The organism is Streptomyces sp. CB00316 (genome assembly GCF_001905595.1).
In the GTDB taxonomy this organism is placed as follows: Bacteria; Actinomycetota; Actinomycetes; order Streptomycetales; family Streptomycetaceae; genus Streptomyces.
Genome location: NZ_LIXI01000005.1, coordinates 288,358 through 344,505, shown reverse-complemented (window position 1 = coordinate 344,505; position 56,148 = coordinate 288,358). Strand labels below are relative to the sequence as shown.

Genomic DNA, 56,148 nt, shown 5'->3' with positions numbered 1-56,148 from the left:
GGTCCGGACGGTCCTCGGCCACGCGTCCGCCGTCATCATGCTGCGGATCCACGCGGATCTGAGGCCGGGCGAAGAAGACCGCACCCGGCCCGTCATGGTCGCCGTTCTCGGCGGCCCTGCGGACCGGGTGCGGGCCGGTAGGCGACATGACCAGCGAAACCGCAGGTCAGATGGCCTAGCCGGAGATCAGGCCTTCTTGGTCTCCCAGAAGATCCTGTCGACCTCGGCGATCAGGTCCAGGGCCTTCTGACCCGTCTTCGGGTCGTTCGAGCCCTTGGCCGCGGAGAGCGCCTTCAGGGTGTCGTTGATCAGCTGGTGCAGCTCCGGGTACTTCTCGAAGTGCGGGGGCTTGAAGTAGTCGCTCCAGAGCACCGACACGTGGTGCTTCGCGAGCTCGGCGCGCTGTTCCTTGATCAGAACCGCGCGGGTGCGGAAGTCCGCGTCCTCGTTGGCCTGGTACTTCTCCTGGACGGCCTTGACCGACTCGGCCTCGATGCGGGCCTGGGCCGGGTCGTAGACGCCGCAGGGCAGGTCGCAGTGGGCGCTGACCTTCACCTTGGGGGCAAACAGGCGGGAAAGCATGGAGCTGTCCTCCTCGTGATCGTCTTCTCAGGTGGGACATTACTCCGTGGAGCGCCGCTTTCCGTGGCTGCCCCAGGGGCTTAGGTCAAAAGTCCGGGGTGGGATGCGGGCCGTCGGCCGAATGTACGGAGCGGAACGCGGTACGCGGGACGATGTGCCGGAGGAGGACCGGGAGGTGGCCGAGGTGCCGGAGTGGGGACGGGTGTCCGGAGGCGGACGGGCCGGGCGGCGGCCGTTGCGGGTGGTGGAGGTGACGGGGCCTTCGATGGTGCCGACGCTCTACCACGGGGACCTGCTGCTGGTGCGGTACGGGGCGCCCGTGCGCCCCGGTGACGTGGTGATCCTGCGCCACCCCTTCCAGCAGGACCTGCTGGTGGTGAAGCGGGCGGTCGAACGGCGGGCGGGCGGCTGGTGGGTGCGGGGCGACAACACGTTCGCGGGCGGGGACAGCACGGATTACGGGGTGGTGCCCGACGAGCTCGTACTGGCGCGGGTGCGGGCCCGTTACCGGCCTCCGGCGAGGGCGACGAGGGGTCAGCGGTCGGTGACCGAGCTGCTCGGCTGGGCGGTCTCGGCGGTGAGGCCGGTCCGGTCCGCCTCCGCGCGCTTGCGGGCCCGGTAGGCGGCCACGTTGGCCCGGGTCGCGCAGCGGTCCGAGCAGTAGCGCCGGGACCTGTTGGTGGAGGTGTCGAGGTAGGCGTTGCGGCACGGGGACGCCTCGCACAGGCCGAGCCGGTCCACGCCGTGCGAGGTCAGGTGGAAGGCGAGACCCATCGCCGCGATGGCCGCGTATCCGGCGGTGGCGTTCGACGGGTGGTCGGCCAGGTGCATGTGCCAGTCCGGCCCGCCGTCCTCGTCCCGGGTGTCGTGTCCGGAGATCTGCGGGCTCACCGGGAACTCCAGCAGCAGCGAGTTCAGCAGGTCGACCGCGAGCGTCTCGTCGCCGCTGTCGGCCGCCTCGAAGACCGCCCGCAGCCGCCCCCGTACGGAACGGAAGCGGGTCACGTCCGCGTCCGTCGTCCGCCGCGCCGCCTGCTGGTTGGCGCCGAACAGCTCCCGCACCGCCTCGACCGAGGTGAGGATGTCCTTGTTGCGGTCCGGCTCCTCGGTGTTGACCAGGCGCACGGCATAGTCCGAGTAATAGGCCAGTTCCACTTGTAGTCCTTACTGGATCGGTCTAGGGTCGAGGTGTCGGCCAGTGTAATGGGTGACTGACGTTCATGAGGCTTACTTGGAGGTTGGCGTGACGGAGACGGGGACGGGCACCGACTGGCAGGCCTGGCAGGAGAGCTGGGACCGGCAGCAGGAGTGGTACATGCCCGACCGCGAGGAGCGGTTCCGGGTGATGCTGGACATGGTCGAGGCGGTCGTCGGCCTCGCGCCCCGGGTCCTGGACCTCGCGTGCGGTACGGGAAGTATTACGGACCGGCTCCTCACGCGGTTCCCGGACGCCACGAGCACCGGCGTCGACCTCGACCCCGCGCTGCTGGCCATAGCCCGCGGCACCTTCGAGGGCGACGACCGGGTCACTTTCGTCACCGCCGACCTCAAGGACCCTGACTGGACCACCCGGCTGCCCCACTCCTCGTACGACGCCGTCCTCACCGCCACCGCCCTGCACTGGCTCCACAGCGACCCGCTCACCGCCCTGTACGGGCAGCTCGGCGGGCTCGTCCGGGACGGCGGGGTCTTCATGAACGCCGACCGCACCATCGACCCCGACACCCCCCGGATCAACGCCGCCGAACGCGCCCACCGGCACGCCGCGATGGACCGCGCCAGGGCCGATGGCGCTCTGGACTGGGCCGAGTGGTGGGCCGTCGCCGCCAAGGACCCGGTCCTCGCCGGACCCACCGCCGAAAGGTTCGCGATCTACGGCGAACACGCGGACGGCGACATGCCCTCCGCCGCCTGGCACGCCCGCACCCTGCTCGCCTCCGGCTTCGGCGAGGCCCGCGCGGTCTGGGCGTCGCCCTCGGACAGCCTGATCCTCGCCGTGAAGTAGGCAGGGCCGCGGAAGATCTGAGGGCCGAGGGCCCTCGGACACGGAAGGGCGGTGGTACGGACGCGGGAGAGGGCGGCACGGACGTCGTGTCCGCGCCGCCCTCTCCCCGAGGTCGAGCGAGCTACAGCACCTTCGACAGGAACGACTTCGTCCGGTCCTGCTGCGGGTTGCCCAGCACGTCACGCGGGTGGCCGGACTCGACCACCACGCCGTCGTCCATGAAGACCAGCGCGTCACCGACCTCGCGGGCGAAGCCCATCTCGTGGGTGACGACGATCATCGTCATGCCGTCCTCGGCCAGACCGCGCATGACGTCCAGGACGTCACCCACCAGCTCCGGGTCGAGTGCCGAGGTCGGCTCGTCGAAGAGCATCAGCTTCGGCTCCATCGCCAGCGCGCGGGCGATGGCGACACGCTGCTGCTGACCGCCGGAGAGCTGGGTGGGGTAGTTCTTCGCCTTGTCGGCGAGGCCCACCCGGTCCAGCAGCTTCTCGGCGCGGGCCCGGGCCACGGCCTTGGCCTCGCCCTTGACCTGGATCGGGGCCTCCATGACGTTCTCGAGTGCCGTCATGTGCGGGAACAGGTTGAAGCGCTGGAAGACCATGCCGATCTCGCGGCGCTGGAGGGCGACCTCGCTGTCCTTGAGCTCGTAGAGCCTGTCGCCCTTCTGCCGGTAGCCGACCAGCTCGCCGTCGACCGAGAGCCGGCCGGCGTTGATCTGCTCCAGGTGGTTGATGCACCGCAGGAACGTGGACTTGCCGGAGCCGGACGGGCCGATCAGGCAGAACACCTCACGCGGGGCGACCTCCAGGTCGATGCCCTTGAGGATGTGGGCGGCGCCGAAGGACTTGTGGACGCCCTCGGCCTTCACCATGGGGGTGGTCATGCGGAGACACCTCCGGAGGGCCGGTTGCTGAAGGAGGCGAGGTTCACCTTGATGCGCTGCAGCGGGGTGAGCGGCAGCGAGCGCAGCGAGCCGCGGGCGTAGCGGCGCTCCAGGTAGTACTGGCCGACGCTGAACACGCTGGTCATCACGATGTACCAGATGGACGCGACGAACAGCATCTCCATCACCGCGTACGACGTGGAGCCGATCTGCGAGGTGGAGCGGAGCAGCTCGTTGTAGGTGACCGCGTAGACCAGCGAGGAGGTCTTCAGCATGTTGATGAACTCGTTGCCGGTCGGCGGGATGATCACCCGCAGCGCCTGCGGCAGAACCACGCGGCGCATGGTCTTCGCCTGGGTCATGCCGAGCGCGTGCGACGCCTCGGTCTGGCCCTCGTCCACGGACTGGATGCCTGCGCGGCAGATCTCCGCCATGTAGGCGGCCTCGTTCAGGGCGAGCCCCAGCAGGGCGCACATGAACGGGGTCATCACGTCCGTCATCTCGTCCTTGTAGATGAACGGGATGTTCAGGACCGGGAAGATCAGCGCCAGGTTGAACCAGAGCAGCAGCTGGACGTAGACCGGGGTGCCCCGGAAGAACCAGATGTACAGCCAGGCGACCCAGCTGGTGACCGGGTTCTTCGAGAGCCGCATCACGGCCAGGATCACACCGAGGATCACGCCCAGCACCATGGCGAGGACGCTGATCAGCAGGGTGCGGCCGGCTCCGGCGACGACGTTGCTGTCGAACAGCTTGTCGCCCACCGCGTGCCACTGGATGTTGCCCTGCGAGAAGGCGTATCCGAGGGCCACGAGGAGGCCGATGACCACGATGCCGCTGATCCAGCGGCCGACGTGGCGGACCGGGATGGCCTTGATGTTCTCCGGGGCCGTGGTGGCGCCCTTGGAGACGGACACCTGGCCGGCCGGTGAGCCGGAGGGTGCCTTGTCGAACTTGTCAGTCATCGTGACTGCCCTTCGGTGAAGCGTCCGGTCACTTGCCGCCGTTGATGGCGGCCTTGTCGATCGCTCCCGTGCCGGCGCCCCACTTGTCGAGCACCTTCTTGTACGAACCGTCGGCGATGATCGCGTCGACGGCTTCCTTCAGGGCGTCGCGGAGTCCGGTGTTGTCCTTCTTGACGGCGATGCCGAACGGGCCCGCGTCGATCTGCTCGCCGACGACCTCGAAGGCGTTGCCGCCGTCCGCCTTGCGGGCCAGGTCGACCGCGACCGGGTAGTCGTTGACACCGGCGACCGCGCCGCCGGACTTGACCCGGGTCTGGGCCTCGGTGTCGTTCTCGAACGACTCGATCTTGACTGCCTTCTCGCCGCCGTCCGTACATGCCTTGGACTGCTTCTTGAGGGCTTCCTCGTACGTGGTGCCGCGCTGGACGGCGGCGGTCTTCCCGCAGAGGTCCTCGATGGACTTGATGTTCTGCGGGTTGCCCTTCTTCGTGTACACGGCGGTGCCGGCCAGGAAGTAGTCGACGAAGTCGACGCCCTCGCCCAGCTTCTTGCCGGAGTCGTCCAGGCCCTCCTGGCGCTGCTTGTTGTCCGTGATGGACGACATGGCGATGTCGTGGCGGCCGGAGTTCAGGGCGGTGATCAGCCCGTCGAAGGAGCCGGAGGTGAACTCGAACTTCACACCCAGCTGCTTGCCGAGGGCCTCGGCGAGGTCGGGGTCGACGCCCACGATCTTGCCGTTCTCGACGGACTCCATCGGCGCGTACTCGGCGTTCGTGCCGACCTTGATGACACCCGACTTCTGGTACTTCGCCGGCAGCTTGGCGAAGAGCGGGGCGCCGGCCTTGGTGGCCGTGCTGTCGCCGCCCTCCGAGGAGGCGCTCTCGGTCTGGTCGCCGCAGGCGGTGAGCAGCAGGGTGCCGGCGACCGCGATGGCGCCGACCGCCGCAATCCGGGACTTCGCGGTCTTACGACGCATGATGCTTGCGGTCATGTCGGGATCCTCCGGCAGGTGAGGGTGGGAGTGAGGGTGCTTTCGGGCGGCTTGGCACGCACCTTCGAGTGTCGCCACCTTGTGTGATGACGGCATCCTGCCATTCGGATTGACCCATTCAGGGGCCCAGTCATGTCAAAATCGGATAACGGGCGACCCCCTAACTCGCGCGGCCGGCACCTTGAGGCCGGATCATCTGTCGTGAACCCTCTCCGCCGCCGGAGAATCTCCGGTGTTTCTCTCCTGCCGGGCGGCATTTATGCCGGTTTGCCGACTTGTCCAGATATTCGACTATGAGTCACGTCACCGCATCGGAATGGACTCGTGCGGGACAGGGTTGGTCCGGTAAGAAAGACGTTTACACCCCTCATCCGGGGCTCAGGGCGCGTGTGCGGCGCGCCCGCGCGTATGTACCTCTCCCTGCCGGGGCGGGCCAACCGCTCGGCGCAGGGCACGTACGCGGTGCCCGCCCACCCCTCCTCAACCAGGAGTGGCCACCCTCAAACGATGAAGACTTAAGGGGTCAACACCATGGCAGCGGAGATCGTCAATCCTCGCAGCGACAGCACTACCGACAGTGGCATCCAGCGCACGAGCGCAGCGGACACCGGGGTCGACGATCCCTTCGATCCGGCCTTCGCCCTCCACCGGGGAGGAAAGATGGCCGTGCAGTCCACCGTCCCGATCCGGGACAAGGACGACCTTTCCCTGGCCTACACACCGGGCGTGGCGAAAGTCTGCAGCGCCATCGCGGACAACCCCGAGCTCGTCCACGACTACACCTGGAAGTCCCAGGTCGTGGCCGTCGTGACGGACGGCACCGCCGTGCTCGGCCTCGGTGACATCGGGCCCGAGGCGTCCCTCCCCGTGATGGAGGGCAAGGCCATCCTCTTCAAGCAGTTCGGCGGCGTCGACGCGGTGCCGATCGCGCTCGCGACCACCAGCGTGGAAGAGATCGTCGACACCGTCGTCCGGCTCGCCCCCTCCTTCGGCGGGGTGAACCTGGAGGACATCTCGGCCCCCCGGTGCTTCGAGATCGAGCGCAAGCTCCAGGAGCGGCTGGACATCCCGGTCTTCCACGACGACCAGCACGGCACCGCCGTCGTCACCCTGGCCGCCCTGCGCAACGCCGCCAAGCTCTCCGGGCGGACGCTCGGTGACCTGCGCGGCGTCATCTCCGGCGCGGGCGCGGCGGGCGTGGCCATCGCCAAGTTCCTGCTGGAGGCCGGCATCGGCGATGTCGCGGTGGCCGACCGCAAGGGCATCGTCAGCCGGGACCGGGACGACCTGACCGACGTCAAGCGCGAGCTGGCCGAACTCACCAACCGGGCCGGGATCTCCGGGTCGCTGGAGAAGGCGCTCGCCGGTGCGGACGTCTTCATCGGTGTCTCCGGCGGTACGGTCCCGGAGGCGGCGGTGGCGTCGATGGCGCCGGGCGCGTACGTCTTCGCCATGGCCAACCCGAATCCGGAGGTCCACCCCGAGATCGCGCACAAGTACGCGGCCGTGGTGGCGACGGGGCGCTCCGACTTCCCGAACCAGATCAACAACGTGCTGGCGTTCCCGGGGATCTTCGCGGGGGCGCTCCAGGTGCGGGCCTCCCGGATCACGGAGGGCATGAAGATCGCCGCGGCGAACGCGTTGGCCGACGTGGTCGGCGATGAGCTGGCGGCGGACTATGTGATCCCGTCGCCGTTCGACGAGCGGGTCGCGCCTGCGGTGACCGCGGCGGTCGCGGCGGCGGCGCGGGCGGAGGGTGTGGCTCGGCGCTGACGGTGCGCGTGTGGGCGTCCGTGTGATGGGGCGGGGACCGGTGGGTACGGGCCCCGCCCCTTCCCTTTCAGCCCCTCCGGCCTTCCTCAGCCTCGCCGCGGGGGCTTGGTCCTGCCCCGCCGGAGACGCTGGAAAGGGCCCACCGAGGGAGAGGGCGGCGCGCGGAGGCCGGGAGGTTGGTGTGCGTCACATGCGCTTTTGGTTACGTCCCCGGCCCGTCCCGCCTATCGTCTAGCCATGTTCGCCGCCTACGCAGCCCGCATCGACCCCGACCAGCCCCTCGACGGCCTTGAGCTGGGCGAACGCCCGGCTCCCCAGGCGCGTGCCGGATGGAGCACCATCACCGTCCGGGCCGCCTCCCTCAACCATCACGACCTCTGGTCGCTGCGGGGCGTGGGGCTCTCGCAGGACCGGCTCCCGATGATCCTCGGCTGTGACGCCGCCGGTATCGACGAGGACGGCAACGAGGTCGTCCTGCACTCCGTGATCGGCCAGTCCGGGCACGGGGTCGGGCCGAAGGAGCCGCGCTCCATCCTCACCGAGCGCTACCAGGGCACCTTCGCCGAGCAGGTCGCCGTGCCCACCTGGAACGTGCTGCCCAAGCCGAAGGAGCTCTCCTTCGAGGAGGCCGCCTGCCTGCCGACCGCCTGGCTCACCGCGTACCGGATGCTCTTCACCAACGCCGGGGTCCGGCCGGGCGATTCCGTGCTCGTCCAGGGCGCGGGCGGCGGGGTCGCCACCGCCGCGATCGTCCTGGGGAAGGCCGCCGGGCTCCGGGTCTTCGCCACCAGCCGCGACGAGAACCGGCGCAGGCGGGCTGTGGAACTCGGTGCGCTGGAGGCTTACGAGCCGGGCGCGCGGCTCCCGCGGCGGGTGGACGCCGTCATCGAGACCGTCGGCGCCGCCACCTGGTCCCACTCGGTGAAGTCGCTGCGCCCCGGCGGCACCCTCGTCATCTCGGGGGCCACCAGCGGCGACCGGCCCTCGCACGCCGAGCTGACCCGGATCTTCTTCCTGGAGCTCAAGGTCGTCGGCTCCACCATGGGGACCAAGGACGAGCTGGAGGACCTGCTGGCGTTCTGCGCGACCACGGGCGTCCGTCCGGTCATCGACGAGGTGCTGCCGCTGGACCGGGCCCGTGAGGGGTTCCAGCGGCTGGCCGACGGAGAGCAGTTCGGGAAGATCGTGCTCCGGCCGACGGAGTAATCCCACGAAGTCTTCGCCGCAACATACTTGAACAGGTGTCAGCTTTGCTGATGGGATGCCGCCCATGCGCATGGGCAGAGCACTCATAGCAGTTGTCGTCGCGTCCGTACTGGCGGCGGGGGCCCTCGCTCCCGCCGCCTCCGCGCGCCCGGCATCCACCCAGGCCCCCGCCCCGACGTCGTACGAAGGTTCCGTCCCGCCGCTGACCGACGGCCGGGGCCGCATCCTCACCCTGCGCGGCTGGAACGTCGAGGACAAGGCGAACCGGGGCGAGGCCGCACTGAGCGCCATCACCGAACGCCACTTCCGCGACCTGCGCGCGAACGGATTCAACTTCGCCCGGCTGCTGGTCTTCTGGGACGACCTGGAGCCCAGGCGCGGCCGGTACAGCGAGCGCTACCTCCGGAAGATCGAACGCATCCTGGGCTGGGCGCACCGGCACCGCGTCCACGTCCTCATCGACGCCCACCAGGACGTCTTCGGGCCCGCCTTCGGCCACCGGGGCATCCCCGCCTGGGCCACCAGGACCGACGGGCTGCCGTTCACCCCGAACCCCGACGACTGGTTCTCCGAGTACTTCGAGCCCGCCGTCCAGCGGGCTTTCACCCACCTCTACGAGGACCCCGACCTGCGACGGGCCCAGGCGGCCATGTGGCAGGTCCTCGCCGAACGGTTCCGCGGCCACCCGGCCGTCATCGGCTACGACCTGATCAACGAGCCGATGGGGGAGCTGCGCGAGGGCGAGGACCTGCCGACCGCCGCCCGCCGCATCGAGGCCCAGCACCTCACCCCGATGTACAACCGCCTGGCCCGGGCCATCCGGGCCAAGGACCGTTCCACCTGGCTCTTCGTCGAACCGACCCCGATCGTCGGCGAGGGCGTTCCCACCGGCCTCGGCCGGATCCACGACAGTCGGACCGTGTACGCCCCGCACTTCTACAACACCGCCATGGAGGCGGGCGCGGACTACGACCCGGCGGCCGGCTGGATCGAGGCGTACGAGGCCGCCGTCACCGCCTACCCGGCCCGCCACCGGATGCCCGTGGTCGTCGGTGAATGGGGGCCGCTCAACAACTCCCTCCCCCACATGGGCCGCTTCTACCGCGAGGCGGTCGCCTCCCTGAACCGCTACAGCTCCGGCTGGGCCGGGTACGTCTGGTGCTACGGCGGCGGCTACTGCGCGGTGGACGAGCGAGGCCGCTTCCGTACGAACAAGGAGCAGACGGCGACCCCGTACGCCCCCGCTGTCGCGGGTACGGTCCGCTCCGACACGTACGACGCCGCCACCCGCTCCTACCGGCTCGCCTACCGTGCGGCGGCCGCCCGTCCCGGCGCGACGGAGCTGTCCCTCCCGCCCTCCTCGCGCGGCTGGCGCGTCTCCGTCACCGGTCGGGCCGCCCGTGTCCTCGGCACGGCGCCGTACGGGGGCCGCCTGACCGTGGTGGCGTGGCCCGGGGCGGAGGTGGTGGTGACCGTGCGGGAGGCTGGCCCGCATGGACGAACTGACCGCCCCTGAAGGGTTTCTGCTGCGCCCCTGGCTCCCCGCCGACGCCTCCGCCGTGCTCCGCGCCTTCGCCCCGGCCGAGATGGACCGCCAGACGGACCGGCCCGTCTCCGACCGGGCCGATGCGCTGGCCTGGATCGCGGACCGTACGCGGGAGAGGGGGGCCCGGACCGGCTACTCCTGGGCCGTCGTGGGGGAGGAGGGCGAGGCGCTCGGCTGCGTGGCCGTCCGCGCCGTCAACCGGGCCCATGACACGGGCTGGGTCTCCTACTGGACCACCGAGACGGCGCGCGGCCGGGGCGTCGCGCCGGCCGGGGTGCGGGCGGTGGCGAGCTGGGCGTTCGGCGAGCTGGGCCTGTACCGGCTGGAGCTGGGCCACCGCACGGACAACCCCGCCTCCTGCCGGGTCGCCGTACGGGCCGGGTTCGCGCCCGAGGGGATCGAGCGGGGCAAGCTGCGTTACGGCGACCTGCGGTACGACGTCGAGCGGCATGCCCGGCTGGCGGACGATGATGTCAACTTTGATTGACGCGGCGATGCTGTCAATGTAGGTTGACGTCATGACCGAAGCAACGGATCTGGCCGCACGCGCCGGTGACCGCGACCCGCGCGTCGGGCTGCGGGCGGTGGCCGCGCTGCGGCGGCTGCTGGAGCAGCTCGAAGCCGTACAGGTGCGCAGTGCCCGCGTCCAGGGATGGTCGTGGCAGGAGATCGCCGCCGAGCTGGGCGTCAGCCGGCAGGCCGTGCACAAGAAGTACGGGAGGCGCTGATGTTCGAACGGTTCACTCAAGGAGCCCGCGCGACCGTAAAGGGAGCCGTGGTGCGGGCGGTCGCCGACGTCCTCGCCGAGCACGGGGCGACGTACGCGACCGTGCACCGCGCGCTGTACGGGCCCGAGGCCGACGGGCAGGGGCACGCCAGGCGGGGTGAGGGCGCGGGCAGCGCGAGCGGGGGCGGACGCCGCGTACGGCAAGTGGCCGCCCCTGGGCGCCTCGTACGCGATGCGCCCGCCCCCCGGCGTCGTCCTCAGCCCTTCTCGTCGTCCTCCGGCGTCAGCAGCGCCTCGATCCGCGCCGCCGCCGCGCCCAGGTGGCCGCGGGCCTCGGCCACCTGGTCCCCCGTCACGCCGTGGTCGCGGGCCGTGTCCCGGACGGTGTCGCGGAACCGGTCCAGCAGGCGGTCCAGGTCGCGCGCCGGGTCGTCCGTGACCGGGACGTCCTTGCCCCAGTCGGAGGCGGCCTCCCGGGGCTCCGCCGCCGGGCCGCCCTCCGCGGCCTCCGTCGCCTCGGCACCCTCGGCGTCGAACGGCCCGGGCCTGCCGAACGAGGACCAGCCGCCCGCCCGCGCGAAGCCGCCGAGCTGTCCGGTGATCTCGGCCAGCCCCTCCCGTACGCCGGAGGGCCAGTCGCCCCGGGCGAAGTGCTCCTGCACCTGACGGGCGGCGTTCTGCATCTGCTCGCGGGCTTTGTCCTGCGCCTCCTTGGCCTGGCGGCGGGCCTGCTGGGCCTCCTCGCGGGCGCGCCGGGACTCGTCCTCCGCCCGCCGTGCCTGCTCCTTCCACTCCTGCTTGGCCCGGCGCAGCTCCTCCTTGGCGTTGCGCCACGCCTCGCCGTCGCCGAAGTCGCCCAGGCCGCCGAAATCGCCGAAGCCCGTGAAGTCTCCGAAGGGCGAGGACGGCTTGTCCTGGGTGGTGCCGCTCCCCGTGTCCTGCCGGGACTCGGAGGCGGCCGCCCGCATGTCGCTGCGGAGCCGGCCCGCGGCCCCGCGCACGTCGTCGCGTATCTCGGCGGCCAGCTCGGCGAGGGAGTCGCGGATCTCCAGCTCCAGGTCGGCCAGTTCGCCGCCGCGGCCCGCCAGCTCGGCGCGTCCGGCGTCGGTGATCGAGTAGACCTTGCGGCCGCCCTCGGTGGCGTGGGTGACCAGGCCCTCGGCCTCCAGCTTGGCCAGACGGGGGTAGACGGTGCCCGCGGAGGGGGCGTACAGGCCCTGGAAGCGCTCCTCCAGGAGGCGGATCACCTCGTAGCCGTGGCGCGGCGCCTCGTCCAGGAGCTTGAGCAGATACAGGCGCAGTCGGCCGTGGGCGAATACGGGGGCCATGTCAGAGAACCTTTCCGGTCGGCTCGGCACCGTGCGTGTCGTCCTCGGCCGGGGGCCTGCGCAGCAGGGCGATCGAACCGGACACGGTCGTCGCCCTCAGGGTCCCCGTGCCGGCGCCGAGCGTGCCGGTGATCTTCTTCGCGCCCCACTGCCCGCCGACCCGGAGGTCCTCGAAGGCGTTGGAGACGGTCCCGCTCGCGGTGTTGGCCTCGACCCTGGCGTCCGCCGGGTGCGGCAGGCGGATCGCGATCGCGCCGGAGACCGTGGTCAGCCGGATGTCGGTGGGCTTCCCCGAAGGGTCGACGTCCAGCACCATGTCACCGCTGATCGACTCGGCCCTGACCGAGGTGCCCGCCCCGTCCACCACCGTCAGATCACCGGCCACGGAGTGGAAGCGCAGGTCCCCGGTGACGCTCTGGGCCTCCAGACTGCCCGAGACGGAGTCCCCCCGGACGGCGCCGGTCAGCCCGACGAGCGCGATGTCCCCGGTGATGCCGCGTACGTCGGTGCGGCCGCCGATCCCGGAGACGACGGCCCCGGCGCCGACCACGCCCACCTCCACCGAGGCGGCGGCGGGCACGACCAGCGAGACGACCGCGCTGCGGCGGCGCCCGTTGGGATCGAGCCAGCGCAGGAGGTCCTGCCAGGGGAGGTCCTCGTACGTCACGGTCAGGCGGCCGTCCTCGTGGGTGACGAGGAGCGGCGGCCCCTCGATGGCGGAGACCTCCAGCCGGGCGCCCGGCTCATCGGTGCCGACCACGTTGACCGTGCCGCCGACGACGCGGACGTGGAGCGAGGTCACCGGGTCGTCGAACGTGAGCTTCTGCGGCTCGGCGACGGTCCGCTTCGACACGGCCATGGACAGGACCTCCCGGAGATAACAGCAACGCAACATATCGCGTCTCGTAAAGAACACGATATATCGCGGATCGAGGAAGTCAAGCGCCACTCGTGAGCACCTCAGGCGACCAAAAGGCAACAGAATGTGGCAAATTGCCCTAGCGTGTGGCCCATGAACGCGACATCCACGGGGGCGCTCCTGCTGTGCCGCGCCGACCCCGAGACCGTACGGCCGCTCGCCCACCTGCTGCGTGAGCGGATGCTGCTGACGCGCGCGGGCGCGGAGTGGAGCGTTCTCGTTCCGGAGGGGAAGCCCTGGCGGGTCGCCGGCCCCTCCGGCGGCGGTGACCCCGAGCCGGTCGACCGGGTCCTCGGCGGCTGGGCCACCGCCCTGGCCGTCGGCTCCAGCTGGCCGGTGCTCGCCCTGTGGTGGGACGCCGACCGGGCCGGCTACACCCTCGCCGCCGGATTCCGCCGCCCCGTCGGCTACGTCTGGCTGACCGACGGCACGCCGGTGGGCGAGGACGAGGCGATGCGCACCTTCGCGGCCCGGCTCGGCCTCGACCCCGTACTGGACCTCCAGGAGCTGGAGGAGCTGACCCGGCCCGACCCGGAGTCGGACGCCGAGGCCCGGCTGCGCGGCCTGCTCGCGGTCCTGACCCGTACGGGACTCACCCTGCCGACCGGGCTCGGCCCGGGCCAGAGCGCCGACCGGCTGCGCAGCGTCGCCGGGGTGCAGCGCGGGGCGGAACGCATCGAGTGGGCGGGCTGGCGCGATGCCGTACGGGTCGAACTCGACGCCGTCGAGGCCGGCAGCCTCGGCCCCTGGGTGCGCGGCCCCCGGGCCCGTGCCATCGCCGCCGCCCAGCTCGCGGCGGGGCTCCCGCTGCTGCTGTGGGGCGCCCGCCGCCGCAGTGGGGGATGGGTGGCCGCCGGGGCGGTCCTCCTGGCGCAGGGCGCGCTGGGGCTCGCCTACCACCGGGCCAGGGCGGGCGCGGAGAGGCCCTGAGACGACCCGGGCTTAGGCGTCCTCGTCGTCCTCGTCGTCCAGCCGGGCCAGCCAGGTGGCGAGGCGCTCGACCGGTACCTCGAAGTCGGGGTTGAGATCGACGAACGTACGCAGCTGCTCGGCGAGCCACTCGAAGGTGACCTCCTCCTCGCCGCGCCGCTTCTCCAGTTCCTCGATGCCACGGTCCGTGAAGTACATGGGAAAAGGATAGCGAGGCCCGGAGGCCTCCGATACGCCGGAGACCCGGCCCCGCGACGAGCGCGGAACCGGGTCCCCGAGGTGTTCAGCTGTACGGTCCTCAGGCCTCGAAGACCTCGTTGACCAGCTGAGTCTGCTCCGCCTGGTGACGCTTGGCCGAGCCGACCGCCGGGGACGAGCCGTGCGGCCGCGAGATGCGGCGCAGTCGCTCGCCGTGCGGCACGTCCGCGCCGACGGCCAGGTCCAGGTGGTCGATCAGGTTGAGCGCGATGAACGGCCACGCACCCTGGTTGGCCGGCTCCTCCTGGGCCCAGAGGTACTTCTCGGCGTTCGGGTACTTGGCGATCTCCGCCTGGATCTCCGCACCCGGCAGCGGGTACAGGCGCTCCAGCCTGATGATCGCGGTCTCCGTGTCGCCGCGCTTCTCCCGCTCGGCGTCCAGGTCGTAGTAGAGCTTGCCCGAGACGAACACGACCTTGCGGACGTTCTCCGCCTTGACGCTGTCGTCGCCGATCACCGGGCGGAAGCCGCCGACGGTGAACTCCTCGATCTTCGACGCCGCGGCCTTCAGACGCAGCATCGACTTCGGGGTGAAGACGATCAACGGCTTGTGGTGCGGGTTGTGCACCTGCCAGCGCAGCAGGTGGAAGTAGTTCGACGGCAGGGTCGGCATCGCGACCGTCATGTTGTCCTGCGCGCACATCTGGAGGAAGCGCTCCGGGCGGGCGGAGCTGTGGTCCGGGCCCTGGCCCTCGTAGCCGTGCGGCAGCAGCAGCGTGACGCCGGAGGTCTGGCCCCACTTCTGCTCGGCCGAGGAGATGAACTCGTCCACGACGGTCTGGGCGCCGTTGACGAAGTCACCGAACTGGGCCTCCCAGATGACCAGCGACTCCGGGCGGGCCAGCGAGTAGCCGTACTCGAAGCCCATCGCCGCGTACTCGCTGAGCAGCGAGTCGTAGACGTTGTAACGGGCCTGGTCCTCGGTGAGGTACAGCAGCGGGGTGTAGTCCTCGCCGGTGACCTGGTCCACCAGCACCGCGTGGCGCTGGCCGAACGTGCCGCGGCGGGTGTCCTGGCCGGCGAGCCGGACCGGGGTGCCCTCCATCAGCAGCGAACCGATGGCCAGGGTCTCGCCCATGCCCCAGTCGATCGTGCCGTTCTCCACCGAGGCCGCGCGACGCTGCATCTGCGGCATCAGACGGGGGTGGACGGTGATCGACTCGGGGATGTTGACCTGGGACTCGGCGATCCGCTTCACGACCTCGGCGGAGACCGCGGTCTCCACGGCGACCGGGAACGCGGCCTGCGGCTCCGGGACGTGCGGGGCGGCGGGCTGCGAGGTGGCCTCGCGGACCTCGGCGAAGACCTTCTCCAGCTGACCCTGGAAGTCCTGGAGCGCCTGCTCCGCCTCTTCCAGCGTGATGTCGCCGCGACCGATGAGGGACTCGGTGTAGAGCTTGCGCACCGAGCGCTTCTTGTCGATCAGGGTGTACATCTGCGGGTTGGTGAACTCCGGGTTGTCGCCCTCGTTGTGACCGCGGCGGCGGTAGCAGATGAGGTCGATCACGACGTCCTTGTTGAACGCCTGCCGGAACTCGAAGGCGAGCCGTGCGACGCGGACCACGGCTTCCGGGTCGTCACCGTTGACGTGGATGATCGGCGCCTCGATCATGCGCGCCACGTCGGTGGCGTACATCGAGGAGCGCGAGGACTCCGGGGCGGCGGTGAAGCCGACCTGGTTGTTGATCACCACGTGCACGGTGCCGCCGGTGCGGTAGCCGCGCAGCTGCGACATGTTGAGCGTCTCGGCGACGACGCCCTGGCCCGCGAAGGCCGCGTCGCCGTGGAGCGCGATCGGCAGGACCGTGAAGTCCGTGCCGCCCTTGTTGATGATGTCCTGCTTGGCGCGGGCGATGCCCTCCAGGACCGGGTCGACCGCCTCCAGGTGCGAGGGGTTGGCGGCCAGCGAGACCTTGATCTGCTCGCCGTCCAGACCGGTGAAGGTGCCCTCGGCGCCCAGGTGGTACTTGACGTCGCCGGAGCCGTGCATGGAGCGCGGGTCGAGGTTGCCCTCGAACTCCCGGAAGATCTGCGCGTACGACTTGCCGACGATGTTCGCCAGCACGTTCAGCCGGCCGCGGTGGGCCATGCCGATGACGACCTCGTCGAGGCGGGCCTCGGCGGCGGAGTCGATGACCGCGTCGAGCAGCGGGATGACGGACTCGCCGCCCTCCAGCGAGAACCGCTTCTGACCGACGTACTTGGTCTGCAGGAACGTCTCGAACGCCTCGGCCGCGTTCAGCCGACGCAGGATGCGCAGCTGCTCCTCGCGCTCGGGCTGCTGGGTGCGGGGCCGCTCCACACGGTCCTGGAGCCACTTGCGCTGCTTCGGGTCCTGGATGTGCATGAACTCGATGCCGGTGGTGCGGCAGTACGACTCACGCAGCACGCCGAGGATGTCGCGGAGCTTCATCATCGACTTGCCGGCGAACCCGCCGACCGCGAAGTCCCGCTCCAGGTCCCACAGGGTGAGGCCGTGCTCGGTGATGTCGAGGTCGGGGTGCTTGCGCTGGCGGTACTCCAGCGGGTCGGTGTCGGCCATGACGTGGCCGCGGACCCGGTAGGAGTGGATCAGCTCGAAGACCCGCGCGGCCTTCGTCACGTCGCTGTCGTGCGACGCGTCGATGTCCGTGAGCCAGCGGACCGGCTCGTACGGGATGCGCAGGGCCTTGAAGATCTCGTCGTAGAAATCGTTCTGGCCGAGCAGCAGCTGGCTCAGGACCCGCAGGAACTCGCCGGAGGCCGCGCCCTGGATGACCCGGTGGTCGTAGGTCGACGTGAGCGTCATGACCTTCGAGATGCCGAGCTTGTTCAGGGTGTCCTGGGAGGTGCCCTGGAACTCCGCCGGGTAGTCCATCGCGCCGACGCCCATGATGAGGCCCTGTCCGGGCATCAGGCGGGGCACCGAGTGGACGGTGCCGATCCCGCCGGGGTTGGTCAGCGAGGCGGTGACGCCGGAGAAGTCGTCCATGCCGAGCTTGCCGATGCGGGCGCGCCGGACGATGTCCTCGTACGCCTGCCAGAACTCGAAGAAGTTGAGCGTCTCGGCCTTCTTGATGGCCGCGACGACCAGCTGGCGGTCGCCGTTCGGCTTCACCAGGTCGATGGCGAGACCGAGGTTGACGTGCTCCGGCTTGACCAGGGTCGGCTTGCCGTCCTTCACCGCGAAGGAGTAGTTCATCGACGGCATGGCCTTGAGGGCCTGCACCATCGCGTACCCGATGAGGTGCGTGAAGGAGATCTTCCCGCCGCGGGCGCGCTTGAGGTGGTTGTTGATGACGATGCGGTTGTCGAAGAGCAGCTTCACCGGGACCGCGCGGACGGACGTGGCCGTCGGCAGCTCCAGCGAGGCGTTCATGTTCTTCGCGACGGCGGCAGAGGGGCCGCGCAGCGCCACGTACTCGGGGCCGGCCGGGGCCTCGGTGGACTCCTCCGCCTTGGCCTTGGCGGGCGCGGCGGCGGGCTTGGCCGCCGCGGGCTTCGCCGGGGCCGGAGCCGGGGCGGCCTTGGCCTCGACCGGCTCGGCCTGCGCCGGGGCTGTCGGAGCTGCGGCCGCGGGCTGCGCCGGGGCAGGGGCCGCGGGCTGCGCCGGAGGGGCGGCGGCCGGGGTCTCGGTTGCCGCAGCCCCCGAGGCTGCGGCGCCAGGAACGGGCTTGTCCGCCGTGCCGGAGGAACCCGGCTTGTAGTCGGCGAAGAAGTCCCACCAGGCGCGATCGACCGAACTGGGATCCTGGAGGTACTGCTGGTAGATCTCGTCGACGAGCCACTCATTGGCGCCGAAGGCGGCGGCCGGGTTGGTGCCCGGGCTGGCTTGGTCGGTCGAGATGCTCGAGTTACTGGGGGACTGAGACGACACGGCGGCAACCGCCCTCTTCCGCTTCACAAGGTGATGGACAGCGGAAATCAAGGCTACGCCCCCCAAACCGTTCCTTGCAGACCGGGCCGGTGCTTCGTCGTGCACATCACATCGCAACGCGGGTTTCGGCGCAGGAAATGGCGGGAAACAAGCGAGGTTCCGCTGCACTTCGGGTACGCAGGACCGTGGATACGGTCGTCTGACCGTATCCCCTTGAGATCCTCTTCGGGCAGGACACGGAGAACGTGCCCTTCCGGTTCGACCTTATGTCAACGGTGGTCGACCGTGTCGTCAACCGTGTCGCTCGGACAACCCCGGGAGGGTGACCTGGATGCGGCAGCCGCGAGCGGATTCGGCCACTCCGATCCGGCCGCCGTGCAGATCCACCGCCCAGCGGGCGATCGCGAGCCCCAGTCCCGTACCGCCGTCGCTGCCCGGGCCGTGCGGTGAGGGGGCCTGGCCCCGGTTGAACCGCTCGAAGACCCGGTACCGCTCCGCCTCCGGGATCCCGGGGCCCTCGTCGATGACCTCCAGCTCCAGCGACTCCGGGTAGGCCCCGCGTCGCGCCAGGACCGTCACCCGGCCGTGCGGCGGGCTGTGCCTGACCGCGTTGTCGATGAGGTTGGCCACCACCTGGTGCAGCCGCTCGGCGTCCGCGTGCGCGGTGAGCTCCGGCGGCGAGACGTCCAGATGCAGGTGGACGTCGGTACGGGAGTGATTGCCCGACCCCGACGAGAGGCGTCGCTGGGACGCGGCGAGATTGGCTTCCTTCAGTACGCCCGAGAGATACGGCCACACCTCGAAGCGGCTCGCCTTGAGCGTCACCACCCCGTTGTCCAGCCGGGACAGGTCCAGCAGTGTCTCCACCAGCCGGCCGAGCCGCTCCGTCTGCTTCAGCGCCGTACGCATCGTCTCGGGATCGGCGGCCGAGACCCCGTCCACCACGTTCTCCAGCACGGCCCGCAGCGCCGCGATGGGGGTGCGCAGCTCGTGGGAGACGTTGGCGACCAGCTCTTTGCGGTGCCGGTCCTCCGCCTCCAGGTCGTCCGCCATGCGGTTGATCGTCTGGGCCAGGTCGCCCAGCTCGTCCCGCCGCCCGGCGCCGCTCACCCGGCGCGTGTAGTCGCCGTGCGAGATCGACCGGGCCACGGCCCTCATCTCGTCCAGCGGCGCGGTCAGACCGTGCGCCACGAACTGGGTGATCAGCAGCGTCGCGATCACCGAGAACACGGTGATGAACTGGAACTCGGTCCGGGTCCGCAGGGCCACGATCAGCAGCCCGGTCGTGATGAACACCGAGACCACGACGAGCGTGCCCAGCTTGGCCTTGATGGAGAAGGGCCGCATCCCCGACCCTGGCCGGGTCATGGGGCCGGGGTCTCCAGGGCATAGCCCACGCCGTGCACCGTACGGATCCGCTCGGCGCCGATCTTGCGGCGCAGCGCCTTGATGTGGCTGTCGACCGTCCGGGTGCCCGACGCGTCGGCCCAGTCCCAGACCTCGGCCAGCAACTGCTCCCGGGAGAGCACCGCGCGCGGGGTGTTCGCCAGGCAGACCAGCAGGTCGAACTCGGTCGGCGTGAGGTGGACGTCCTCGGCGCGGACCCGGACCCGGCGCTGCGCGTGGTCGATCTCCAGTTCGCCGAGGCGCAGTATCCCGCTCCGCGGGGTGACGGCGGCCAGCGCGGCGCGCTCCATCCGGCGCAGCAGGACGTGCACCCGGGCGGCCAGCTCCCGCATGGAGAACGGCTTGGTCATGTAGTCGTCGGCGCCGACCCCGAGCCCGACCAGCATGTCGGTCTCGTCGTCGCGCGCGGTGAGCATCAGCACCGGCACCGGGCGCTGCGCCTGCACCCGGCGGCAGACCTCCAGGCCGTCGAAGCCGGGAAGCATGATGTCGAGCACCATCAGATCGGGCTGCCATGCCTCGGCCGCGTCGACGGCCGCGGGCCCGTCCAGTGCGGTCTGCACCAGAAAGCCCTCCGCCCGCAGCCGGGCGGCGATGGCGTCGACGATCGTGGCGTCGTCCTCGACCACCAGCACCCGGCGTTGAGCCCCTGGGGTGGCCGCGACGCCGTTGTGGGTGGTGTGTGTCTGTTCCATCGCCCCGCCCCTGCCCGTTCTCGCGGGGGGCGAACCCCCGCAAGGCACGGTCTTCGCTCGTGGATTTCGTGGGTGATCCCTATGTGCCGGTCAGCAGCGTAAAGGCAGCGGAGGGCTCTCGGCTACGCAGGGTATTGCCCCGGGGGTGCGAGTTCGGCTCCGGTGGGGCGGCGGATCGTCGCCCTTGTGAAGGTTGCCCCGTCTCCCACCGGACCCGTACATACCGGGAGGGGGCTTCCAGGACCCTTCAGTGCCTCGTCAATGACTCCTCGATGCGAGATGGACCACGTCCGGCACACCTCGGGCAACAGCCACTTCTTCGGTCCCAACCCCGCTGAACCCGGCATTCCGCAACGCCTGTTCGAAGGCCGGGGACGGCTGCGCGGACCAGACGGCGAGCACTCCGCCCGGGGTCAGCCGGTCGTGGCAGTGGGCCAGACCGGTGGGGGAGTAGAGGCTCCCGTTGTCCTCCGTGACGGTCCAGTCGGGCCCGTTGTCGATGTCCAGGCAGAGCGCGTCGTAACGCTCCGTGGCAGTACGGAGGTGGGCGACCAGGTCCGTGTGGAGGACCTCGGTCCGGGGATCGGCCAGCGCCGCCCCGGAGATCCGGTCCAGCGGGCCCTGCCGGTGCCAGTCGACGATGGCCCGCTCCCGCTCCACGACCACGATCCGCCCCCAGCGCTCCTCCTCGGCGGCCCGCACCAGCGAGAAGCCCACCCCGAGTCCGCCGATCAGCACCGAGGGACCGGTCCGGCCGGCGGGCAGGGCGCCGAGGGCTGCGTCGATCAGCAGCCGCTCGGAGCGCCCGTCGGAGGTGTCCATCAGGAAGCAGCCGTTGGCGATGATCTCGAAGTGCTCCCCGCGCTCCCGCAGGACGACCTCGCCGAAGGGGCCTTCGCGGCGGTCGAGGGTGAGGGGAGCGGGGGGAACCATGGCGCAGGTGTGGGTCTGGGTGTCGGGCTCCATAGGGCGGATTTTAGGAGAGTGACAGCCTCCCTCCCAGCGGTTTCGATCTTCACGGCGTCCGGCTCGCGACGGTCGCGTACGCCGGTGAGGACCGGTCCCCGACTCCCGTACGCCGGTGTGCGTCAGCGGCCCGGGTGCGCGCCGCGCAGCGTCAGGAGCGCCACTCCCACCACGGGCCAGGGTCGCCGGGAGAGCGCGGGAGCGCAGGTAGAGCACGGGCAGCATCGTGCGGACGGTCATCGTCACAGCACAGCCTCACACCCCCTATCGAGGGCAGGACGCTATCCGGTCCACCAGGGAGGTTCACCAGGCAGGGAGCGCGGCCCCGGGGAATAGCGGTTCCCTGCCGGACGCTCCCATGGACAGGGGGGCGAGGCGATGGCGACCAGCTGATCGCTCAGAGCGAACACCGCGTGGGGAACATTCGGCAGCTCACAACCATTGAGTCCACATAGCTCAACTTGCCTGCCGAAGGGGAGATCATGACTACCGAGTCCAAGGCGTTCACACCGATCGACCTGCCCGTGCTGCCGCTCGACGACGAGGTCGTCCTGCCCGGCATGGTGGTGCCGCTGGACCTGTCCGACACCGAGGTGCGCGCCGCCGTCGAGGCCGCGCAGGCCGCTGCCCGTCCCGGTGGCGGGAAGCCCGAGGTGCTGCTGGTCCCGCGGATCGACGGGACGTACACGGGGACCGGTGTCCTCGGGACCGTCGAGCAGGTCGGACGCCTGAGCGACGGTGACCCGGGGGCGCTCATCCGGGCCCGTGACCGGGTCCGGATCGGGGCCGGGACCAGTGGGCCGGGGCGGGCGCTGTGGGTCGAGGGGACCGTGCTCGACGTCGTCGTGCCCGAGCCGCTGCCCGGTTCCGCCGCCGAGCTCGTCAAGGAGTACAAGGCGCTCGCCACCAGTTGGCTGAAGAAGCGCGGTGCCTGGCAGGTCGTGGACCGGGTCCAGCAGATCGACGACATCTCCGCGCTCGCCGACAACTCCGGATACTCGCCGTTCGTCACCACCGCGCAGAAGGTCCAGCTCCTGGAGACCGTGGACCCGGTCGCGCGGCTGAAGCTCGCGACCCAGTGGCTGAGCGAGCACCTCGCCGAGCAGGAGGTCGCCGAGTCCATCGCGAAGGACGTCCAGGAGGGCGTCGACAAGCAGCAGCGCGAGTTCCTGCTGCGCCGTCAGCTGGACGCCGTGCGCAAGGAGCTCTCCGAGCTCAACGGCGACCCGGAGGGCGAGTCCGACGACTACCGGGCTCGCGTCGAGGCCGCCGACCTGCCCGACCACGTCCGGACGGCGGCGCTCAAGGAGGTCGAGAAGCTGGAGCGGGCGAGTGACCAGTCGCCGGAGGGCTCCTGGATCCGCACCTGGCTGGACACCGTCCTCGAACTGCCGTGGACCGAGCGCACCGAGGACGCCTACGACATCCGCGGCGCCCAGGAGGTCCTGGACGCCGAGCACGCCGGCCTCGCCGACGTGAAGGAGCGGATCACCGAGTACCTCGCGGTGCGCAAGCGGCGGGCCGACCGGGGACTGGGGGTCGTGGGCGGCCGCCGCGGCGGTGCGGTGCTGGCCCTCGTCGGGCCGCCCGGCGTGGGCAAGACCTCGCTCGGGGAGTCCGTCGCGCACGCCATGGGCCGTAAGTTCGTCCGCGTCGCGCTCGGCGGTGTCCGGGACGAGGCGGAGATCCGGGGCCACCGGCGTACGTACGTGGGCGCCCTCCCCGGACGTATCGTGCGGGCGATCAAGGAGGCCGGTTCGATGAACCCGGTCGTCCTGCTCGACGAGATCGACAAGGTCGGCTCCGACTTCCGGGGCGATCCGGCCGCCGCCCTCCTCGAAGTCCTGGACCCCGCGCAGAACCACACCTTCCGCGACCACTACCTGGAGGTCGAGCTCGACCTCAGCGACGTCGTCTTCCTGGCCACCGCCAACGTGCTCGAAGCCATCCCCGAGGCTCTGCTCGACCGCATGGAGCTGGTCCGGCTCGACGGCTACACCGAGGACGAGAAGGTCGTCATCGCCCGGGACCACCTGCTCCCGCGCCAGCTGGAGCGGGCCGGACTGGAGAAGGACGAGGTCGCCCTGGAGGAGTCGGCGCTTCGCAGGCTGGCCGGCGAGTACACCCGCGAGGCGGGCGTACGGAATCTGGAGCGGGCCGTCGCCCGGCTGCTCCGCAAGGTCGCGGCCCAGCACGAACTGGGCGACCGCGAGCTCCCCTTCACGGTGACCGACGCCGACCTGCGTGGCCTCATCGGGCGCCCGCACCACGTGCCCGAGTCCGCCCAGGACCCGGCCGAGCGCCGCACGGCGGTGCCGGGCGTGGCCACCGGGCTCGCGGTGACCGGGGCGGGCGGTGACGTCCTCTTCGTCGAGGCGTCGCTCGCCGACCCGGAGACCGGGGCGTCCGGAGTGACCCTGACCGGTCAGCTCGGGGACGTCATGAAGGAGTCGGCGCAGATCGCGCTGAGCTTCCTGCGGTCGCACGGCGCGGAGCTGGAGCTGCCGGTCGCGGACCTCAAGGACCGGGGCGTGCACATCCACTTCCCGGCCGGCGCGGTCCCGAAGGACGGCCCGAGCGCCGGCATCACGCTCACGACCGCCCTGGCCTCGCTGCTCTCCGGGCGCCTGGTCCGCACCGATGTGGCGATGACGGGTGAGGTGTCGCTGACCGGGCGGGTGCTGCCGATCGGCGGCCTGAAGCAGAAGCTGCTGGCCGCCCACCGGGCGGGGATCACCACCGTGGTGATCCCCCAGCGCAACGAGGCCGACCTGGACGACGTCCCGGCCGAGGTGCTGGAGAAGCTGGACGTCCACCCGGTCACCGACGTCCGACAGGTGCTGGAGATCGCCCTCTCCCCGGCCTCGGCCCGGGCGGAGGAGAGGATCCCGGCCGCGGCCTGACCGCCACGCGGTGACGGGCGCGGCATCAGGTACGTGGCCGGTACGGACGGCCCGCTTCCCGAGTCGACCGGGGGCGGGCCGTTCCGCATGTACGGCATCGCGGTGCTCAGGGGCGGTAGATCGTGCCCGGCTCCGGCACCGCCGGGGCCATCAGCTCAGGGACGGTCACGAAGGTGTAGCCGTCCTTCTGGAGCGCGTCGATGATCCCCGGCACGGCGGGCACGGTGCCCTTGTATATGTCGTGCAGCAGGATGATGCCGTCCTTGCTCGCCTGGTCCACGATCCGCTTCGTGATCAGTGCCGAGTCGTTCGTCGAGTAGTCCTTGGCGGTGGCGCTCCACAGCACCTGGGAGAGCCCCAACTCCTTGCTGATCTCGGAGACCTTGTCGTCGGTGCGGCCCTGCGGCGGGCGCATCAGCCGGGGCTTCTCGCCGGTGACCTTCTCGATCGCCACCTGGGTCTTCTCCAGCTCGGCCCGTATGGCGTCCGGTTCCTCGTCGGTGAGGATCTTGTGCGTCCAGGTGTGGTTGGCCACCTCGTGGCCCTCGTCCTGGATGCGCCGCACGGTGTCCGGGTGCTTGAGGACGTGGTGCTTGCCCAGCAGGAAGAAGGTCGCGTGGACCTTCTTCTCCTTCAGGATGTCCAGCAGCTCCGGGGTGTCCTTGCCCGGCCCGGCGTCGAAGGTGAGGGCGATGCACTTCGCCTTGCGGCAGTCCGCCCGCCCGAAGGAGCCCTTGGCGTCGGACGCCGCGTCCTGCCGTGCCGAGCCCGGGGCCGTCGTCTCCATCGAGCACCCGCTGAGCGCCAGTGTGAGCGTCGTCACCAGTGCGGCGGCCAACCCGCCTCCGAGCACGGTCGTCTTCTTCGACACGGCACACCACTCCTCTGTGCGGAAATCTCCGCACAGGTGTGCGGTACGCCGAGGACTATACATAGCACGTATACATCACGTTTATAGTGGGGTGTGTGGCAGCGCGAAACCCCGGTGACCTGGGAAGGGGTCACCGGGGCGGGCTCAGGTGGGGTCAGCCGTTCGCCAGTGCCTGGACGCGATCGAGCGCGCCGTTGAAGCGGTTGTGGTCGCCGACCGTGGGGCCGGTCGAGGTGTACTGCCACATCGTGTGGACGGGCCAGCCGGCCGGCAGCTCGCCGACCGTCGTGTTGTACCGGGCCACCCAGAGCGGGTTGGCGGCACCGAAGCTCGCGTTGTTGCCGGTGCAGTCCTTCCACCAACTGGTCGCGGTGTAGATGACCGCGTCCCGGCCGGTGCGGGCCCGGTAGGTGTTCGTGAAGTCCCGGATCCAGTTCACCATCCCGGCCTGGCTGAGGCCGTAGCACTGGGCGCCGTACGGGTTCCACTCGATGTCGAGCACGCCCGGCAGGGTCCGGCCGTCCCGGGACCAGCCGCCGCCGTTGTCCACGAAGTAGTTCGCCTGCGCGGCGCCGCTCGTCGTGTTCGGGGTGGCGAAGTGGTACGCGCCGCGGATCATGCCGACGTTGTACGAACCGTTGTACTGCTGTGCGAAGTAGGGGTTCTTGTAGTACGTCCCCTCGGTGGCCTTCGCGTAGGCCCACTTCACGCCGCTGTTCCACAGGGTCTGCCAGGCGACGTTGCCCTGGTGGCTGCTGACGTCCACGCCCTCGGTCTGGACGACCCGGGAGTCGCGGGGCAGCCCTCCCTGGCCGTCGTGCTCGATGACGCCCTGGCCCATCCTGGCGGTGCCGCGGGCGGGAGGGGCGTCGGCGGTGTCCTGGTCTGCCGCGGTGGCGGCGCCCGGCAGGGTGAGGAGGGCGAGGGAGGCCAGGAGGGCCCCGAGCGCGGCGAAGCGCGACCGGCGTAAGGGTCGGGAGGGGCGGGAGGGGGCGGATCTGTGGCGGTGCGGCAGGGGCGTGGGCATGGGTGCGCCTCCGAGGTGCGGCAGCGAATTAGCGTGCTCATGACAAGCGACGTCGGGCGATCCGGGAATGACGCTACGCACGTAGACCCGGGGTGCGGAAGGGGGCCTCGCTGCCGCCGTTGGTCTATGCCTGCGAAATACTGGCCGAGCTGCGGCGTTGACCGGCCGTGGCGGAAACTTTCATCGGCAGGAAACCGTACGAGGGGTGCTGACGTGCACGGGAGCGAGAGCGCGCGGGAGCCGGGCGTGACTGCCGGGACTGGTGTGGACCACGAATTCCTGGCGCTGGAGCGCGAGTTGGCGGTCTTCCTGCGCCGTGCCCGGGCCAGTTCCGGTGAGATGGCCCGCGAGGTCCACCCCGAACTGGAGCCCGCCGCCTACGGCCTGCTCGTCCGCCTGGAGTCGGCCGGCCGGCAGCGGGCCACCGAGCTGGCCGCCTACTTCGGCGTCGGCAAGGCCACCATGAGCCGTCAGCTACGGGCCTTGGAGGACCTCGGGCTGGTCGCCCGCGAGCCCGATCCGGCCGACGGCCGCGCCTGGCTCGTCCGGCTGACCGACGAGGGCCTCGCCCGCTTCCGCGGCGTCCGCGACGCCCGGCGCGGGCGGTACGTCCGCAAGCTGGCGGACTGGGACCGGGCCGAGGTGGCGGAGCTGGCCCGGCTGCTGCACCAGCTGAACACCCGCGCGGAGGACTGAAACACCGGCACGGAGGACTGACCGCCCGCGCGGAGGACGGAAACACCCGGGCGGAGGGCTGACCGCCTGCGCGAAGGGCCGGCCGTCCGCGCGGAGCCGCTGACCGCCCGCGAGGGGCGGCCCGGGCCTTACAGCTCCACGAAGGCCGCCGTCGCGTCGTCGTGCGTCTTGCTCCGCCGCAGCCGTACGCGCCCGGCGGTCGCGTCGGTCCTCTCCAGCTCCCGTACCCGGTCGATCAGCCCCTGGGGGCCCGCCTTGCGCACCAGCTCCAGGAGGGCCGGCCAGTCGCCCTCGCGGAACACCTCCGTCCACCGGCTCGCCCCGTCCGTCAGCGCGGCCAGCGACCGGACCTGGCCGGCCGGGACGCTGCCGGTCACCGCGCGTGCGGCCACCGCGGGGTCGGCGGCGGCGGTGAAGAAGCCGCCCTCCCTGTTGCGCAGCAGGCCGTCGACCGTGGCCGCCGAGGCCAACGAGCCCGGTGGCAACCGGTCGAGCCGGTCGTCGAGGACCGCCCGGACCGCGCCGTCCGCTCCTTCCAGCAGGAGCACCGCGTCCGAGAGCACCAGGTACTCGATAGCGTGTTCGCCCCAACGCGCCAGGGCCACGGTCGCCTGAGGCGTGCGTACGTGAGAAAGGTCACAGGCCGACCGGTGGGCGTCGGCGGTGCGGCGGATGGACTCCGACAGGATCTCGGCCAGGTTCATATCTCGCCGTGAACCCGACAGTTCCACCAGTGCGCCGCCCAGCCGGGCGGTGAACCAGGGGACGGAGTGCACACAACCGTCGTCCCCCTCCGGTGGCGTGACGCCGTCCAGCGCCACCACCACTCCCCCCTGGCCGGAGGCGGGGACAGAGGTGGATGCCCAGTCCTCGTTGGGGCGTTCGGGATCACCGGGGACGGTGACGAGTTCACAGCGCATGACGCCAGTCTGCACGAGGTCTTCACGGAGCCCGCACGGGAGCGGTTTCCGGCCGTACCAGCAGGTCAAGGCGGGCCCCGTGCGCGGAGGGCGGGGCTCCGGGGGAGTGCGGGCGGGCATCCTGCCAAAGGCGGCGCCGAAGTTCCACCCCGCGCCCTATGCATGGTCAGGGGCGCCTCTGGGGAGACTTGTTCGCCAACTCCAGAGTGATGTTCACTCGTTCGAGTGGCGGAGCGGTTGATGCGCGCCCCCCTCTCAAAAGCACTGGAATGGTCAGAAGCCATACCAGGAGCAGGGGGCCTTCTACGTGACCGAGCGTCACCTCTGCTTCAAGGGTGGACGAGTCAAGATTGCGAGCACCGGTGCAGAAGAAGCGGCCGCGGAGCCAGGGCAGCACGCGCGACGGTTCCGGGGCGACGCCTCCGGCTCCGGTCGCCACCAAACGGACCGTACGGGTACGGAGCCGGCTGGTCGCCGGTGTCGCCGTCGTCGGGGTCATCGTCCTCGCGGCGGGCGCTCCCGCGGCGATGAGCGCCTCCTCCGATCTGGCCGAGTCCCAGCGGCTGGTGACCCTCTCCGAGCTGAACCAGCGGGCCGTCACCCTGGCGCACTCCCTCGCCGACGAGCGCGACGCCGTCACCGCGTACATCGCGGGGGGCCGCGCCGATGACGGCCAGGCCGGTGTCCAGAGCCGCCTCACCCGCACCACCCGCGTCGACCAGCAGATCGACGAGATCCACGGACCGGCCCCCGCCGCCCTGCGGCGCGACCTGTCCACCGTGCCCTCCCTGCGCCGGGACGCCCTCACCGGCAAGGGCTCGGCGCTGGAGGCCCACCAGGCGTACTCCGAGGTCATCGCCAAGCTGCACGGCATCGCCGCCGAGCTGGCCGACAAGACCCCGCCGCGCGCCGCCGACTCCACCCGCGCCCCGCTCGCCCTCGGCGGAGCCGTCGAGCAGGCCTCCGCCACCCGCGGGCTCCTCCTCGCCGCCCTCGCCGTACCGAGCCCCGAGCCCGCCGTCCCGCAGATCGACCCCTTCACCGGGCTGCCGGTCGAGGGCCAGGAAGACGAGAGTAGGCGGGCCGACCGCGACCGGGACGAGTTGAGCGCCGCCGCCCAGCAGGCCCGGGTCCGGGAGCTGGCCTCGCTCGCCGAGTTCGACCAGGCCGCGAACGCCGTCGCCCGCGACAAGCTCTCCGCCACCGTCACCGGCCCCGAGGTCAACAGCGCGGAGAAGTACCTCGCCCGCCTCACCGACCGCCCCGAGCTCTCCGAGAGCGAGCGCAGCACCAGCGCCAAGAAGCTGGAGTCCGCGCTCTCCGCCCGGGTCGACCGGATGCGCGGCGTCGAGTCCGCCCTCGGCACCACCCAGGTCCAGCGCCTGGAAGGGCTCCGCGACGACGACGTCACCGCCCTCGAACTGAGCATCGCCCTGCTCGGCGGCTGCTTCCTGCTCGCCGTCGGCGTCTCCACCGCCGTCGCCCGCACCCTCACCCAGCCGCTCGCCGTACTGCGCATCGGCGCCGCCCGGCTCGCGGACGAGCCTTCGAGCGCCGAACCGGTCCGCTACACCGGCCGGAACGACGAGTTCGCCCAGGTCGTCCGGTCGATGAACACCCTGCACGCCAAGCTCACCGGGCTCCAGCAGGAGTTCACCGGCCGCTTCGAGAGCCTCGGCCACGAGCGCGCCGAACTGATCGCGGGCCGCGAGGCCCTCACCCTCCAGCGCGCCGAACTCCAGGTGCAGGCCGCCGAGCTCGCCACCCAGCTGGAGCGGCTGAAGAACACGGTCCACCACACCTTCGTCAACCTCTCGCTGCGCAACCTCGGCCTCGTGGAGCGCCAGCTCGGCGTCATCGAGAGCCTGGAGGAGCGCGAGCAGGACCCGGAGCGCCTCGCCACCCTGTTCAAGCTGGACCACATGGCCACGGTCATGCGCCGGCACAGCGAGAACATGCTCGTCCTCGCGGGCGCCGAGCACGGCCACGGCCACGCGGGCCCGATCCCGCTGGTCGACGTCGCCCGCGCGGCCGTCAGCGAGATCGAGCGGTACGAGCGGGTCACCATCCAGTCCCTGCCGCCGCACGCCCAGATCGCCGGTTTCGCCGCCGACGACCTCAGCCACCTCCTCGCCGAACTGCTGGAGAACGCCACCTCCTTCTCCCCGCCGGACTCCCATGTCGAGCTCTCCGGCTGGCTGCTGGAGACCGGAGAGGTGATGCTCTCCGTGCAGGACGAGGGCATCGGCATGTCGACGGTCCGGATGGGCGAGCTCAATGCGAGGCTGGCCGACCCGGCCTCCTTCGAGGCGGGGGAGCAGAGCGCCGACGGGGCCGGACTCGGCCTCCAGGTCACCTCGTTGCTGGCCGCCCGGCACGGTGTGCGGGTCCAGCTGCGCGAGCAGAAGGGGAGTGGAGTGACGGCCGTCGTCGTCCTGCCGCAGACCCTGCTGCCGAATTCCCTCCCCGCCTCCTCGCCGCCCGCGGTGCAGCTGCCGGGCGAGGCGCCGACGCTCAACCTGCCGGGCTCGGTGGCCGAGGCCAACTCCAACGCCCTGCCGAGCCGTACGCCGGTCCTGCCGACACCGGCCGCCGCGCCGACCCCGCCCGCGTCCGGGGCGCCTGCCGAGGGAGCTTCCGAGGCGGAGTCCGGTGCGGCTTCCGGGCCGAGGGCCGAAGCGGCTTCCGGTGCGACGACCGAGCTCGGGCCCGGGTCCGCTGAAGAGCCCGAGCGGGCGGTCGACCAGGCCGTCGAGCCGCCGCCGGAGGCCGCGCCCGAGCCCGTCTCCGCCGCCGAGCCCATCGCCGAGCCCATCGCCGAACCCGCCGCCGAGCCCGCCGTCGACCCGATGATCGCCGCCGCCGAGCGCGCGATCCGTGAGGCCGGCGCGCAGGAGCAGGCGCCCGCAGGGGACGCGGACGCGGCGGACGCGCAGGCGGACACGGACACGGACGCCGACACGGAGCCCCAGGCAGCGGCCGGGCCGCAGACGGCGCCCGAATCGGACTCCGAGGTCACGATGCAGGTCCGGCTGCCGATGCCCCCGGCTGCCCCGGCATCGCCGGCCGCCCCCGCGACCCCGCAGCCCTCCGACCCGTACGCCATCGGCCCCGACCGTCACGAGCGTCCGGCCGAGAGTGCTCCGGGCGGCCAGGACCCGGACGGGCCCGAGTTCCGCCCCGCCCCCCGTGCCGAGGCCGCCGCCGACACCGTGCCCGGCCCCCGGAAGCCGCAGGCCGGGCGGGTCACCGACAAGGGGCTGCCCAAGCGCACCCCCAAGGTGGTCCGGCCCGAGGACGCTCCCACCACCGCGCGCACCGGCAGCCTCGACAAGGACGACCTGCGCCGCAGGCTGGGCAGCTTCCACCAGGCGGCGAAGGAGGGCCGACGCGACGTCGAGGCCGAGCTCGCCGAGTCCACCGGCTCCGTCGCCCTCGCCGACCACGAGGGCGTAGCCACCGGCCGTACCGGGCACGAGACCACCACCGCACCCATGACGGGCACCGCACACGACACAGGGACGACCGAGCAGACCGGGGGCCGTACGGACCGCCGGTACGGAGAGACGGGGGACACAGTCGAGGAGGCACGCAGTTGACTGCGCCCAGCACGTTCGGGCTGAGTACCGAAGCCCGGAACCTTCACTGGTTGCTGAGCAATCTCGTGGAGGAGGTGCCAGGGGTCCACTCGGTCACCGTCGTCTCGTCCGACGGGCTGATGCTGCTCTCCTCCGACCCCGGCCACCACCAGGCCGCGAAGGAGACAGGACCGTCGGACGGCCCCAAGGGCTCCAGCGCCGACCTGGCCACCATCGTCTCCGGCATCGGCTCGCTGACCGTGGGAGCCGCGAAGCTGATGGACGGCGGCGGCGTCAAACAGACGATGGTCGCCATGGACGGGGGCAGCGTCTTCGTCATGTCGATCAGCGACGGCTCCCTCCTCGGCGTCCACGCCACCCCTGACTGCGACATGAGCGTCGTCGCGTACCACATGGCCCTCTTCGTCGGCCGGGCCGGACACGTCCTCACCCCCGAACTCCGCAGCGAGCTGCGCACATCGATGGAGAGCGCCCAGTGACGACCGCCGCAGCCGAGCCCTCCCCCCGCCTCCCCGTCCGCGGAGCCGACAAGCGCCCCGCCCGGGTCCGCCCGTACTCCCTCACCGGAGGCCGCACCCGGTTCGGGCACGTCCTGCTCGTCGAGACGTTCGTCGCCGCCCTCGAAGCACCCCAGGAGCGCCGCGAGCTGACCAACGGCAACCTGGCCTCGCGCGTCATGCCGGAGCTCCAGGCCATCGTCGAGATCTGCCGCCGGATGCGTACGGTCGCGGAGATCTCGGCCCTGTTGAAGATGCCGCTCGGGGTCGTCCGGGTGCTGCTCAGCGACTTGGCCGACCAGGGAAAGATCCGCGTGTACGGAACCGGTCACGGTACCGGCCAGCCCGACCGCGCACTGCTCGAAAGGGTGCTCAATGGACTCCGCCGTCTCTGAGGCGCCGCTCTTCGCCCCGCGCCAGCCGGGGCCCCGGGACCAGCCGTCACGGCCCCAGGACCAGGCCGAGGAATCCCTCCAGGCCTGGCAGCTCGACCACACCCGCGCCCCCACCGCGACCAAGATCGTGGTGGCGGGCGGCTTCGGCGTGGGCAAGACGACCTTCGTCGGCTCGGTCTCCGAGATCACGCCGCTGAAGACCGAAGCGCTGATGACCCAGGCCAGCGAGGAGACCGACGACCTCTCCGCGACGCCCGAGAAGACCACCACGACGGTGGCCATGGACTTCGGCCGGCTCACCCTGGACGACGACCTCGTGCTGTACGTCTTCGGCACGCCCGGCCAGCAGCGCTTCTGGTTCATGTGGGACGACCTGGTACGCGGGGCGATCGGCGCGGTCGTCCTCGCCGACACCCGGCGTCTTGAGGACTGCTTCCCGGCGCTCGACTACTTCGAGAGCTGCGGGCTGCCGTACATCGTGGCGGTCAACCACTTCGAGGGGACGCCCGGTTACGAGGCGGAGGATGTCAGGGAGGCCCTGACCGTACCGCCGCACGTCCCTGTGGTGATCATGGACGCGCGTAACAGGATCACGGTCGTCGAGTCGCTGCTGGCCCTGGTGGGCCATGCTCTCGACGTCACGCCTGCCTAGACCTCCTCGAATCAGAGACAAACGGAGAGCCGCGATGCGGAAGATACTCATAGTCGGAGCCGGCCAGTCCGGACTCCAGCTGGCCCTGGGGCTCCAGTCCCGAGGCTATGAAGTCACCCTGATGTCCAACCGCACCGCCGACGAGATCCGCACCGGCCGGGTCATGTCGACGCAGTGCATGTTCCACACCGCGCTCCAGCACGAGCGGGACTACCAGCTGAACTTCTGGGAGTCCCAGGCCCCGAAGATCGAGGGCCTCGGCGTCTCCGTCGCCGCCCCCGACTCCTCCCGCGCCATCGACTGGGTCGGCAGGCTCGACGGGTACGCCCAGTCCGTCGACCAGCGGGTGAAGATGGCCGGCTGGATGGAGACCTTCGCCCAGCGCGGCGGGCAGCTCGTCATCCACGGGGCGGCCGTCTCCGACCTGGACTACTTCTCCCGCACCTACGACCTGGTGATGGTCTCGGCCGGCAAGGGCGAGCTGGTCTCCATGTTCGGCCGGGACGCGGCCCGCTCGCCGTTCGACGCCCCGCAGCGCGCACTCGCCGTCGCCTACGTCCACGGCATGGGCCCGCGCCCCGAGCACCCGGAGTTCGACGCGGTCCGCTGCAACCTGGTGCCAGGCGTCGGCGAGCTGTTCGTGATGCCGACCCTGACCACCTCCGGCCGCGCCGACATCCTCTTCTGGGAAGGCATCCCGGGCGGCCCGCTCGACGCCTTCCAGGGCGTCAAGGACCCCGCCGAGCACCTGGCGAAGACGCTGGAGCTCATGGAGAAGTTCACGCCCTGGGAGTACGCCCGCGCCACCAAGGTCGAACTGACCGACGCCAACGGCACCCTCGCCGGCCGGTACGCCCCCACGGTCCGCAAGCCGATCGGCCGGCTTCCCGGCGGCGGCCTGGTCCTCGGCGTCGCGGACGTCGTCGTCGCCAACGACCCGATCACCGGCCAGGGCTCCAACTCGGCGTCCAAGTGCGCCGACTCCTACCTGGACTCGATCCTGGAGCACGGCGACAAGGAGTTCGACGCGGCGTGGATGCAGTCCACCTTCGACCGCTACTGGGACACCGCCCAGCACGTCGTGAAGTGGACCAACGCGATGCTCGGCGTCCCCCCGGAGCACGTACTGAACCTGATCGGCGCCGCCGGCCGACTCCAGCCCGTCGCGGACCGCTTCGCCAACGGGTTCAACGACCCGGCGGACTTCGACAACTTCTTCTTCGAGCCGGAGAAGACGAACGCGTACCTGGCCTCGGTCTCCGGAGCCTGATCCGCGTAAGCGCCTCGGCGGCCGGACCCGCACCGCCGGTCCGGCCGCCGGAACCTATTCGGGTGCCCCGTCCGGTGCCGCGTCCGTGCTGTAGCCGTTGTCCGAGCCGTCGCGGGCGCCCCCGGGCAGCTCCGGGCGGGTGTACGAGGACAGCGGTACGCCGCCGGGGTCGGGCCGGACGGCGCCCAGCAGCGGGTTGGACGCCACCGGGGAGACCTTGACCTTCGTCCCGGGGCGGGGCGCCTGCACCACCAGGCCGTCGCCGATGTACAGCGCCACGTGCGTCGCCTCGGGGAAGTAGACCACCAGGTCGCCGGGGCGCAGCGAGGAGACGGGCACCTTAGGGAGCTGCTTCCACTGCTCCTGCGAGGTGCGGGGGATCGGCCGGCCCGCCGCCGCCCAGGCCCGGGAGGTCAGGCCGGAGCAGTCGAAGGAGCCGGGGCCCTCGGCGCCCCATACGTACGGCTTGCCGATCTGGCCGATCGCGTACGTGATGGCGTCACCGCCCTGCCGGGTGGGCGGCCGGGTCGAGCTGAGGGCGCCGGAGGCGACCAGTTCGCGCTGGGCCGCCTCCACGCCCCGCTGTTCGAGCCCGGCCAGCTGGGCCAGCTGCTCGGCGGAGAGCGTGGCCAGCAGCGTCTCCACCTCCTTCAGCTTGCCGCGCACGGTGTCGCGCTGCTTCTTCTGCCGCGCGGCCAGCTTCTTCTGCTGGTCGACCGCTTTGCGGGAGGCCGCCGCCAGGGCGTCGGCCCTGCGGGCGTCGGCGGTCAGCCGTTCCACCGTCGCCGCGCGGCCCGCCGCCACCCGCTCGACGACATGGCTCTGGTCCAGGGCGCGCAGCGGGTCCGGGGCCAGCAGCAGCTGGAGGTAGGCGGAGAACTCGGTGCGCCCCTGGTACTGCTCCCGGGCCAGCCGCCCGGCGTCCCCCCGGCTGAGCTCCAGCGCGGCCCGGGCCTTCGCCAGCTCGGCGTTCACCTTCTCCGCCTGCGCGGCCCGCTGCTTCAGCTTCTCGGCGGTGGCGTTGTAGGTCTCGCTCGCCTCCTCCGCCGCCTGGTAGCGCTTCTGCAGCTCGCGGAGGAGCGTCGCGACGCTCTTGGGGGCCCCGGCCTCGGGCGCGGCGAGCGCGGTCTCCGCGTCGACCTCTGCCGCGTCCTCCGGTGCCTCGTCCTCGTCGGCGGGTACGGGCTCCTCGGAGCGTACGGGCTCCTCGGACGGTACGGGGTCCGGCTCGGCCGGTGCGGCGGTGGCGGGGAAGACCGCGAGGGCCGTGGCGAGCGCGGTCGCGCAGACCGCGCGCAGGAGTCTGCCTGACACGACATCACCTCCGTGACGGAGGGACGGGACCCGGAAGATGCGGGCTCGTCCACAAGTGAGCGAGCTGATCCGATCAATCCGGTCATCCGGCGTCAGGTGATGCAAGCACCGCACGGCGTGCCGTCCGGGGGATGCCCCGGACGGCGGTACCGGTGGAGGTGGAGAGACCCCGGCTCAGGCCACCGGGAAGGCGTAGAAGGCCCTGTCCCGCTGGACGACGATGTGCGCGCCGACGGCGAGGGTCCGGTACGGGGCGCTCACCGTCGCCCCCTTCGGGTCGGCCGCCCCGATGTCCTGGAACTTCCACAGCCGCTCCCCGTCCGCTGCGGAGAACGCGGTGACCTGGGTGGCGTCGGAGGCGAGCAGGGTCTTTCCGCTGCTGCTCAGGGTGAGGACGGGGGCGCTTCCGATGCCCGGCACCTCCGTCGAGCGCCGCCAGACCACGCGCCCGCTCTCCCGTTCGACCGCGCCGACCTGCCGGCTGCGCTCGGTGGTGTGGAGGACGGGGCCGGCCGCGAGCGGGGTGCCGAAGGCCGAGCCCTCCGTGCCCTCGACCCGCCACAGCGGCTTGCCGGTGTCCGCCTCGAACGACTGGAGATGGGCGCCGGCCCCCGCGTACAGGATCCCGTCCTCGTCACCCGTGACGGCCGCCTCGGGGCCGGCCGTACCGTACTGCTTGGTCCATCGCAGCTTGCCGGTCTGCTGGTCGAAGGAGCGGATGGAGCCCTTCCCCTTGGCCGCCTTGACGTCGGCCGCCGTCAGGGTGACCGCGTCCTGCCGGACGAGGAGATCGGCCGAGCGTTCCGCGACCACCCGGTAGAGGGGCGTGCCGGGGGCGCGGCCCGCCGGTACCGGCGTACGCCAGACCTCGGTGCGCCGGACGATGTCGTACGCGAAGAGGTACGCCTGGACGACCCGCTTGTCCGCCGCCTTCTTCTTGCCCTTCTTCGGCTTGGGGGCCTTCACGGTGACCGTGCGCGAGCCGGTGAACCAGATCACCGCCCCGGAGTGGCCCGCCAGCCGTCCCACCTGGAGGTCCGGCAGGTCGGTGAAGCCGTCCGCGTACCTCACGCGGTGCACGACCGTGCCGTCCTTCGGCGCGAGCCAGAGGAACTCCGTCGGGCTCGCCACGAAGCACAGGTCACCGGCGACCACCGCCGCCTGGCCCTTGGCGGCGTCCGCGCGCTGCCAGACCCGCTTGCCGGTCCTGACGTCGACGGCGCTCGCCTGGCTCTCGCTGGTCACCACCAGCAGCCGGTCCCGCCAGAGCGCGGTGGTCAGCGGGGCGGACTCGGAGGCCGGGTGGGAGTAGCTCCAGCGCGGCTCGGGGGGCTGGCCGGGAAGCGTGCGGCGCGGCTTCGGGGTCGCGGGCTTGTCGTCCGTGGCGGCCGCGGTCTCCCCGCCGCCGATCGCGGCGACCGAGCCGCCGCCCACGACGAGCCCGCCGACCGCCGCCGCCGCGATGGCGATCAGGGTCCGGCGGCTGGTGGCGGAGCCTTCCGGAGGGGTCGGCGAGGGCGGGAGGGGCAGCGTCACCATGGGCCCGCCGCCCTGGCCGCCGCCGTTGCCCTGGCCGGTGGAGCCCGGGAGCGCCGCTGCCGGGTAGGGGGCCGGGCTGCCGTGGGTGTGGTGGTGGGCCGGTGACGGGAGCCCGGGGGTGGCGGGGGTGGAGCCTGTCGGCAGGGCCGGGGCCGGGGAACGGCCCGGGGGCAGCTCGTGGGGGAGGGCGAGGTGGGTGGTCGCGCGGTCCGACCGGGGCGGCTTGGGGCCGGTGTTGAGGAAGCGGGTGGTGCCCCGGTCCTCGCCGATGTTCCCGGTGCCGGTGCTGGTGCTGGTGCTGGTGTCGGGGGTCTCGCTCGTGGTGGCCGCGGTGTCCCTCGGGTCGCTCGGGGCTTGGGTGACGGGCAGCCCTGACGGTGCCTCGGCGGGTGCGTCCTCCGCCGCTTCGGCCGCCGCGCCGGGCACCACGTCCGTGGGCACCGCGTCCTCCGGCTCCCCGGTGGGCCGTGCGTCCTCCCGCTTCCCGGCGGGGCCGGCGGCCTCGGCCTCCTCCGGCACCTCCAGCGCGCGCACCCGCGCCTCCTGGTCCGCGACCGCCGCCGCGAGCCGCTCGGGGAGCCAGCCGCCCCGGGCCAGGCCCGCCGCGCCCTCCAGGGCCAGTTCGGCGGCGACCGTACCGGCGGTGGGACGCTCGGCCGGGTCCTTCGCCAGGCAGTCCGCGATCAGGTCGCGCAACTCCTCCGGCACGGCGTCCAGTTCGGGGTCGGCCTCGGCGATCCGGCGGGCGGCCTCATCGGGCGGGCCCTCCGTGAACGGGGTCGTCCCCGTGGCCGCGTACGCCAGCAGGAGCCCCAGCACGAACAGGTCGGACGCCGTACCGACCTCCTTGCCCTCCACCTGCTCCGGCGTCAGGTAGCCCAGCCGGACCGAGAGCTGCCCGCCCGGCCTCGCCTCGGCCGCCGCTGCCGCGCCCAGCGGGCCGAACGCGGTGAGCCGGGGCCCGTCCTCGGCCAGCAGCACCGTGCCCGGGGCGAGCCCCTGGAGCACCGGGCCGCCCGCGTGGACCCGGGAGAGGATCTCGGCGATGCCCGCGCCCAGTATCCGCACGGAGCGCTCCGGCAGCGGACCGGCGATGCCGATCGCCTCGGCCAGCGGCAGGGCGGGGACGTACTCCGTCGCGGTGTGGAGAAGCGCGTCCTCGCCGGTCTCCAGGGGCGGGGTCACCCAGCCGCCCGCGAGGCGTTCGGCGGTGCGGGCCTCGGCCTGGAAACGGCGCCGGAACGCGGGTACGGCGGCGAGCGCGGGGCGGGCGACGGTGATCACGGCGAGCTCGCCGGTGCCGGTGTCCCGCGCCACGTACTGCACGGCGCTCGCGGCTTCCTGGAAGCGGGCCAGCACGGCGAAGCGGCCGAAACGGCGTGGATCTTCCCTACGCAGCGCCTCCATGGCGCACCCCCTTGTGACCGTCCGTCGGCACCCGAGTGACCCGTCCCTCGGCACCTGACCGTCGATCTTAGGGCCTGCGCCCCCGCACGGGTCTCAGGCACCGCTCGCGGGCTTGGACCAGGGCCACTTGAGGGTGGGGCGCCTGCGGCCGCCGGGGGCGTACTCGTACACCCAGCCGCGCTGCAGGCCGAGCCGCTCGGTGTAGCCGGCCGGGACGCGTTCGTACGCGTACACGGTGGGCGGGGAGCCGTCGGGGGAGGGCACGGGGACCTCGTACCACTTCGGCGGGTGGCCGGTCGGGCCGACCAGGACCGGCAGCACCCGGCCGTCCAGGGGGCCGCCTCGGAAAGGGGTGTTCTCGCTCTTCACCTGGTCAGTCTGCCGCAGTGGCGTGCGACAGCAGGTGCGCCGCGTCGGCGACGACCGGGATGACCAGCTCCGCCAGCCGTCCGGCCGGGCCGCCGGGGGTCTCCAGGACGAGCAGGTCGGTCACCACCGACGCGGTCTCCTCGTCGGTGGCGGCGGTGGCCGCGAGGAGGGCGATGAGATGGTCGACCAGCCAGCCGCGCAGCTCGGCCGCCGAAGGCTGCTTGCCCTCGTCCAGCCAGATCAGGGACGCGGCTTCCACGGCCGCGATCCAGCTGCGGACCATCATCCGCAGCCTCGGCCCGGCGCTCCGCGGTCCCGCGCTCTGCGGGCCGCTGCCGCCGATCCGGCCGAGGTGGCTGAGAATCTCCTCGGCCGCCGCCCGCCGGACGCCGTCCACGATGGTCGTCGTACGGGAGGTCTCCACGACACTGCCGCCGCGCAGCAGGGCGCTGAAGCCGGTGTCGTGCTCGTCGACGAAGCGGAGGTAGCGGTCCAGGACGCGGGCGACCCGCTCGGTGGGCGGGCCGGCCGGCGGCTCGGTGAAGCAGAGCTTCAGCTCGTCGGCGGCCGAGCCGAGCGCGGCCTCGTACAACTGCTGACGGCCGCCCGGGAAGTAGCGGTAGACCAGCGGCCGGGAGACCCCGGCCGCCACCGCCACCTCGTCCAGCGAGACCTCGTCGGGGGCCCGGTGGGCGAAGAGGCCGAGCGCCGCGACCAGGAGCTGGGCGCGGCGCTCCTCGACACTGAGCCTGCGGTACGCGCGGGGCGGCGGCGGGGCTGCGGCGGTGGACGTCATGCCCCCGAGCCTAAAGCCTCCGGTCCGCACGGGCTCAGGCCAGCAGGCCCGAGCTGCGCCACAGCCTGCGGCTGACGCCGTTCAGCAGCCCGATGTCGTCGAAGAAGTCCGTGAGCCGCCTGGACCCGGTCTGCATCACCTCGGTGCGGTGGCCGCTCGCCCTGACCTGGGCGACGGCCTCCCGGCGGTCCAGGCCGACGTTCTCGTACACCCGCGGGTTGACGAAGCAGACGGAGAAGACCCGGGCCGCCTCGCCGCAGCTGACCTTGGTGAGTTCGCGCTCCCAGCGCGGAGCGGTCACCATCTGGCGGCGCAGCTCCTCCCGGGCGTACCGGACGTGCCGGGCCTCCTCGACGACATGGATCCGGGTCACACCGCGCACCAGGGTCTGCACCCGGTCGTCCGGGAAGGTCAGCCGCTGCATCCAGTCGAGGATCTCCTCGCCGAGCAGGGTCGCGGCGAACGAACCGGGCGTGGTGGAGACGGTCTTCAGGACCCGGGCCAGGTTGTGGTAGACGCGCGGCACCTCGTACGTCGGGGCGCCGCCCCAGTCGATCATGCGGCCGAACATCATCGAGTGCCGGCACTCGTCGGCTATCTCCGTGAGGGCGTAGCGGACGTGGTTGCTGGTGACGGGCTTGTCGTAGACGTGCCGGACCAGCAGCTGCATCAGGATGATCTCGAACCAGATGCCGAGCGAGGCGAGGGCCGCTCCCTCGTGCCGGGAGAGGTCCAGGCGCTGCTCCTCGGACATGCGGTGCCACATCGGGGTGTCGTAGAGCGAGACCAGCTCCGGCGGCCAGAACCACTTGCCCTCCTCGACGGCCGTGTCCCAGTCGAGTTCGGTGTCCGGGTCGAAGGAGTGCTTGGCCGAGGATTCGAGCAGGCGCGCGGCGATCTGCTCACGGTCGCGGAGCGGCCCGAGGGCGTCGCGCAGCACAGTCACGTCGCGGTCGGTCACAACGCGGTCGGTCACAAGGCGATCGTTCGCGTCGTGGTCGGTCACGTCGCGGTCGGCGATCGGCACGGTCGTCATGGCGGGAGCACCTCACAGGCACATGGATGGCCGGGCACAGGAGTTACCGGCGGTCACCTCTTATGAGACTGCTCGTCAGCAAGCCCGTCAATCCCTTGCGCGCGACTCCGTGCGACTTGTTGACTCGCCGTCTACCAACGTGTGAACCTGCGAGGGGAGGTGGCTGGCGTAGCGTCCAACTGCTCCCGCTGTCACGGAACTTGTGAAGCCGTTCGAGTCAGTCGAGGCGAAGGAGCCGTCCGTGTCCACTCATGACCTCTACACCACCCCGCCGCCCGAACCGCTCTGGCAGGTCCCCGCCACCGGAGCGGCCCGGTTCAGCTGGGACTACGACGACGGCCGCGAACGCCTCCTCGCCCTCTACCAGAAGGGCAAGGACAAGCAGTGGGACGGCGACAAGCGCATCGACTGGTCGCTGGAGGTCGACCCCACCGACCCGCTCGGCACCCCCGACGAGGCGCTCACGCTGTACGGCACCCCGCACTGGGCGAAGATGACGGAGAAGGACCGGGGTGAGCTGCGCAAGCACTACACCTCCTGGCAGTTCAGCCAGTTCCTCCACGGGGAGCAGGGCGCGATGGTCTGCGCGGCCAGGATCGTGGAGTCCGTCCCCGACCTGGACGCCAAGTTCTACTCCGCCACCCAGACCATGGACGAGGCCCGGCACGCGGAGATCTACGGCCGCTTCCTCCACGAGAAGATCGGCATGCTCTACCCGGTCAACGACAACCTCCAGGGTCTGCTCGGTGACACCCTGCGCGACTCCCGCTGGGACATGCCGTACCTCGGGATGCAGGTCCTCATAGAGGGCCTGGCGCTCGCTGCCTTCGGGATGATCCGCGACACCACCACCAAGCCGCTGCCCAAGCAGATCCTCGCGTACGTCATGCAGGACGAGGCCCGGCACGTCGCCTTCGGGCGGATGGCGCTGCGCGACTACTACAAGCAGCTGAGCGACGCCGAACTGCGTGAGCGCGAGGAGTTCGTCATCGAGGGCTGCCACCTGATGCGCGACCGGCTCAGCGGGGTCGAGGTCCTGGAGAACTTCGGCATCGGCAAGCAGGAGGCGCAGGACCTCTCGGAGCACTCCGAGTTCCTCCAGCTCTTCCGCAAGCTGCTGTTCAGCCGGATCGTGCCGTGCGTCAAGGACATCGGCCTATGGGGCCCCCGGCTCCAGCAGGCGTACGTCGACATGGGCGTCCTCGAACTCGGTGACTCCAACCTGGACCTGCTGATGTCCCAGGACGAGGAGATAGCCGAGGAGCTGGACCGAGAACGCTTCGCCGCCGAGGAGGAGGCCCGGGTGGCGGAGGTCGCGGAGGCGATCGGGGAGGGGAGGGAGGCTGCCTGAGGGCCTTGTCCACGAGGCACTCCGTCAGCCCTGGTCCACAAGGCTCCTTCAGCCCTGCTGGACCGAGACGGCGTCGTAGACCACAGCCGAACCCGTCGCCGGGCCCCGGCAGGTCAGCCGGTTCCGCGGTGTGCGCCGGGCCCGTACCTCGACGTCGACGGCGGCCGTACCGGGCGGGCGGCCGGTGACACGGATCAGCCAGCCGTCGTCGTCGCGGAACGTCCGGGCGACCGCGTAGTCGTGCCGGCCTGCCGGGCCGAAGCGGTCGAGTACGGCCGCGACGGCGGCCTGCTGCGGCGGAAACAGATCGGTGTACCCCCGCAGATGCTCGGCGTGGACACGGCCGGCCAGGTGCTCCTCGACCACCGTCACGGCCGATCCGGCATCGAGATTCCCGTAGTAGACGCCGTCGGGTACGACGACGACGTTGGCGGCGAACCGGTCACCGCCCACATGCGTGCACTCCCACACCAGGTCCGGCCGGTGCTCGCTCAGGGCGCGGGCCACGGGCCGCCCGCGCACGGCACAGCAGGTGTCGTGGAGACCGTGGGCGCAGACGAGGACGACGGGTCGGCCGCCGGGCTCCCCGGGGGTGCCCAGGGCCTGGACGATCTGCGCCAGGTCCTCGTCACGCCCCCAGGTGCCCCAGTGCTGGCGGTGGGCGCCGGTGCCGTCGTAGCGCAGCACGGCCCAGCGCGGAGGGCGCTGGAGACCCTGGCGTCCATGGCGCCGTACGAGCAGTACGCGGGCCCGCGCCGCCTGGGCGGCGGCGAACACCAGCGCCTTGGTGCCGGGCTCCAGGTCGAGGCCGTCGAACCCGTCGGCCGGCCAGCCGCCCCGGTACTCGATCAGGACCCAGGCGGTGCCGTGCGGCGCCGTGCCCACGATCGAGTCGCCGCGCGTCCGGGCGGCGTCCGCGCAGAAGAACCGTCCTGTCGTGGTCACCGCGGTGTGGTCACTCTCCGGCGGGCACGAGCACGCCCGCGCGCAGCAGTCGTCCGACGAGCGCGACGCCGAGCTCACCGGCGACGCGGGCCTCGCCGTCGAGCAGGCGGGACACGGACGGCAGGTCGGCCTCGGAGAAGTCGAGCCACCCGACACGCGTGATCAGACGCGAGCCCTCCAGGCGCGCCTCCAGCGCCGCACGGAGCCGCACGGGTGTGTCCGGACCGAGGCCGTCGACGGCGGCGAGCTGGGCCAGCGGCCCCAGCGGTGCGGGGCGTCCCTGCCCTCGGCGGGCCCGGTGGAAGCGCGGGGCGGAGTCCGCCTTCGTGACGGCGGCGATGAGGTGTTCGCGGACCCTGTCGATCTCGCCGTCCGGTCCGTCCACGCCCAGGGGCAGGGTGCCGCGCATCCGGGGGTCCTCGCGCAGTGCGGCGAGGGCCGCCTGCGCGAGCTGTTCGGCCAGCGCGTACCGCGTCCAGGTGTGGATTCCGAGCGTCAGATGGACGGAGACCCCGCCCTGCGCCTCGGCGGCGTGCAGCCAGCCCCGGGGCAGATAGAGGACGTCGCCGGGCTCCAGCACGGTATCGAGGTGGGCCGCGCCCCGCGCGGCCTCGGCGACGGAGGAGCGGTGATCGGTCCAGGGCTGGTCGCGCAGCGGATCGGGGTGTACGGGCTCGTGGACGAGCCAGCGCTTCGTTCCCCCGATCTGGAGGACGAACACGTCGTGCACGTCGTAGTGGGCGTCGAACCCCCGGCTCTGCGGCGGGCTGACATAGGCGTTGGCCTGCACCGGATGCCCCAGCTGCGCGCTCAGCCGGGCACCGAACTCACCCACCGGCCCCCAGGTGCGCTGGAGCGCCTGGAGCACGAGCGTGGCCCCGTCGGCGAACGCCCGCCACAGCGCCGTGTCGTCCAGTTGGTCGGCGATGGTGGCGCCGACGCCGGCCGACGAGGTGAACGCCGACTCGGGAAGGGTGGAACCGTCCTTGGCGACGCGGAGGAAGGGCGTACGCAGGCCGCGACGCGAGATCAGCTCATCCACCGCGTCCGAGGAGAACAGGTCGGAGAAATCGCTCGCGCGACGGGTGAGCAGCGGCTTCCGGGCCCAGACGTCACGGGCGAACTCTTCCGTGCTCAGCCCGGTCAGACGTGTCTCCAGGACGTCGGCTCCCGGTGCGGCGCCGACGTCCTGGAGGCCGGTTCGGGACGTGCTCAAGAGCGACTGCCGGACTGGTCCGCGCCGCCGTCCGCTCCGCCGTCCGCTCCGCCGTCCGCGCCGCCGTCGGCTCCGCCGTCGTGTACGCCCGGGGTGCCGGCGGCTCCGCCGTCCGCGGGCCCTTCGGCTCCGCCGTCCGCGCCGCCGTCCGCGCCGCCGTCCGCGCCGCCGTCCGCGCCGCCGTCCGCGCCGCCGTCATGGACGCCGGGGGAACCGTCCGCTCCGCCGTCCGCGGGGCCCTCCTGCTGGTTCGGGTCCTGCTCGGGGTTGGCCATCATTCCTCCTCTGAGCAAATGACTGAGACCGGGCTCCGTGGGCCGAAACCCGTAATCACCGTATCGCCGCAGGGCGGAAGCAACGATTCGAGCGCCGGGAATGCGCGTGAACGGAGTGAAGGGACCGGCATTCACCGCCGACGAGGCACCGATCAGGCACCGACCAGGCACCGACCACCGGATAGGTTCCGTGGAAGGCATTCGCCGGATGGCGTAACCGGCGGCGGGAAGGAACTCCGCGACGTCTGCGGGTCGAAATCCCGTTCGCAAACGTGTCGTACCGTGAGCGCATGACCACCCCGCCTCAGCCGCCGCAGGGCCCGTACGGCCCGCCCCCGCACCCGCAGCAGAACCCCTACGCCCCGTCGGCCGCCGCCGCTCCCGGGGCGCCGCCACAGCCGCCCTACGGCTACCCGCAGCAGCCTCCGGCCCCACCCCGGCAGGGCGGCGGCTGGGGGCAGCCCGGCATACCCGGCGGGGGCGGTCCGGGCGTGGCCGGCTGGCCGCCGCAGGGGCCGGGGGCGCAGCCGCCGCGGAAGAGGCGGACCGGGCTGATCGCCGGCATCGTGGCCGGTGCGGTGGTGCTGGCGGGCGGGATCGCCTTCGGGGTCTCCCAGCTGGTCGGGAAGACCGCCGACGCGGCGTTCCCGGACGCCGAGTACAAGCTCGTCCTGGAACAGAAGCTGCTGGACGGCGAGTTCACCCTGGCCCAGGACCTGTCGTCGACCGAGGGCAAGAAGATCGAGAAGATGTACGACCCCACCGTCCGGGACGCGAGGGCCGTCGTCGGGCAGTACAGCTCGGCCGAGGGCGGCGCCCTGGTGATCTCCGGGATGTACGGGCGGTTCACCAGCCCGGAGGCGATGACCGGCAAGATGATGGACGGTGGGTCCGCCGGGGACGGCGCGACCGTCGTCGTCCCGCCGACGAAGTTCACCCCCGCCGGGTTCGACATCACGATGGAGTGCCAGGTGCTCCAGTCCGTCAAGGGCGGTGTCCAGGCCAACATTCCGATGTGCGCCTGGGGCGACGACAACACGGGGGTGTCCGTGGGGATCATCCGCGCCCGGACCGCCCTCCAGGACCCCTCGGCGATCGACCTGGAGGCGGCCGCCGTCGAGACCGCCAAGGTCCGCGAGGAGATCCGCCGGCCGATCGGCTGACCGGCCGGGGCGGCGACGGCCCGGACCGTCCGCTCGGGTCAGTGCACCCCGGCAGGGGCCGGGAAGCGGGCGCGCAGGGTGAACGCCTGCTCGGTCGGGCCGTGTTCGCGCAGGTGCAGCAGGCGCTCCAACCGCCGGGCGTCCGGTCCGCCCGCCACGGGTTGGCCGTACGGCCGTGGGCGCCTGCCCCCAGGTCTGCCAGGCCGTGCCGATCCCGGGCATGGAGGTCGCGCCGACCGGGACCCGCCCGCCGCGATCAGCCGGCGGGCGGCGTACGAACGGATGCCGGAGGGGCCCTTCACGGTGATTTCGTCATGGGCCCACTCTGCCTCCTACCACCACGCGCCTCGCCCCTCAGCCCTCCAACGCCGCCTCCATCACCGCCCGGGCGATCGGAGCCGCACTGCCGCCGCCGCTGATGTCGGCCCGGTCCGCCGCCGCGTCCTCCACCACCACGGCCACCGCGACGGCCGGGCGGCCGGAGTCCGGGGCCTGGGCCCAGGAGATGAACCAGGCGTACGGCAGGCCGGAGTTGTCCACGCCGTGCTGGGCGGTGCCGGTCTTGCCGCCGACCCTCACCCCGTCGATCGCCGCCTTCGACCCGGTGCCGTTCTCCACCACGTCGACCATCATCCGCTGGAGCTGCACCGCCGTGGACGGGCTCATCGCCCGGTCGAAGGAGCGCGGCCCCTGCTGCTGGACCGTGTCCCCGTCCGCGGCGGTCACCCGGTCCACCAGGTACGGGTACCGCAGGTCGCCGTGGTTCGCCACCGCCGCGGCCACCATCGCCATCTGGAGCGGGGTCGCCGTCGTGTTGAACTGCCCGATCGAGGAGAGCGCGAGCTGGTCCTCGCTCATGTCGGTGTCGAAGTTGCTCCGCGCCACCCCGGACGGAATCCGCAGCCCCTTCTCGTTGAAACCGAAGTGCCCCGCCGCCTCCGCCATCCCCTCCAGCCCGACCTCCACCCCCAGATGCGCCATCACCGTGTTGCAGGAGGCCCGGATCGCATCGGCCAGGGAGGCCTTCTCGCAGCCGGTGGCCTCGTCGGGCAGAACCGTCCTCGTGTTCGGCAGGACGTACGGCGACGGGGTGTCCGTGGACGCGTCCGCGTCCTGCACCACCCGGGCGTCCAGCGCCGCCGCCGCCGTCACGATCTTGAAGGCGGAGCCCGGTGGGTAGGTCTGCCGGATGGCCCGGTTGAGCATAGGCAGGCTCTTGGCCGCGTTCAGCCGGGTCCACGCCTCGGTGACCGCCGGGCCGGTGCCGGAGAGCCGCTCGGGGTCGTACGACGGGGTCGAGACCAGCGCCAGGATCTTGCCGGTCGACGGCTCCAGGGCGGCGACCGCGCCCCGCCGACCGCTCAGTCCGGCGTACGCGGCGCGCTGCATCGACTCCTTGATCGTCGTGACGACGTTGCCGCCCGGCTGCCGGCCCCGGGTGAACTCGTTCCAGAAGGGGAGAGGGGCCAGAGCTGAGTCCGTCCCCGACAGGACGCCGTCCTCGGCGTTCTCCAGAAGTGTCGTGCCGTACGTCTGCGAGGCGTACCCGGTCACCGGCGCGTACAGCGGTCCGTGCAGATAGGTGCGCTCGAAGCTGAGCTGCTCGCCGGTCTCCTTGCTGCCGGTCACGGCCCGGTCGCCGACCAGGATGTTGCCGCGTGGCTGGTCGTAACGGGCGATGGTGGTACGGCGGTTGGCCGGGTTGTCGTCCAGCTCCTCGGCCTCGAAGAGCTGTACGCGGGCCGCGTTGACCAGCAGTGCCACGAGCAGCAGCAGACAGAGGGCGGCGGCCCGCCGGATGTAGCGGATCACCGGTCCTCCTCCGACGGGTCCGCGGAGCCCATCGGGTCCGCGGAGCCCCGGGGGTCCGCGGAGCCCCGGGGGTCCACGGAGCCCGCGGAGCCCACCGGACCCACGGCACTCGCGATGACCCCTGTCTCCACATGCTCGGGCTCCGGTCTGCGCGAGACGTCGCTGAGCCGGATCAGCAGCGCCACGATGACCCAGTTGGTGACGACGGACGAGCCGCCCTGCGCCAGGAACGGCATCGCCATCCCGGTCAGCGGGATCAGCCCCATCACCCCGCCCGCGATCACGAACACCTGGAGCGCCAGGATCGAGGCGAGACCGATGGCCAGCAGCCGCCCGAACGGGTCGCGCAGCGCCAGCCCGGCCCGGTAGCCGCGCGCCACGAGGAGCGCGTACAGCAGGAAGATGGCGGTCAGGCCGCTCAGGCCCAGCTCCTCGCCCGCCGTCGCCAGGATGAAGTCGGACTTGGCGGCGAAGCCGATGAGGATGGAGTGGCCCGCCCCGAGCCCGGTCCCGAGCATGCCGCCCGCCGCGAACGCGAACAGCGACTGGGCGAGCTGGCCGGGTCCCCGGCCGGCGTCGATCGAGGCGAACGGATCCAGCCAGTCCTGCACCCGGCTGTGCACATGCGGCTCGAACGAGCCGACGACGAACGCGCCGACGGCGGCGAGCAGCAGCCCGACCGCGATCCAGCCGGTCCGGCCGGTCGCCACGTACAGCATGATGACGAAGAGTCCGAAGAAGAGCAGCGAGGTGCCGAGGTCCCGCTCCAGGACCAGCACGCCGACGCTGAGCAGCCAGATCGCCACGATGGGGCCGAGCACCCGGCCGGTGGGCAGTTGCAGCTTCCAGAACGTGCGGCCGGTGTAGGCGAGCGCGTTGCGGTTGGCGGCCAGGTAGGCGCCGAAGAAGACCGCGAGCAGGATCTTGGCGAACTCGCCCGGCTGGAACGAGAGTCCGCCGATCCGGATCCAGATCTTCGCCCCGTTCACGGCCGGGAAGAAGATCGGCACGATCATCAGGACGAGCGCGGTGGCGACCGAGAGGTACGCGTAGCGCTGGAGCACCCGGTGGTCGCGGAGCAGCACCACGACGGCGGCGAAGAGCGCGACCCCGAGCGTGGACCAGATCAGCTGGGTGGGCGCGGCCTGGTCGCGCGGGGTCTCCAGGTCGAGCCGGTAGATCAGCACCAGGCCGAGCCCGTTGAGCAGGACGGCGATCGGCAGCAGCAGCGGATCGGCGTACGGGGCCCGGAAGCGGACGGCCACATGGGCCAGCAGGGCGAGCATGCCGAGCCCGGCGCCGTAACCGGCGACGTCGGGGGGCACGGCTCCGTCATGGGCGAGGCCGACGGCCGCGTAACCGTAGACGGAGATGAGGACGGCCCCGATGAGGAGCGAGAGCTCGACCCCGCGCCGTCTGGGCAGGCGGAGCTCGGGCGGGGGAGCGTCCGCCGTCGTTGCGGTCATGGAGCGCAACGTAGCAAGAGGTGTGCCGTATTTCCCTTATGTCGCAGCGCGTCCGCCCGGGGAGCCGGTGGCTCCCCGGGCGGAGGGGTACGACGGGTGGCGCGGTCAGCAGAAGCGCGGCGCGGCGCCGATGTTCTCGATGTAGCGGGCCGAACCCCAGGCCCATGTGCCGTCGGTCAGCAGGTACCAGCGGTTGTTGCCGTCGACGTTGTCGCCCGTGGTCTTGCAGAAGATGTTGACGACGGTGCCGTACTCGACCGAGCCCACGACCTTGCTGCTGCGGGTCGGCTTGTCGCGCAGCAGCAGGTACGGCTTGGCGATGACCCGGCCCTTGTAGGTCCGCTTGGGGGCCTGGGGCTTGGCCTGGTTCTGCGTCTGCGCCTCCTGGCGGGCCTCGTGCTCGCGCTGGAGGGCCGAGGCGGAGAGCTCGTCGGAGGCCGGGGCCGAGGTGTGGGCCTCGCCTCGGTGGTCGACGGGCTGGGGGTCCGCCGCCAGAGCGGGAGCGGCGGCCGTGACCGCCGCGAGGGCGCCGGTGGCGACGCAGAGACCGATCCGGCGGAACCGCGAGGGGCGGGACAGGGGGGACATGCTGCCTCCATGGAAAGGAAGGGGGGCCGTGGGGGGCGCGAGATGATCTCGCCCTCGTCACGCTAGGTTGGACACGGAGAGTCCGCAACGCGCACTGTGCGTGATGTCAGGCCGAACCGGTGGTCCCCGTGCCCCCGTCGCCCGTGTTCCCGGCGGAATCTCCCTCGCCGAGGCGTACGTACTGCGGCAGCGTCAGCCGGGCCAGCGCCCCGCCGTCCGGGGGATTCAGGAACTCCAGCCGCGCCCCGATCACCGCGGCCTGGCCCACCGCGATGGTCAGCCCGAGTCCGTGGCCCTTGCCTGCGCCGTCCGTGCGGAACCGCTGCGGACCGCCCTCCAGGAGGTACGCGGGAAAGCCCGCGCCATGATCGCGTACGGAGACCACCGCGCCCTCCACCCCCAGCACCACCGGCCCGGCACCGTGCCGGTGGGCGTTGGCCACCAGATTGCCGAGCACCCGCTCCAGCCGCCGCCGGTCCGTCTCCACGGGCACCGGATCGGCGACCCGCACCTCGGTGTCCGTGCCGGAGGCCCGCACCACCCGTTCCACCAGCGGGGCGAGGTCGTGTACGGCCAGGTCGACCCGCTCCGTCCGGGCGTCCAGGCGCGAGATCTCCAGCAGGTCCTCGGTCAGCGACCGCATCGCCCGCACCCGGTCCCGCACCAGCTCCGCCGGACGTCCCGGCGGCAGCAGCTCGGCGGCGGCCGAGAGGCCGGTGAGCGGGGTGCGCAGCTCGTGCGCCACATCGGCGGTGAACCGCTGCTCCGTCTGGAGCTTGCGCTGGAGACTGGAGGCCATGGTGTCCAGGGCGCCCGAGACGATCGCCACCTCGTCCTGGCCGCGCACGGGACGTGCCGTACGGGGGTCGCCGACCCGGGCGTCGAGGTCGCCCGCGCTGATCCGGCGGGCCACCCGGGCCGTCTGGTGCAGCCTGCGGGTCACCCGGCCGACGGCGAAGAGGCCGACGACCAGGGTGGCGGCGATGGCCAGCAGCGAGGAGCCGATGATCGCCCGGTCGAGGCCCGCGATGGTGTTGGCGCTGTGGCTGTAGTCCGTCCAGGTGGCCAGCGCCCGCCCGTCCGCCGGGCCCGCCGCCCACATCGCGGGGCCGCCGCGCCCGTCCGGATCGCCCGGCCGGTGCGGGCCGTCCGCGACCATGGTGCCGCGCTCGCCGTTCGCCGCCAGGGCGCGCAGCGAGGCGGGCAGCCCCGGCGGGTCGATGCCGGAGCCCCTGGGCAGCGGCTCCCCGGCCTCGTACGCGTCGGTGACGACCTCCAGCCGGTCCAGCGCCTTCTCCCGGGCGTGGGAGACCGTCTGCCGGGTCACCGCGGTGTGCACCAGGACGCCGAGGAGGGCGGCGAGGGTGCAGCACATGACGGTCAGGAAGACCGCGGACTTCCAGGTGAGGGTCGCGGCCCAGGCGGGGGTGCGGAACCGGCGCCGCTTCATCGGCCGCCCGTCGCCGAACGGCTGGGTCCGGAGCCGTCCGGCGTGGGGATCGTACGGTTCTCGCGCCGCTCCGGCGCCCGCAGGATCTCGTCCCGCGTGGCCAGCATCGCCTGCTGCCGGTCGTCCCAGGACCACGCGGTGCGGTACTCGTACCCGGAGATCGCCGAAGGGGCGCGCAGGATCAGGTCCCGGCCCGCCAGCTCCACGCTGATCACGGCGTCCGAGGTGGACATGATCCGGGTCAGCCCGCCCCGGTCGCCCCCGTCGGCCCGGTAGGCGCGTACGGCGAGCTGGCGGCCGGGCATCCGGATGCCGAGCACCAGTTCGTCCCTGCCGTCGCCGGTCAGGTCGAAGTGGTACGGGGTCAGGACCGGGCAGTCGTCCGGTGCCGTACGGCAGGCGCGGATCTGCCGGACCGTGGCGTCGGGCAGCTCGTCCAGCCCGCTGTCCCGGTCGGTCCTGGCCTTCAGTCCGGCCTGCGCCACCGCGACCGGGTCCAGCCGACGCACATCGCCGCCGGGCACCGTGACCCCGGGGATCCGGGCGGTCTCGCCCTCGCCGTAGTCGTAGGGGGCGGCCGACGCGGGCGGCAGGTCCGGCCACAGGCGGGCGGGCCCCACCGCCGAGGGGGCCTCACCGGCGCTCTCCAGCCCGCCGGCCGCACCGCAGCCGGAGAGCAGGGCGAGTGCGGCCACGGCGAACGCGACGGCGGGGACGCGGACCGGGCGCACGGCTGGCCCTTCTCCTGGACGACCGGGGGCCTACACCCTAGGACGTGACCGTGCGCAATGCCCACTTCGTACCCTTACGGGGCCTGGTGCCGCGTGGGCGGCCTCAGCGCTGGTAAGGGTTCTGCCCCGGCTGCGTGAAGCCCGGCTGCTGCGGGTTCTGCCCGTGGCCGCCGTCCGGACCCGCCGCGTGCTGGGCGAGCAGCTGGTCGGCCTGCTCCTTCGATATCTGCTGCTCCCCGCCGCAGAACGTGCACTGCGTCGCGTACTTCGTCGAGAACGGGAACAGCGGGACGAAGAACAGCGTGAACTTCGTGACCCGCTTGCGCAGGGTGTGCGCCGCCGGATTGCCGCACCAGCCGCACACCATCGTCAGGATGGCCAGCTGGTACAGATAGCCCTTGGTACCGAAAATGATCATGCCGTGCTGCCTTTCCCCGTCCCCCGGAGTGCCTGTCGGCACAGCGCCAGGAGCTTTTCGTCCTCGTAGGTGTCATGGCTGCCGTACCCGCCGTCCAGCGCGTTGTGACGGCGTACGGAGGAGAGCTCGGCGCGCAGCACCTGTGCCGCCGTCGACGCCGGGCCGACCGGACCCATCCGTGCCAGGCATTCTGCCACCCGGACGCGGACATGGCGGTTCTTCTCCCAGGCGGTGAGGAGCACCTCGGTGCTCTCCTCCGGCCGGCCGGTCACCTCCCAGAGCGCGATCGCCGCGTCCACCCGCAGCCACAGCTCGTCGTGGGCCAGCAGCCCGCGCAGCCGGGGCGCCACCGCCGCCGCGTGCGGCCCGAGCGCCCCGAGCGCCGCCGCGGCCGCCCGCCGGTCGTGCACCTGGTCCGACCCGAGCCCCTCGGTCAGCACGGGCAGCACCGCGTCCCGGTCCCCGGCGACCGCCCAGAGCGCCTCGGCCGCCTCCGTGGCCGTCCCGGGCCGGCGGAGCATCGCCCGCAGCTCGGGCACCGCCTCCCGGGCCGCGGGTCCGAACGAGCCGAGCGCCCGCAGCGCCGCCGTACGCAGCCACTCGCCCCGGTACTCCGGGGCGCCGCGCAGCACCCGCAGCACCTCCGGCGTCGCCTCGCCCGCCCGCAGCCCGGTCAGCCCGGCCAGCAGCGGGCTCGCCCGGTCGTACGCACCCTCGTCCAGCGCCACCCCGGCGAGCCTGCGCCGCAGCGCCGCGGCCAGCGGGCGGGCGGCCCGCCCGAGGTGGGCGACCGCGAACCCCACGTCGTGCGGCACCTCCGGCAGCTCCAGGGCCGCCGCCAGGGCGGGCACCGCGCGGGCGTCGCCCAGCCGGGCCAGCGCCTTCACCGTGGAGCCGAGCCCCGGCGGACCGCTGGCCCACTCCCTCACCCAGCCGCCGGGATCGGCCGCCAGCCGGGCCGCCAGCGCGTCCGCCGTGGGGGCGGCCAGCGAGAACAGCTCCTCCAGCACGTGCGAGGCCGCCTCGGCCAGCCGGGGGTCGGGGTCGGCGAGCTGATCGCCGACGAGCGCCACCAGCTCCCCGTAGGAGCCGCGCCAGGCCCGCATCAGCCCGCCGCTCATCCGCACGGCGTCGATGCGCTGCCAGCGGTCGGGGCTGCGGAGCTGGTCGATGAGGAGCGCCGTACGGTCGCCCACCCGGTCGTCGAGGCCGACGTGCAGGGTGCGCAGCAGGTCGGCGGACCAGGGGGCGCCGCGCCCGGCGCTGTCCTGGGCGGAGAGCGCGCGCAACTGGCCCACGAGCGTCGGCGCCGCGGCCTGTTCCGCCCGGGAGACGTCCGGACAGCCGACCGGGTCGGTCTCCGGCTCCGCCTCGGCGTCGGCCTCCGGCTCGGTCTCCGGGTCCGACTCCGGTGCGCCGCCCGGGGCCGTACGCAGCTCGCGCAGCAGCCCCGACACGACGGGCACCACATCGCGGGGCAGCGCGTCGGGCGAACAGCGCGCCAGCTGGGCCAGGGCGGCGAGCCGCAGCCCCGGCGCGCGCTCCCGGTCCACCAGCAGGGTCAGCCACTGGGCCACCCGCCCCGCCAGCGGACGGTGGCGCAGGGCGACCCGCCCGGCCGCCTCCACGAGGGCGAGCCGCACCTCCTCGTCGGGCTCCGCCGGCAGCCGCTCCCGCAGCAGATCGAGGACCCGCACGGGGTGGCGGTGCAGTGTGGCGAGCGCCAGCGGGGCCGCCAGCCGCACCCCGGGGTCCTCGTCGGCGATCAGCTCGAAGAAGACCCCCGCCCCCGCGGTGACCGCGGCCGCCGCCATCGCGTAGTTCGCGGCGCCCTCGATCTCGTCCTCGTCGATCTCGTCGTCGTCCTCGTCCAGATCGAAGCCGCCGATGCTGGTGAGCAGCTCGACCACGCTGCCCCGGTCCTGCACGTCCGGGTCCACGGCGAGCTCGAAGAGAAAGGGGATGCACGCGAGGGTGCAGGCGTAGACGTCCCCCTGGTGGTGCACGGCCCCGTACATCCCGTCGAGCGCGCTCTCCCGCTCCGCCGGATCGGCGGAGGCGAGCCCCCGAAGGAGCACCGGCACGTCGTCGGCGGGCCCGTAGGCATGCTCCATCGAAGCCCAGTCGACCTCATCGATCCCCGAGAACACGCCATCCCCTCCCCACGTCACGGCGGCGTCCGGGAGCTCCACCCGTCTCCGGCACACCTGTTCCCCATGCCCCTGCGCGCCTCCCGAAGAATGCGCCTGCGCAGAGTGTGCACCACGGCTCCGACAATCCACCCGCCACTTGTGGCCTTTCCTCCGGCCGTGACCAGGTCATGACCCCGTCATGACGGGACGGCCGAAAGAGGACCCGTGCATTGGCTGTGAATCCCTGTGTGCCGACCGTGGATCAGGGGGAGTGCGCCGGAAGCGGCCGCGCCCGTTCCGGGTCGAGCAGGGGGCCGAGCAGGTCCCCGTACCGCTCCAGCCTCCCGGCCATCCCCTCCGCCCGGAACACCAGCGCCTCCGGCTCTCGGCACTCCTCGATCTCGTCCCAGGTGACCGGCGCGGAGACGGTGGGCTCGGGCCTGGCCCGCAGGGTGTAGGGGGTGGCGGTGGTCTTGGACGCCGAGTTCTGGCTGAAGTCGACGAAGACCTTCCCGGCCCGCAGGGCGCGCCTCATCCGGTGCAGGGCCAGCTCCGGCAGGGCGCTCTCCGCCTCCACCGCGAGCCGCTTCGCGTACGCGGACACCTCGGCGGACGGGGCCGGCTCCAGCGGGACCAGCAGATGCAGGCCCTTGGAGCCGGACGTCTTCCCGTACGCGAACAGTCCGTCGGCGGCGAGCCGCTCCCGCAGCCAGAGGGCCACCGCGCAGCACTCCACGATCGTCGCGGGGGAGCCGGGGTCCAGGTCGAAGACCATCCGGTCGGCGATCCCCGGGGCCTGGGCGCGCCACTGCGGGGTGTGGAACTCCACCACCAGATTGGCCGCCCACATCAGCGCGGGAAGGTCCTGGACCATCACCTGGCGGGCGCCCGGGTCCTCGCTCCGCGGCACGGGGGTGGTGCGCACCCAGTCGGGCGTACCGGGCGGCGGATTCTTGGTGAAGAAGAGCTGCCCCTCGGGCCCGTCGGGATAGCGCAGGAAGGAGACCGGGCGGTCACGCAGATGGGGCAGGATCGCGCCCGCCGCGGTGGCCGCGTAGTAGTGCAGCACCTCGCCCTTGGTGGTCCCGGTGGCCGGATACAGCACCTTGTCGAGGTTGCTGAGCGAGAGGCGCCGCCCCTCCACCTCCGTGATCGGCGTCATACGATAAGAGTCACACGAATCGGGTGAGAACCTGCTCAACCGTCCTTAACGGTCAAAAGGGGTGAACGGTGAGATCCATATGGAACGGCGCGATCTCCTTCGGGCTGGTCAGCATCCCGATCAAGCTCGTCAACGCCACCGAGAACCACTCGATCCACTTCCGCCAGATCCATCTGGCCGACGGGGGCCGGATCCGGTACCGCAAGGTCTGTGAGCTGGACGAGGAGGAGGTGTCGGGCGGCGAGATCGGCAAGGCCTACGAGGACGCCGACGGCACGATGATCCCGATCACCGACGAGGATCTCGCCCAGCTCCCGCTGCCCACCGCCAAGACCATCGAGATCGTCGCCTTCGTCCCCGCCGACGAGATCGACCCGCTCCAGATGGACGCGGCGTACTACCTCTCCGCCAACGGGGTCCCGGCCGCCAAGCCGTACACCCTGCTGCGCGAGGCGCTCAAGCGCAGCAACAAGGTCGCCGTCGCGAAGTACGCCCTGCGCGGCCGCGAACGGCTGGGGATGCTCCGGGTCGTCGACGACGTGATCGCGATGCACGGCCTGCTCTGGCCCGACGAGATCCGGGCCCCCGAGGGGGTCGCCCCGGACAGCGACGTCACGGTCCGCGACGCCGAACTCGACCTGGCGGACGCGCTGATGGACACCCTCGGCGAGGTCGACATGGACAGTCTCCACGACGACTACCGGGAGGCGGTGGAGGAGCTCATCGCGGCGAAGGCCTCCGGGGAGGCGGTACAGCCGTCCGAGTCGAAGGACGGCGGTGGCGGCAAGGTCATCGACCTGATCGCGGCCCTGGAGAGCAGCGTCCGAGCGGCGAAGGAGTCCCGGGGCGAGGACGTGAGTGAGGGGGACATGGCGGACATCCACCCCATCAAGAAGACGACGTCCGGGCGGACGGCCAAGAAGACGACCCAACAGAAGTCCACGCCCAAGTCAACGGGCACGAAGAAGTCGACGGCCTCCACGGCCGGGAAGACGGCGCAGAAGAAGACGGCATCCAAGTCGACCTCGTCCGCGTCCTCGTCCTCGTCCAAGGGCTCGTCCTCGGCGAACTCGGCGAAGAAGCAGACATCGTCCGGCTCCCGGAGCAC

The 56,148-nt window shown here is 72.0% G+C and carries 49 protein-coding genes and 4 pseudogenes (2 of these 53 cut by a window edge); 20 read left to right on the top strand and 33 right to left on the bottom strand.

The features are described from left to right. Positions 1-179 (top strand): annotated as a pseudogene (locus AMK21_RS16100) (tyrosine-type recombinase/integrase) (its annotated part extends 149 nt beyond the left edge of the window); the annotation flags it as partial. 7 nt (positions 180-186) lie between these two features. Here AMK21_RS16100 and sodN read toward each other — a convergent pair. Beyond that, positions 187-582 (bottom strand): superoxide dismutase, Ni, encoded by a 396-nt coding sequence (sodN, locus tag AMK21_RS16095; RefSeq protein ID WP_003966342.1) that lies wholly within the window; start codon positions 580-582, stop codon positions 187-189. 121 nt (positions 583-703) lie between these two features. Here sodN and sodX point away from each other — a divergent pair, with 121 nt between their 5' ends. Next, entirely contained in the window at positions 704-1,204 is a 501-nt protein-coding gene (gene sodX / locus AMK21_RS16090) for a nickel-type superoxide dismutase maturation protease (RefSeq protein WP_079181191.1), read from the top strand. On the opposite strand, the gene AMK21_RS16085 is transcribed toward sodX, so the two are convergent. Beyond that, positions 1,117-1,737, bottom strand: coding sequence for a CGNR zinc finger domain-containing protein (locus AMK21_RS16085; RefSeq protein ID WP_073878440.1), 621 nt, complete (start codon positions 1,735-1,737; stop codon positions 1,117-1,119). The genes sodX and AMK21_RS16085 overlap by 88 nt on opposite strands. Positions 1,738-1,825: 88 nt before the next feature. Between AMK21_RS16085 and AMK21_RS16080 the strand changes: the two genes are divergently transcribed. After that, positions 1,826-2,587 carry a class I SAM-dependent methyltransferase gene (locus tag AMK21_RS16080; protein ID WP_073878438.1) on the top strand — a complete coding sequence of 254 codons (762 nt, stop codon included), beginning with the start codon at positions 1,826-1,828 and terminating at the stop codon, positions 2,585-2,587. Positions 2,588-2,708: 121 nt separating this feature from the next. Here AMK21_RS16080 and AMK21_RS16075 read toward each other — a convergent pair whose 3' ends face one another. Genes AMK21_RS16075 through AMK21_RS16065 form a run of 3 tightly spaced genes read right to left on the bottom strand, consistent with a single transcriptional unit; the run spans position 2,709 to position 5,429 of the window. Further along, the gene (locus AMK21_RS16075) at positions 2,709-3,473 is read right to left on the bottom strand and encodes an amino acid ABC transporter ATP-binding protein (protein WP_073878436.1); all 765 of its coding nucleotides are present in this window, start codon (positions 3,471-3,473) and stop codon (positions 2,709-2,711) included. After that, positions 3,470-4,438, bottom strand: a complete 969-nt coding sequence (locus AMK21_RS16070; protein WP_073878434.1) for an amino acid ABC transporter permease — start codon at positions 4,436-4,438, stop codon at positions 3,470-3,472. The genes AMK21_RS16075 and AMK21_RS16070 overlap by 4 nt, the downstream gene beginning before the upstream one ends. Positions 4,439-4,466: 28 nt before the next feature. Beyond that, on the bottom strand, positions 4,467-5,429 hold the full coding sequence (locus AMK21_RS16065; protein WP_073878432.1) for an ABC transporter substrate-binding protein: 963 nt from the start codon (positions 5,427-5,429) through the stop codon (positions 4,467-4,469). A 531-nt stretch (positions 5,430-5,960) separates the two neighbouring features. On the opposite strand from AMK21_RS16065, the gene AMK21_RS16060 reads away from it, so the two are divergent. The 6 genes and pseudogenes from AMK21_RS16060 to AMK21_RS36885 form a co-directional block, all read left to right on the top strand. Then, positions 5,961-7,202, top strand: coding sequence for an NAD(P)-dependent malic enzyme (locus tag AMK21_RS16060; protein ID WP_073878430.1), 1,242 nt, complete (start codon positions 5,961-5,963; stop codon positions 7,200-7,202). 237 nt (positions 7,203-7,439) lie between these two features. Next, positions 7,440-8,408 carry a zinc-binding dehydrogenase gene (locus tag AMK21_RS16055; protein WP_073878428.1) on the top strand — a complete coding sequence of 323 codons (969 nt, stop codon included), beginning with the start codon at positions 7,440-7,442 and terminating at the stop codon, positions 8,406-8,408. A 64-nt stretch (positions 8,409-8,472) separates the two neighbouring features. Then, positions 8,473-9,924, top strand: a complete 1,452-nt coding sequence (locus AMK21_RS16050) for a glycoside hydrolase family 5 protein (RefSeq protein ID WP_073878426.1) — start codon at positions 8,473-8,475, stop codon at positions 9,922-9,924. After that, the gene (locus AMK21_RS16045) at positions 9,902-10,441 is read left to right on the top strand and encodes a GNAT family N-acetyltransferase (protein WP_073878424.1); all 540 of its coding nucleotides are present in this window, start codon (positions 9,902-9,904) and stop codon (positions 10,439-10,441) included. The genes AMK21_RS16050 and AMK21_RS16045 overlap by 23 nt, the downstream gene beginning before the upstream one ends. Before the next feature lie 31 nt (positions 10,442-10,472). After that, the gene (locus AMK21_RS16040; protein WP_006127526.1) at positions 10,473-10,682 is read left to right on the top strand and encodes a sigma factor-like helix-turn-helix DNA-binding protein; all 210 of its coding nucleotides are present in this window, start codon (positions 10,473-10,475) and stop codon (positions 10,680-10,682) included. A gap of 59 nt (positions 10,683-10,741) precedes the next feature. Next, positions 10,742-10,840: pseudogene (locus tag AMK21_RS36885) on the top strand (peptidase); the annotation flags it as partial. A gap of 98 nt (positions 10,841-10,938) precedes the next feature. Here AMK21_RS36885 and AMK21_RS16030 read toward each other — a convergent pair. Together AMK21_RS16030 and AMK21_RS16025 are read right to left on the bottom strand one after the other, a co-directional pair. After that, entirely contained in the window at positions 10,939-12,009 is a 1,071-nt protein-coding gene (locus AMK21_RS16030) for a PadR family transcriptional regulator (protein ID WP_073878422.1), read from the bottom strand. A 1-nt stretch (position 12,010) separates the two neighbouring features. After that, on the bottom strand, positions 12,011-12,868 hold the full coding sequence (locus AMK21_RS16025; RefSeq protein WP_158070720.1) for a DUF4097 family beta strand repeat-containing protein: 858 nt from the start codon (positions 12,866-12,868) through the stop codon (positions 12,011-12,013). A gap of 153 nt (positions 12,869-13,021) precedes the next feature. Here AMK21_RS16025 and AMK21_RS16020 point away from each other — a divergent pair, with 153 nt between their 5' ends. Beyond that, positions 13,022-13,858, top strand: a complete 837-nt coding sequence (locus tag AMK21_RS16020) for a hypothetical protein (RefSeq protein WP_073878420.1) — start codon at positions 13,022-13,024, stop codon at positions 13,856-13,858. Positions 13,859-13,870: 12 nt separating this feature from the next. On the opposite strand, the gene AMK21_RS16015 is transcribed toward AMK21_RS16020, so the two are convergent. The 5 genes from AMK21_RS16015 to AMK21_RS15995 form a co-directional block, all read right to left on the bottom strand. Then, complete coding sequence (locus AMK21_RS16015) at positions 13,871-14,056, bottom strand: DUF6104 family protein (protein ID WP_003966321.1); 186 nt, start codon at positions 14,054-14,056, stop codon at positions 13,871-13,873. Between the two features lie 100 nt (positions 14,057-14,156). Beyond that, positions 14,157-17,972, bottom strand: coding sequence for a multifunctional oxoglutarate decarboxylase/oxoglutarate dehydrogenase thiamine pyrophosphate-binding subunit/dihydrolipoyllysine-residue succinyltransferase subunit (locus AMK21_RS16010; protein ID WP_073878418.1), 3,816 nt, complete (start codon positions 17,970-17,972; stop codon positions 14,157-14,159). A gap of 291 nt (positions 17,973-18,263) precedes the next feature. Continuing rightward, positions 18,264-19,340 (bottom strand): HAMP domain-containing sensor histidine kinase, encoded by a 1,077-nt coding sequence (locus AMK21_RS16005; protein WP_073878416.1) that lies wholly within the window; start codon positions 19,338-19,340, stop codon positions 18,264-18,266. Further along, positions 19,337-20,074: a response regulator transcription factor gene (locus AMK21_RS16000; protein WP_073878414.1), complete on the bottom strand. Its 738-nt coding sequence runs from the start codon at positions 20,072-20,074 to the stop codon at positions 19,337-19,339. Before AMK21_RS16000 ends, AMK21_RS16005 begins: the two co-directional genes overlap by 4 nt. Positions 20,075-20,332: 258 nt before the next feature. Further along, positions 20,333-21,040 carry a spermidine synthase gene (locus AMK21_RS15995; RefSeq protein ID WP_073878412.1) on the bottom strand — a complete coding sequence of 236 codons (708 nt, stop codon included), beginning with the start codon at positions 21,038-21,040 and terminating at the stop codon, positions 20,333-20,335. A gap of 482 nt (positions 21,041-21,522) precedes the next feature. Here AMK21_RS15995 and lon point away from each other — a divergent pair, with 482 nt between their 5' ends. After that, complete coding sequence (gene lon / locus AMK21_RS15990) at positions 21,523-23,943, top strand: endopeptidase La (RefSeq protein ID WP_073878410.1); 2,421 nt, start codon at positions 21,523-21,525, stop codon at positions 23,941-23,943. Positions 23,944-24,049: 106 nt separating this feature from the next. On the opposite strand, the gene AMK21_RS15985 is transcribed toward lon, so the two are convergent. After that, complete coding sequence (locus AMK21_RS15985) at positions 24,050-24,814, bottom strand: polysaccharide deacetylase family protein (RefSeq protein WP_073878408.1); 765 nt, start codon at positions 24,812-24,814, stop codon at positions 24,050-24,052. A 154-nt stretch (positions 24,815-24,968) separates the two neighbouring features. Further along, on the bottom strand, positions 24,969-25,841 hold the full coding sequence (locus AMK21_RS15980; RefSeq protein WP_073878407.1) for a lysozyme: 873 nt from the start codon (positions 25,839-25,841) through the stop codon (positions 24,969-24,971). 213 nt (positions 25,842-26,054) lie between these two features. Between AMK21_RS15980 and AMK21_RS15975 the strand changes: the two genes are divergently transcribed. Further along, positions 26,055-26,537 carry a MarR family winged helix-turn-helix transcriptional regulator gene (locus tag AMK21_RS15975; RefSeq protein ID WP_073878406.1) on the top strand — a complete coding sequence of 161 codons (483 nt, stop codon included), beginning with the start codon at positions 26,055-26,057 and terminating at the stop codon, positions 26,535-26,537. 128 nt (positions 26,538-26,665) lie between these two features. Here AMK21_RS15975 and AMK21_RS15970 read toward each other — a convergent pair whose 3' ends face one another. Further along, positions 26,666-27,457, bottom strand: a complete 792-nt coding sequence (locus AMK21_RS15970) for a protein phosphatase 2C domain-containing protein (RefSeq protein ID WP_073878405.1) — start codon at positions 27,455-27,457, stop codon at positions 26,666-26,668. 362 nt (positions 27,458-27,819) lie between these two features. On the opposite strand from AMK21_RS15970, the gene AMK21_RS15965 reads away from it, so the two are divergent. The 5 genes from AMK21_RS15965 to AMK21_RS15945 are packed head-to-tail and all read left to right on the top strand — an operon-like array spanning position 27,820 to position 33,870. Then, positions 27,820-31,056, top strand: coding sequence for a nitrate- and nitrite sensing domain-containing protein (locus AMK21_RS15965; protein WP_073878404.1), 3,237 nt, complete (start codon positions 27,820-27,822; stop codon positions 31,054-31,056). Beyond that, complete coding sequence (locus AMK21_RS15960) at positions 31,053-31,535, top strand: roadblock/LC7 domain-containing protein (RefSeq protein WP_073878403.1); 483 nt, start codon at positions 31,053-31,055, stop codon at positions 31,533-31,535. Before AMK21_RS15965 ends, AMK21_RS15960 begins: the two co-directional genes overlap by 4 nt. Continuing rightward, positions 31,532-31,948 carry a DUF742 domain-containing protein gene (locus AMK21_RS15955; protein WP_073878401.1) on the top strand — a complete coding sequence of 139 codons (417 nt, stop codon included), beginning with the start codon at positions 31,532-31,534 and terminating at the stop codon, positions 31,946-31,948. Before AMK21_RS15960 ends, AMK21_RS15955 begins: the two co-directional genes overlap by 4 nt. Continuing rightward, a complete protein-coding gene (locus tag AMK21_RS15950) occupies positions 31,929-32,600 on the top strand; it encodes a GTP-binding protein (protein ID WP_073878399.1) in 672 nt (223 codons plus the stop codon). Before AMK21_RS15955 ends, AMK21_RS15950 begins: the two co-directional genes overlap by 20 nt. A gap of 34 nt (positions 32,601-32,634) precedes the next feature. Continuing rightward, positions 32,635-33,870, top strand: a complete 1,236-nt coding sequence (locus AMK21_RS15945) for a styrene monooxygenase/indole monooxygenase family protein (RefSeq protein WP_073878397.1) — start codon at positions 32,635-32,637, stop codon at positions 33,868-33,870. Positions 33,871-33,924: 54 nt separating this feature from the next. Here the strand turns inward: AMK21_RS15945 and AMK21_RS15940 are convergent, their stop codons facing one another. The 5 genes from AMK21_RS15940 to AMK21_RS15920 form a co-directional block, all read right to left on the bottom strand. After that, complete coding sequence (locus AMK21_RS15940) at positions 33,925-35,184, bottom strand: C40 family peptidase (protein ID WP_073878395.1); 1,260 nt, start codon at positions 35,182-35,184, stop codon at positions 33,925-33,927. Positions 35,185-35,358: 174 nt separating this feature from the next. Beyond that, on the bottom strand, positions 35,359-38,130 hold the full coding sequence (locus AMK21_RS15935; RefSeq protein ID WP_073878394.1) for a PQQ-binding-like beta-propeller repeat protein: 2,772 nt from the start codon (positions 38,128-38,130) through the stop codon (positions 35,359-35,361). A 93-nt stretch (positions 38,131-38,223) separates the two neighbouring features. Beyond that, positions 38,224-38,499 carry a hypothetical protein gene (locus AMK21_RS15930; protein ID WP_073878392.1) on the bottom strand — a complete coding sequence of 92 codons (276 nt, stop codon included), beginning with the start codon at positions 38,497-38,499 and terminating at the stop codon, positions 38,224-38,226. A gap of 4 nt (positions 38,500-38,503) precedes the next feature. After that, the gene (locus AMK21_RS15925; RefSeq protein ID WP_073878391.1) at positions 38,504-39,295 is read right to left on the bottom strand and encodes a TetR/AcrR family transcriptional regulator; all 792 of its coding nucleotides are present in this window, start codon (positions 39,293-39,295) and stop codon (positions 38,504-38,506) included. Between the two features lie 34 nt (positions 39,296-39,329). After that, a complete protein-coding gene (locus AMK21_RS15920) occupies positions 39,330-40,331 on the bottom strand; it encodes an AurF N-oxygenase family protein (protein ID WP_251052063.1) in 1,002 nt (333 codons plus the stop codon). A 241-nt stretch (positions 40,332-40,572) separates the two neighbouring features. Here AMK21_RS15920 and AMK21_RS15915 point away from each other — a divergent pair, with 241 nt between their 5' ends. Then, positions 40,573-41,682, top strand: a complete 1,110-nt coding sequence (locus AMK21_RS15915) for a ferritin-like domain-containing protein (protein ID WP_073879159.1) — start codon at positions 40,573-40,575, stop codon at positions 41,680-41,682. Positions 41,683-41,730: 48 nt separating this feature from the next. Here AMK21_RS15915 and AMK21_RS15910 read toward each other — a convergent pair whose 3' ends face one another. From AMK21_RS15910 to AMK21_RS15900, 3 genes are read right to left on the bottom strand one after another with little or no spacing between them, the layout of a single operon-like run. Then, positions 41,731-42,627 (bottom strand): sucrase ferredoxin, encoded by an 897-nt coding sequence (locus AMK21_RS15910; protein WP_073878388.1) that lies wholly within the window; start codon positions 42,625-42,627, stop codon positions 41,731-41,733. 10 nt (positions 42,628-42,637) lie between these two features. Continuing rightward, positions 42,638-43,843, bottom strand: coding sequence for a cupin domain-containing protein (locus tag AMK21_RS15905; protein ID WP_073878387.1), 1,206 nt, complete (start codon positions 43,841-43,843; stop codon positions 42,638-42,640). After that, positions 43,840-44,121, bottom strand: coding sequence for a hypothetical protein (locus AMK21_RS15900; RefSeq protein ID WP_234421952.1), 282 nt, complete (start codon positions 44,119-44,121; stop codon positions 43,840-43,842). The genes AMK21_RS15905 and AMK21_RS15900 overlap by 4 nt, the downstream gene beginning before the upstream one ends. A 287-nt stretch (positions 44,122-44,408) precedes the next feature. On the opposite strand from AMK21_RS15900, the gene AMK21_RS15895 reads away from it, so the two are divergent. Continuing rightward, positions 44,409-45,281, top strand: a complete 873-nt coding sequence (locus AMK21_RS15895) for a hypothetical protein (protein WP_073878385.1) — start codon at positions 44,409-44,411, stop codon at positions 45,279-45,281. Between the two features lie 38 nt (positions 45,282-45,319). Here the strand turns inward: AMK21_RS15895 and AMK21_RS34335 are convergent. From AMK21_RS34335 to ligD, 10 genes and pseudogenes are all read right to left on the bottom strand, one after another. Continuing rightward, positions 45,320-45,409 (bottom strand): annotated as a pseudogene (locus tag AMK21_RS34335) (DUF3291 domain-containing protein); the annotation flags it as partial. Next, positions 45,403-45,583, bottom strand: a pseudogene (locus AMK21_RS36075) (amidase family protein); the annotation flags it as partial. The pseudogenes AMK21_RS36075 and AMK21_RS34335, both read right to left, overlap by 7 nt. Before the next feature lie 52 nt (positions 45,584-45,635). Further along, positions 45,636-47,093: a penicillin-binding transpeptidase domain-containing protein gene (locus AMK21_RS15885; RefSeq protein WP_073878383.1), complete on the bottom strand. Its 1,458-nt coding sequence runs from the start codon at positions 47,091-47,093 to the stop codon at positions 45,636-45,638. Next, entirely contained in the window at positions 47,090-48,559 is a 1,470-nt protein-coding gene (locus AMK21_RS15880) for an FtsW/RodA/SpoVE family cell cycle protein (protein WP_079181172.1), read from the bottom strand. The genes AMK21_RS15885 and AMK21_RS15880 overlap by 4 nt, the downstream gene beginning before the upstream one ends. A 105-nt stretch (positions 48,560-48,664) precedes the next feature. Beyond that, positions 48,665-49,147 (bottom strand): SH3 domain-containing protein, encoded by a 483-nt coding sequence (locus tag AMK21_RS15875; protein WP_073878381.1) that lies wholly within the window; start codon positions 49,145-49,147, stop codon positions 48,665-48,667. A gap of 106 nt (positions 49,148-49,253) precedes the next feature. Beyond that, positions 49,254-50,597, bottom strand: coding sequence for a sensor histidine kinase (locus AMK21_RS15870; RefSeq protein WP_073878379.1), 1,344 nt, complete (start codon positions 50,595-50,597; stop codon positions 49,254-49,256). After that, a complete protein-coding gene (locus AMK21_RS15865) occupies positions 50,594-51,328 on the bottom strand; it encodes a hypothetical protein (RefSeq protein WP_073878377.1) in 735 nt (244 codons plus the stop codon). The genes AMK21_RS15870 and AMK21_RS15865 overlap by 4 nt, the downstream gene beginning before the upstream one ends. Positions 51,329-51,431: 103 nt before the next feature. Continuing rightward, complete coding sequence (locus AMK21_RS15860) at positions 51,432-51,746, bottom strand: zinc-ribbon domain-containing protein (protein ID WP_073878375.1); 315 nt, start codon at positions 51,744-51,746, stop codon at positions 51,432-51,434. Continuing rightward, positions 51,743-53,896 carry a HEAT repeat domain-containing protein gene (locus AMK21_RS15855; RefSeq protein WP_073879157.1) on the bottom strand — a complete coding sequence of 718 codons (2,154 nt, stop codon included), beginning with the start codon at positions 53,894-53,896 and terminating at the stop codon, positions 51,743-51,745. The genes AMK21_RS15860 and AMK21_RS15855 overlap by 4 nt, the downstream gene beginning before the upstream one ends. Positions 53,897-54,140: 244 nt before the next feature. Then, a complete protein-coding gene (gene ligD, locus AMK21_RS15850) occupies positions 54,141-55,040 on the bottom strand; it encodes a non-homologous end-joining DNA ligase (RefSeq protein WP_073878373.1) in 900 nt (299 codons plus the stop codon). Positions 55,041-55,108: 68 nt separating this feature from the next. Between ligD and AMK21_RS15845 the strand changes: the two genes are divergently transcribed. Further along, a protein-coding gene (locus AMK21_RS15845; RefSeq protein WP_073878371.1) for a Ku protein crosses the window boundary here: on the top strand, positions 55,109-56,148 show its 5' portion. It continues 46 nt past the right edge of the window; the window shows 1,040 of its 1,086 coding nt (coding positions 1-1,040); its start codon is at positions 55,109-55,111; its stop codon lies beyond the right edge, outside the window.

Coding starts and splice junctions, on each gene's coding strand:
- sodN (WP_003966342.1), bottom strand. CDS start 582: ATGCTTTCCCGCCTGTTTGCCCCCAAGGTGAAGGTCAGCGCCCACTGC.
- sodX (WP_079181191.1), top strand. CDS start 704: ATGTACGGAGCGGAACGCGGTACGCGGGACGATGTGCCGGAGGAGGAC.
- AMK21_RS16075 (WP_073878436.1), bottom strand. CDS start 3,473: ATGACCACCCCCATGGTGAAGGCCGAGGGCGTCCACAAGTCCTTCGGC.
- AMK21_RS16070 (WP_073878434.1), bottom strand. CDS start 4,438: ATGACTGACAAGTTCGACAAGGCACCCTCCGGCTCACCGGCCGGCCAG.
- AMK21_RS16065 (WP_073878432.1), bottom strand. CDS start 5,429: ATGACCGCAAGCATCATGCGTCGTAAGACCGCGAAGTCCCGGATTGCG.
- AMK21_RS16060 (WP_073878430.1), top strand. CDS start 5,961: ATGGCAGCGGAGATCGTCAATCCTCGCAGCGACAGCACTACCGACAGT.
- AMK21_RS16055 (WP_073878428.1), top strand. CDS start 7,440: ATGTTCGCCGCCTACGCAGCCCGCATCGACCCCGACCAGCCCCTCGAC.
- AMK21_RS16050 (WP_073878426.1), top strand. CDS start 8,473: ATGCGCATGGGCAGAGCACTCATAGCAGTTGTCGTCGCGTCCGTACTG.
- AMK21_RS16045 (WP_073878424.1), top strand. CDS start 9,902: ATGGACGAACTGACCGCCCCTGAAGGGTTTCTGCTGCGCCCCTGGCTC.
- AMK21_RS16040 (WP_006127526.1), top strand. CDS start 10,473: ATGACCGAAGCAACGGATCTGGCCGCACGCGCCGGTGACCGCGACCCG.
- AMK21_RS16030 (WP_073878422.1), bottom strand. CDS start 12,009: ATGGCCCCCGTATTCGCCCACGGCCGACTGCGCCTGTATCTGCTCAAG.
- AMK21_RS16025 (WP_158070720.1), bottom strand. CDS start 12,868: ATGGCCGTGTCGAAGCGGACCGTCGCCGAGCCGCAGAAGCTCACGTTC.
- AMK21_RS16020 (WP_073878420.1), top strand. CDS start 13,022: ATGAACGCGACATCCACGGGGGCGCTCCTGCTGTGCCGCGCCGACCCC.
- AMK21_RS16015 (WP_003966321.1), bottom strand. CDS start 14,056: ATGTACTTCACGGACCGTGGCATCGAGGAACTGGAGAAGCGGCGCGGC.
- AMK21_RS16005 (WP_073878416.1), bottom strand. CDS start 19,340: ATGACCCGGCCAGGGTCGGGGATGCGGCCCTTCTCCATCAAGGCCAAG.
- AMK21_RS16000 (WP_073878414.1), bottom strand. CDS start 20,074: ATGGAACAGACACACACCACCCACAACGGCGTCGCGGCCACCCCAGGG.
- AMK21_RS15995 (WP_073878412.1), bottom strand. CDS start 21,040: ATGGAGCCCGACACCCAGACCCACACCTGCGCCATGGTTCCCCCCGCT.
- lon (WP_073878410.1), top strand. CDS start 21,523: ATGACTACCGAGTCCAAGGCGTTCACACCGATCGACCTGCCCGTGCTG.
- AMK21_RS15980 (WP_073878407.1), bottom strand. CDS start 25,841: ATGCCCACGCCCCTGCCGCACCGCCACAGATCCGCCCCCTCCCGCCCC.
- AMK21_RS15970 (WP_073878405.1), bottom strand. CDS start 27,457: ATGCGCTGTGAACTCGTCACCGTCCCCGGTGATCCCGAACGCCCCAAC.
- AMK21_RS15950 (WP_073878399.1), top strand. CDS start 31,929: ATGGACTCCGCCGTCTCTGAGGCGCCGCTCTTCGCCCCGCGCCAGCCG.
- AMK21_RS15945 (WP_073878397.1), top strand. CDS start 32,635: ATGCGGAAGATACTCATAGTCGGAGCCGGCCAGTCCGGACTCCAGCTG.
- AMK21_RS15935 (WP_073878394.1), bottom strand. CDS start 38,130: ATGGAGGCGCTGCGTAGGGAAGATCCACGCCGTTTCGGCCGCTTCGCC.
- AMK21_RS15925 (WP_073878391.1), bottom strand. CDS start 39,295: ATGACGTCCACCGCCGCAGCCCCGCCGCCGCCCCGCGCGTACCGCAGG.
- AMK21_RS15920 (WP_251052063.1), bottom strand. CDS start 40,331: ATGACGACCGTGCCGATCGCCGACCGCGACGTGACCGACCACGACGCG.
- AMK21_RS15900 (WP_234421952.1), bottom strand. CDS start 44,121: ATGATGGCCAACCCCGAGCAGGACCCGAACCAGCAGGAGGGCCCCGCG.
- AMK21_RS15895 (WP_073878385.1), top strand. CDS start 44,409: ATGACCACCCCGCCTCAGCCGCCGCAGGGCCCGTACGGCCCGCCCCCG.
- AMK21_RS15880 (WP_079181172.1), bottom strand. CDS start 48,559: ATGACCGCAACGACGGCGGACGCTCCCCCGCCCGAGCTCCGCCTGCCC.
- AMK21_RS15875 (WP_073878381.1), bottom strand. CDS start 49,147: ATGTCCCCCCTGTCCCGCCCCTCGCGGTTCCGCCGGATCGGTCTCTGC.
- AMK21_RS15870 (WP_073878379.1), bottom strand. CDS start 50,597: ATGAAGCGGCGCCGGTTCCGCACCCCCGCCTGGGCCGCGACCCTCACC.
- AMK21_RS15860 (WP_073878375.1), bottom strand. CDS start 51,746: ATGATCATTTTCGGTACCAAGGGCTATCTGTACCAGCTGGCCATCCTG.
- ligD (WP_073878373.1), bottom strand. CDS start 55,040: ATGACGCCGATCACGGAGGTGGAGGGGCGGCGCCTCTCGCTCAGCAAC.